Here is a 56,490-nt window from a genome sequence, read left to right on the forward strand (position 1 = left end):
CCGGTACAGCCGCTCCGCCCACTCCGTGTGCGCGGCGAGCCGGTCGGGCTGCGGATCGGCCTCGGAAAGGGGGAATCTTCGGGCGAAGAGGGTGTTGAGCGTGGTGCCCTCGATGTACTCCAGCACCATGAAGCAGTGCTCGCCAAGGGTGAAGGAGTCCAGTACCCGAGGGACGCAGTCCAGACCGTCCAGCCGCTCCAGCGCCTGCTGTTCACGCCGTAACCGGGCCACCGCATCGGCGCCGTCGGCGGCCAGCCCGGCATGCGGGCGGCCCTCCTTGAGGACCACTGGGCGGCCGGTGCGCCGGTCGCGCGCCGCGTAGACGCCGCCACCGTTGGAGAAGTGCAGTGCCCGTTCGACCGTATAGGGCAGGTCGGCCAGGCTGTCCGCGGAGCGCGCCGCCAGGTGCGGCGCGAGGAACTCCGGGGGAGTCACCCATTCCGGCAGCCGGAAGGCCGGCCCGCGCGGATCGGGTACGAGCTTTCCCTCCGGGTCCGCCACGGCGGGGACGAGCCCGCCGTCGTCGGCGTGGCAGTACCGCCGGGCGAACGCGCCGTAGCGCAGGTGCACCGGACCGTCGCCCCAGCGCAGATCGCTCAGGATGTACGGACCCTCCTCGCCGGCCAGCAGCCGGTCCAGCTCCCGCGCCGAGTCCTCGCACCGCCGTTCGTCCTCGGGGTACACCGTGAGGAACTTGCCGCTGCCCGCACGGTCGGCGTACTTGGCGTTCTTGATGTGCAGCAGATAGCGGCTGGGTACGAACTTGAAGGCGAGCCGCTGCGCGAAGCAGTACTCCGCGGCCTTCCGCAGCACCGTGCCGGCGTTGTCCGGCCCCGCCGAGACATGGATCTTCCACCCCTGTGCGGGGAGCCGTATGCCGGCCGGCGAGAACGCCGTCCAGTCGCCGCTGTCCAGCCGCTCCCACCCCGGTGGCAGCGCGAGGCCCGCCTCCTGCTCGAAGAGGGTGCCGCGCTCCCGTTCCCCCGCCACCCGGCGTGGCGCGTCGTAGAACCAACGGTCGGCGTCACAGTAGACGGCGTACTCCGGATTCACATCCACCCCCCGCGTCATCGGTCGCTCGCTGCCGGTGGCCGGGCGGCACGGTGTGCTTCAGCTCCGTCCCCGGCGCACCGACGTTCTCATGACGACGGCGAGCACCAACAGTCGCAAACGTCACGTGAGTTATGTGTGAAACGCATATGCCTGCGGGACGGTCCCCTTGGCCCGCGGTCCGCGTCGTAGCGTCGGAACCCCCGGTGAGCGGGGCCTCCCACCTGCCCACCGGGGCCGTCCTGCTCTTGCAACTCGGTGGTGAGGACACTCCGGGCGGTGCTCGCGGCCGCCTGATTCATCACGCGCTCACGCCGCGATCGGACGGTGGACCGCACTTCGTCATGTACCGGCCGCCCTCGCACCGCAGGCTTACGCACGCACGTGACATGTCCCCGATCCTGTGAGGAGCGTCCGCATGCGCAGATCCGCGCTCGCCCGACCGATCACCCTGTTACTCGGTACCACCCTCGTCGCCCTCGCCGCGGCCGTGCCCGCCGAGGCCGGCGGCCACGGCGCCACCGCACTGCCCGCCGTCCCGCCCCGGGCCGAGACGGCCGCGCTGTACGACGACGAGGCGGGCGGCAACGCCGACGCGGACGACCCGGCGATCTGGCGGAACGCCGCGGCACCGGCACGCAGCCTGGTGATCGCCACGGCCAAGGAGGGCGGACTGCGGGTCTACGACCTCGACGCCAGGCCCGTGCAGTCCGTCCCCGCACCGCCTGCGCCGGGACCGGACGACGCCCCGGGCCGCTTCAACAACGTGGACCTCGTGCACGGCCTGCGCCTGCCGGCCGGCCGTACCGACCTGGCCGTGACCACCGACCGCGGTCACGACACACTGCGCTTCTACCGCATCGACCGCGACCGGCCGGGCGGCCCGCTCACCGACGTCACCGACCCCGCCGCACCGCCGGTGTTCTCGGCGGACCAGGACGAGGTCAACGCGCAGCAGACCGCTTACGGCCTGGCCACCTGGACCGACACCGCGACCGGCCGGTCGTACGCGCTCGTCAGCCGGCGCCACCGCACCACCCTCGCGCTGCTGGAGCTGACCGCCACAGCACACGGCAAGGTCGGTTATCACCGGGTCCGCACGCTGGACCTGCCCGCCGCCTTCCGGCTTCCCAACGGCGACTCGTGGACGCCCTGCGCAGAGCCCGGCGAGCTTCCCCAGGTCGAGGGCATGGTCGTGGACCCGGGCGACCACACTCTCTACGCGGGCCAGGAGGACGTGGGGATCTGGCGGCTGCCGGCCGACCTCACCGCGAAGCCGCAACTCGTCGACAAGGTCCGCGAGTACGGTGTGCCCGGCCGGTACGACCCGGAGACCGAGGAGTGCGCCCCGGGCGACGACCCCGGCTACGGCGGCACCCGGCTCTCCGCCGACGTCGAGGGGCTGACGCTGCTCACCGAGCCCGACGGGGACGGTCACCTGCTCGCCTCCAGCCAGGGCGACAACACCTTCGCCGCGTACGACCGCGAGCGGAGCGACGACAACGAGTACGAGGGCGGCTTCCGGATCACCGCCGCCTCGCCGGACCTCGACGGCTCCGAGGAGTGCGACGGCGCCGCCGCGCTGAACGCGCCGCTCGGCCCCCGGTATCCGCACGGCCTGCTCGTCGTCCAGGACGGGCACGACGCCCCGGCGGACGGCGACCGCGCCGCCACCGGCTTCAAGTTCGTCGACCTCGCCGAGGTCACCGAGGCCGTCGACGACTGACCGCCCTGGCCGCATGTCTCTTCGCAGGTGTTCCGTGAGCCGTTGTCAGCTGCAACGATGCTCATTTTTGGCACCTCCCCGCTCGGGCCGCGGCCGGAGCGGGGACGCGAGGAGAAGAGGGCGACCGTGGCGCAGGCCGGACCGGAGAACGATTCCCTGCTGCGGAAGGTGCGGCTGATCCTGGCCGCCTTCGACACCGCGTCACCGGTGCTCGGCCTCTCCGAACTGGCGCGGCGTACCGGCCTCGCGAAGACCACCGTCCACCGGGTGGCCACCGAGCTGACCGGCGTCGGCCTGCTGAACCGGCACGGCCGCCGCTACGTCCTCGGCCCCCTCCTCTTCGAGCTGGGACAGCGCGTACCGCAGGCCAGGACGCTCCGCCTGAGCGCGGCGCGCCACCTGGAGGACCTGGCGCTCACCACCCGGGAGACCGCCGTGCTCGCGTTCCCCGGCGACCAGGACGTCCTCTTCGCCGAGAAATACTTCAGCCAGCGCGGCGGCGGCGTCACGGTCACTCAGGTGGAAGGCCGGGTGCCGTTCCACTGCGGCGCTTCGGGCAAGGTGCTGCTGGCCTTCGGCGCCCCGGAGATCCACCGGCGCGTGCTGGCCGCACCGCTGCGCCGCCGTACCCAGTGGACCATCACGGACCCGGACCGGCTCCGTGCCGAGCTGGAACGGGTACGGCAGCAGGGCTTCGCCGTCGACCGCCAGGAACTGGTCGCCGGCTACGGGGCGGTCGCCGCCCCGGTGCTCGCCTCGGGTGTCGCCGTGGCGACGCTGACCGTCGTCGGCCCGGTCGACCGCCTGGACGTCTCGCGGCTCGCCCCCGTGGTCCGGCTGGCCGGCCGCGCGCTGACCCGGGACTCCGCGTACGCCACCGACTGAGCGGCGCGGGCCGCCACCGTACGGACCGGAAAACCGGCAACGGCGCCAACGGCGTGAAGTTCCGGTCCGGTCAGCGGTCCAACGCCATTTCCTCCCTCCCAGCCGTCGCGAACAATCCCTGAGCAGCTGACCGGGCAGCCGGACGTGGCTCCCGGGCACGGCAGCGACAGGTGGAGGCGGAGATGGCAGAAACGAGGAGCGCCCCGCGCGAAGTGCGCAGAGCGGCGGTCGCCAGTCTGGTCGGCAGCGCGCTGGAGTGGTACGACTTCTTCCTCTACGGCACGGCCGCCGCGCTGGTGTTCAACACCCTCTTCTTCCCCACCTTCGACCCGCTGGTGGGGACGATCGCCGCCTTCGGCACCAACGCGGCCGGCTTCCTCGCCAGGCCGCTGGGCGGTGCCGTCTTCGGGCACTTCGGCGACCGCCTCGGCCGCAAGTCGATGCTGGTCATCACCCTGATGATCATGGGTGTCTCGACCTTCCTGATCGGCGTGCTGCCGAGCTACGCCACCCTCGGAGTCTGGGCGCCCGTCCTGCTGATGGCACTGCGCATCGTGCAGGGCATCGCGGTCGGCGGCGAGTGGGGCGGCGGCGTACTGATCGTCAGTGAGCACGCGCCGGACCACCGGCGCGGCTTCTACTCGGCCTGGAGCCAGACCGGCGTCGGCCTCGGATTCGTCCTGTGCGCCGCGGCGTACGCGGTGGTCCGGGCGACCACCAGCAGCGCGTCCTTCCTCGCGTGGGGCTGGCGGATCCCGTTCCTGGCCGGCATCCTGCTCACCGTCGTCGGCCTGGTCATCCGGCTCCGGGTCATGGACACACCGGCGGCCCGGCAGACGGCATCGGCACCCGAGCCGCCCAGGATGCCCCTCGTCGAAGTCCTCCGCACCCACCCCAGGGCCGTACTGATCGCCTTCGGCGCGCGCATCGCCGAGAACGGCGCGCTGTACATCTTCCTCACCTTCAGCCTCTCCTACGCGGACACGATCGGGCTGGACGGCGATCTGGTGCTGGCCGCGGTCATGGTGGGCATGTTGTGCGAGTCGTTCGCGATGCCGGCCTTCGGAGCCCTCTCCGACCGCATCGGCCGCCGTCCCGTCTACCTGGGCGGCGCGGCCGGGGTGATCCTGTGGGCCTACCCGTTCTTCGCGATGTTCGACTCGCGCGACCCGGTCCTGGTGTTCGTGGCCGTGTTCGTGGCGGTCGTCCTCTGCCACGGGGCCATGATCGGCACCCAGCCGGCCTTCTTCACCGAGCTGTTCGACAGCCGGGTGCGCTACAGCGGAGTGGCCCTCGGACACGAACTCGCCTCGATGGTCGCCGGCGGATTCTCCCCCCTCGTCGCCACCGCACTGCTCGCCTGGGCGGGCGCGTCCTGGCCGATCGCGCTGTTCCTCATCGGCATGGGCGTGGTCACCGTCATCGCCGTGGCGGCCGCCCCCGAAACCCACCGCCGCCACCCCGAACACCGCAAGGAGGCCGCTCCCGCATGCGCCCAACCCCAGCCGTAGACACCACCGGAAACACCGCCGCCGCACCGCCGCCCGAGCGCTTGGCGCAGGACGCGCTGACCCGGTACCTGGAGCTCTGCGACGTGCCCCCGCCGCCGGACGCGACCGGCCGGCTGGTGGACCTGTTCACCCCGGACGCCGTGTGGGAGGGCGTCGGCCCGCTCTACAGCGCCCGGTTCGGCCGGACCACCGGAGCCGAGGCCATCGCGGAGATGGTCGCGGCGCACCTCCCGCCCCATCCGCACTTCCGCGCCAACGTGCACCTGCTCCACCCCGGTACGGCATGGACCGGCCGGCACGCCGGCGAGGTCCGGGGGAGGTGGCTGATGCAGCAGCTTTCCCGGTACACCTCCGGCGCGGCCGAAGCCGTCGTGGCGAGGCTGGACGTGACGTTCCGCATCGAGGGGAACGCCGCCCGCATCGCGCACTTCCGTACGGAACGCCTCTTCGATGCGGAGCTGGGCATGGCCCCACCGCGGGAGACGGCGCGATGACCGCACCGGACGGCCGGCGCATGGCCCTCACCTGCTACCGGGACATCCGCTACTACGGCTGGCACCACGTGGACCTCTTCCTGCACGACAGCGACGGCAGGGAGCTGAACTGGGTGCACTGGGGAGCCGCCGAGGAAGGCCCGGCGGGCGCCGACGCCGCCTGCGCGGCCGTCGAACCCGCCCTGCGGCGCACCACCGAGTGGCGCCACGGCATCCGCGCCGACGGCAGCGACTACTGGACGGCGGACGCCGAGTGGGACGAAACAGCCGAACCCCATGACTCACCCACGGATCACCGAGGAATGACGCCATGAACACACCGACAGCAGCAGGCCCCGGCGACACCGGCATCGCCGGCCTGGTCCACCCCGACCGGGTGGACGTGTCCCTCTACACCGACCCGCACCTCTTCGAGCGGGAGATGGACCGCATCTTCCACCGCACCTGGGTATGGGTGGCCCACGAGAGCGAGATCCCCGAGGCCGGTGACTTCAGGACGGCGACCGTCGGCCGCCAGCCGGTGATCGTCACCCGCGACCGCCGCGGCGGCATCAACGTCCTGCTCAACCGCTGCCGGCACCGCGGCGCGAGCGTCTGCGAAACGCCCAAGGGCAACGCGAACGGCTTCACCTGCCCGTACCACGCCTGGTCGTACGCGCTCGACGGAAAGCTCCGCGGCATCCCGTACCCCGACGGCTACGAGGACGTCCTGGAGAAGAAGGACTTCCCGCTGCACCGGCTGAAGACCGACAGCTACGCGGGCATGGTCTTCGCCAGCTTCGACCCGGAGGCGGAACCGCTGGCGGACTTCCTCGGCCCGGCCCGGCACTGGATGGACCTGTTCATGAAGCAGGGTGCCGGATACCCCATCAAGGTGCAGGGCGAGCACAAGTTCCGCTTCCGCGGCAACTGGAAGATCCAGCTGGAGAACACCACCGACGGCTACCACTTCCCGATCGTGCACCGGTCGTGGATGTCCTCGGTGGACGCCGAGACCGCGACCATGCTGTCCTTCATGACCGACGAGAAGGCCGTCACGCACTCCCTCGGCAACGGGCACAGCGTCATGATCATGGTGCCCGAACACGTCGACCTCGACGAGGACGACGGCACCGAACAGCTCCAGGAGCGCTTCAGCCACCTCGTCGACGAGCTGTCGCGGGACTTCGAGCCGGCGAAGGTGCGGCGCCTCGTACGCTCCATGCACGGCGCCGGCTTCAACCTCAACCTGTTCCCGAACGTGGCCATGTCGATGTCCTTCTTCCGGGTGCTGCGCCCGGTCTCCGCGACCGAGACGGAGATCCGGCACCTGGCGCTGGGGCTCGACGGCGGCCCGGAGAGCGTCAACCGCGAGCGGCTGCGGATCCATGAGCACTTCCAGGGCCCCTTCGGCTTCGGCAGCCCCGACGACTCCGAGGCCTGGGACCGGGTGCAGCGCGGCGCGGCGGCCGGCCCCGGCCTGCCGATCCTGGTCAACCGCGGTCTCTCCCGGGAGCGCGACGACCAGCGGGACGACGGGAAGGGACGGGTCTCGCACGCCACCGACGAGACCGGCATGCGCGAGGCGTACGCGATGTGGAAGGCGATGATGACCGATGCCCGCTGAGACCGGACCCGTCCTCGGCACCCCGTTCCTCACCGACCCGCGCACCGCCGCGGCGATACAACTGGTCTGGTACGAAGCGGAGTTGCTGGACCGCAAGGAGTACCACGCGTGGGACCGGCTGTGGGCGCCGGGCGGCCACTACGTGATTCCCGTCGACCCGCGGGCCGAGGACTTCGCCGCCACGCTCAACATGGTCTACGACGACGACCGGATGCGCCGGATGCGGATCGAGCGGCTGACCTCCGGCAACTCGATCTCGGCGACCGCCGCCGCACGCACCGTCCGGACGCTGTCCCGGTTCGTCGTGGAACACCGCGACGAGGACACCGTCCGGCTCGGCTCGGCGCAGGTCCTGGTCGGCCACCGGCGCGAGGAGACGTTCGTACTCGCCGCCGACGTGACGCACCGTATCCGGCTGGACGGGCCCGAGCCGCTGATCGAGGAGAAGGTCGTCCGGCTGGTCAACTCCGAGGACGCCGTCAACGCGTCCGGCTTCCTGCTGTAGGCGGGAGAGAACACACGATGATCAGCACCACGGTCAGCGAGATCACCGCAGAGACCGCGACGGTGAAGGTCTTCCGGCTGCGGCGCAGCGACGGCCGCCCCTTCGCACCGTACGAGGCCGGGGCGCATGTGGACGTGCTGGGACCGAGCGGCATCACCCGGCAGTACTCGCTGTGCGGACCGCCCGACGACACCGGTTCCCACCTCATCGCGGTCAAACGCGAGGACCCCTCCCGAGGCGGCTCCGCCGCCCTGCACGACGACCTCACCACCGGCGACCCACTCCTCATCAGCGAACCCCGCAACCTCTTCCGCCTCGCCCCCGCCGCCACCCGGCACCTCCTGATCGCGGCCGGCATCGGCATCACCCCGCTGCTCGGCATGGCGTACCACCTGCGGCGCGGCGGCAGCCCGTACCGGCTGCACTACTTCGCCGGCGGCCGGGAGAAGGCCGCCTTCGTACCGCTCCTGGAAGGCCCGGAGTTCGCCTCCGACGTGGCGTTCCACTTCGGCCTGGCCCGCGACGCACAGCCCGCCGCCCTCGCTGACGCACTGTCGGAAGCGGACGCCGGCACCCACGTCTACACCTGCGGCCCCAAGGAGTTCATGCACCGCGTCGTCGAGGTGGCGACCCGCACCCTGCCCGAGGACCAGGTCCACGTCGAACACTTCCAGCCCCTGGAGCCGACGGCCGACAGCGGGGACGCGTTCGAGGTGGAACTGGACACCGGAGAGGTGTTCCACGTCCCGCCCGGCCGCAGCATCGTCGAGGTGCTGGCGGACGCCGGCATCGACCTCGACACCTCGTGCCGCGAGGGAATCTGCGGCACCTGCGTGCTCCCGGTGCTCGACGGCGTGCCGGACCACCGCGACAACTGCCTGACCCGCAAGGAGAAGGCGGCCGGCGACCGGATCGCGACCTGCGTGTCCCGGGCCAGGGCGGGCCGCCTCGTACTGGAGCTGTGACCGAGCCATGGGAAAGGAACCACCACACATGTCGGCAGTACGGCACGGCCCCACCCTGCACGCGCTCGCGGCGGGGACGGCCACGGGCGCACTGAGCGCGAACGACGCGCTCACCGGCGCGCTGGAACGGCTGGACGAGACCGAACCGCGCATCAGCGCATGGGTACGCGTGGACCGGGACGGGGCACTGCGCGCCGCCGGGCAGCTCGACAGCGCACCGGCGAGGGGACCGCTCCACGGCATCCCGTTCGGCGTCAAGGACATCATCGACGTCGGCGGACTCCCGACCGAATGCGGTTCGCCGCTGCGCCGGGGCCGAGCGGCGGCGGCCGACGCGCCGCTGGTCGCCCGGCTCCGGCAGCTCGGTGCGGTACCCCTGGGCAAGACGGTCACCACCGAGTTCGCCTACTTCGCGCCCGGCCCCACCAGGAACCCGCACGGCCTCGCGCACACACCCGGCGGCTCCTCCAGCGGTTCGGCGGCCGCCGTGGCGGCAGGCGTGGTGCCCCTCGCCCTCGGCAGCCAGACCGCCGGCTCACTGACCCGGCCGGCCGCCTACTGCGGAGTCGCGGGCTTCGTGGCACCGGCCGGGGGATCCCTCGACACCACCGGATTCGTGGGCCTGTCACCCACCCTCGACACGGTCGGCCTGCTCACCCCGACCGTTGCCGACCTGCGCCTCGCCCACCGGGCACTGACCGGGGGAGACGGGCCGGCCGGCCCGCCCGAACCACCGGTGCGCCCGAGGATCGCGGTGTGGCAGGGCACCGAACTGGCCGAGATCTCCGCCGACATGCGGACGGCCCTGCACCGGACCGCCGAGCAGGCCGCCGCCCGCGGCGCGGAGCTGGTGGACATCGACTGGGCGGCACGCACCCCCGGGCTCGCCGAGGCGCACGCCACCGTCATGGCGTACGAGGCCGCCCGTGCGCTGGCCGACGAAGCCGCGACGCCGGACCGGCTGAGCGCACCGCTCAACCAGCTCCTCGCGGACGGCCGCACCATTCCGGAAACGGCGTACCGGCACGCCCGGTCCGTCGCCGAGCGGGGCCGCGCCGAGCTGCTGACGCTGCTCACCGAGGTGGACGCGGTTCTCGGCCCGGCGGCCCCCGGCCCGGCGCCACGGGGCCTGGCGGCCACCGGATCACCGGTGCTGAGCCGGCCGTGGCAGCTCCTCGGCCTGCCGGTGGTGGCCGTACCGGGCCACCGGGACGGCCGGGGCATGCCGCTGGGGCTGCAGCTCGTCGGACACCCCGACCGGCTCGACGGGCTCTTCTCGCTCGGCCACGCCGTCGAGCAGTCCGCCCGCGGCGTCGCACCGGCCCGTTCCGCCGGGGACCCCGCCCCATAGGATCACCGGAGGCCGCACGCACCGCACACGGCCCGGCGTCCGCCCGCGGCACGCCGGGTCGGCCACCGAGAAGCGCAAGAGGTTCGACATGCTGGTATCCCGTCTGCACACCTGGGGCACGACCGTCGAGATCGAGGAGACGGCGCGGCCGGCGGCGGCACCGGACGGCGAGGCCGTGGTCGCCGTGGAAGCCGCAGCGGTCACCCACCTGGACCTCACCGTGATGTCCGGCACCTTCGCCTACCGCCCCGAGCTGCCCTTCACCCCCGGCACGGCCGGCACCGGCACGGTGCTCGCGGGCGACCCGTCGCTCGTGGGCGAGCGGGTGCTGATCCGCGGTGGCGGGGTCGGCCTGGAGCGTCCGGGCACCTGGGCCGAACAGGTCGTCCTCCCGTCGTCGGCGCTGCGCCCGATCCCCGCCGGCGTCGACGCGGCGCTGACCGCCACCTGCTACTCGCCCCTGACCACGGCGTGGGCGGCCGCCGAGCCGGTCGGCCGGGTACGCGCCGGGGAACGGGTCCTGGTCACCGGGCCGGCCGGTGGTGTGGGCTCGCTGACCGCACAGCTCGCCGCGCGGGCCGGCGGGCATGTCATCGCCCTCGTACGCACAGAGGAGGAAGCGGCGAGCGTGACCGCCGCCGCGGCCGAGGTCGTGGTGGGCCGGGACGCCGGGACGCTGCGGCGCCTCGCGGCGGACGGGGGGATCGATGTGGTGCTGGACACCGTCGGCGGCGACACCGTCCCGGCCCTCCTGCCCGCCATGAGGCCCGGCGGCCGGATCGTGATGATCGGCTACGTCGCCGGCAAGACCCTCACCGTCGACCTGCCCAACCTGCTGGCCGCCGACGTGAGCCTGCTGCCGATGAACATGGTCCGCCGCCATGTCCCCGACGAGGTGTTCGCCACCCTGCTGACCGAGCTCGGCGACGGCACACTGCGGCTCAACGCCACCACGTACCCCTTCGCCGAGCTGAACCGTGCGCTGGCGGCCCGTACCGCCGGCGGTGTCTCGGGCACGGTCGCGGTCCTCATGTGAGACACCGGAAGGTGAGGCACCGGACGGGTCTCTCCGCAGCGTTTTTGCGCATTACCACGACGTCGCTCCGCTGGTCTACAGTGGCGGACGGGTTCTTCGACATCTCGCAGCCGGCAGCTTTGCCCTGGTGAAACCTTCGGACCCGTTTCCCTCCCCCTCTGAAGAACCCCTCTTCTCCGTTCCCAGGAGCATCGTCATGACCCACGACGCCTCGGCGCCGTTGTACGGCAGCGCGGTCGCGAAGGTCGAACCCTTCGGGGTCGACCACATTCCCGAGAGCGAACGGCACGGCAAATCCAGCTCGCAGTTCTTCGTGTGGTTCGCCGCCGGGCTGAACTTCCCGATCATCCTGCTGGGATTCAGTGCGGCCGGCTTCGGCCTGAGCTTCGGTGCCGCGGTCACCGCGATCGTGGCCGGTGCCGCGGTGGGCTCCGTACTGATGGCCGTGATGTCCCGGATGGGGGTACGGCTGGGTGTGCCGCAGCAGATCCAGGCGCGCGGCCCGCTCGGCTTCTTCGGCAACTTCCTGCCCGTCGCCTACATCAACGTCTTCGCCGGTGTCGGCTGGGCGGCCGTCACCGTCATCCTCGGCGGCAAGGCGTTCGCGGAGCTGACCCACCTGCCGTTCTGGCTCTGCGCACTGCTGCTGACAGCGGTCGAGGTGGTGGTGGCCATCTACGGCTACAACATGATCAACTTCCTGCAGCGGATGCTGACCTACGTCCTCACCCCGCTGTTCCTGCTGATCACCGTCGTGGCGCTGGTGCGCGGCGCCGGCACCTTCGAGGCCGACCCGCACGCCTCCGGCTACGCCGGCGCCACCGGCGGCTGGATCACCTTCGGTGCCGGCTTCCTCTCCTTCCTCGTCGCCTGGGCGCCCTTCGCTTCGGACTACTCGCGCTACCTGCCCGACAACCCGAAGGTCGTACGGCGTACGACCCTGTACACCGGGCTCGGCAACTTCGTCACCATCTGCTGGCTCGGCATCCTGGGTGTCCTGGTGGGCGGCCACGCCACCAGTGCGGACTCCATCACCGCGCTGCACCAGCTGGCCGGGCCGTTCGCCGTGCCCGCGCTGATCGCGATCACCCTCTCCGCGCTCGCGCAGAACTTCCTCAACGTCTACGGCGGCGCGATCTCCGTCCAGACCCTCAAGATCCCCGTCAGCCGCACCCAGGCCGTCGTCGTCATCTGCGCGCTGGCCTACGTGATCAGCCTGTGGGGCGAGGCCGGCACCGAGGACAAGTTCGCGGTCTTCCTCAACCTCACCGCGTACTTCATCGCGCCCTTCGCCACCGTGCTGCTGCTCGACTACTACCTGGGCGGACGCAACGACCCGGCCCGCATCGCCGAACTGTACGACCGCAAGCGGGTGTTGAACTGGGGACTCGTCGCCTGGGCGGGCGGCGTGCTGGCCTCGGTGCCGTTCTGGCGGTCCACCCTCTTCACCGGCCCGTTCGCGGCCGAGTTCCCGCACATGGGCGACCTGAGCATGTTCGTCGCGGCCGGCGCCGCCGCGCTCCTGTACCTCCTGACGTACCGGCTGAAGCCGCTGTGGGCGCGGGACGGCAGCACGCCCGCACCGGCGCAGCCGGCGACGGAGGAGCCGGTGGCGGTCACCGAACCGGCGCGGTAACGGCCGATCCCGGTACCTCGCTCACGGCCGCTCACGGGGGCGCCGGCGACCGGCCGGAAGAGGCACCGGCTCGGGGCCCGGCAGGCGGCCCACATCCAGCCGCGCGGCACAGCGGTACGCGTGGGCAACGGGCCTGCGGAGGCGGCCTGAACGGCCTCCCCGCGGCCGGCTGAGGGGCCGGGCGGGAACAGCGCAATGACGCCTGCCCGTCCGGACGGCTCCGTGTCATGCTGACAACCATCGTGCGCCGCGCGCGGTGCACGGCAGACGTCCCTGACCGGTGTGTTCCGGGAGGCACGGTGATGTCGTTGCAGCTGCTCCTGGGCTCTCTGCCCCCGCACCGCCGCCCCCGGCCCCGCGCGGCCGGAGTGGTCGCCGTCATCATCCTGTCGCTGCTGGCGGCCGGCTGCTCCGGAGGGAACGACCGAGCGGCCGACGACGACACCTTCGTGTACCTGTCGGCCACGGGCCTGGTGACCGAGTGGGACCCGGCGCGCTCCTACTCCGATGAAGTAGTGGCCCTGTCGAACGTGTACGAGACGCTCACCCGGTACAACGCCGACACCCGCAGGACCGAAGGCGTGCTCGCGACCCGGTGGACCTCGTCCGAGGACCGCCGGACCTGGACGTTCACCCTGCGGGACAACGTGCGCTTCCACTCCGGCCGCCCACTGACCGCCGAGGCGGTGAAGGCGTCGATCGAACGCACCATGAAGCTGAAGGCCAGCGCCTCCTACGTATGGGACCCGGTCAAGAAGATCACCCCGATCGGGACGCGGCAGGTCCGCTTCGAGCTGTCCCGTCCCGCACCGCTGGACGTCGTGGCCTCCGCCACCTACGCGGCCTACGTCTACGAGGTGTCCGACGACGCCGAGGACTACCGCGCCACCGGCCGCGGCACCGGCCCGTACACGGTCGCCGCGTGGAACCCGGGCAGCGAGAACGAGCTGGAGCTGACCGCCTTCGAGGACTACTGGGGCGGATGGAAAGGCAACCGCTACAAGAAAGTCGTCTTCCGGGCGGTGCCCCAGTCGTCCACGACGGCACAGCTCATGAGCTCGGGCGCGGGGGACTACGCCACCGCGCTGCCGCCGCAGCTCCTGGACACACTGCGCGGCCGGCCGGACCTCACCGTACGCGAACGGCCCTCGTGGCAGACCCTGATCGGCCTGCTGAACACCGAGAAGAAGCCACTGGACGACCGCCGCGTACGCCAAGCGGTCGTCAACGCGCTGGACTACCGGGAAATCGTCACCGCGAGCAGGGGCGCACTCATCGCCTCCGACGGCGCCATCCCCAAAGGTCTGCTCGGACACACCACCGCTCTGGACCTGCCGGGCGACCGCGCCCGCGCCCGGAAGCTGCTCCGGCAGGCCGGGTACGGGCCGGGCAGCGGCCGCACCATCGAGCTGGAGATGACCTATCCCGCGGGCGACGACACCGTCCGCACCGCCGGCGACCTGATGAAGGCACAGCTGCGCCCGCTCGGCATCGACCTCCGGGTCAAGGGCCTGACCTGGTCGTCGGCGCAATGGCCGCGCGCCAAGAAGAAGGACCCCGACGAGCGCCAGGACATCTTCGTCATGTGGTGGTGGCCGGACGACCCCGAGCCGCTGTCGTACTTCCGCAACGTGTTCCGCACCGAGAAGGAGATCTCCTACAACCTCGCCTACTACTCCAACCCCGAACTCGACCGGCTCATCGACCGGGTGAGCGCGCTCACGGCCACGGACCCGGACCGGGCCGCGCGGACCTACCGCACGATGCAGGAGATCCTCATCGAGGACGCGCCGGTGCTCTTCCTCGGCACCGGCACCTACCAGCGGGTGCTGAGCAGCGACGTCGAGGGATTCGTCGACAACCCGGCGTACGCCAACGTCGTGTTCTTCCACGACCTCACCCACCACTAGGCCGGGGGTGGACATGAAACGCGCCGGCGACGCCCGTGGTCTGCCGGTGCTCCGGTACGCAGCCCGCCGTTCGGTGCTCTCGGCCCTGGTCGCCGTCGGAGTGGTGGCGCTGACGTACCTGATCGCATGGGTGGTGCCCAGCGACCCGGCCGGGGTCTGGGCGGGGCCGCGGGCCTCGGCCGCGGAACGGGCGAGGATACGCGAGCAGTTGGGACTGGACCGCCCGGTCGTGGAACAGATCGTCGCGTACGTGACCGGAGTGCTGCGCGGCGACTGGGGCCTGTCGGTACGCACCCACCGCCCGGTCCTGGGCGATCTGCTCACCCTGCTGCCGAACACCCTGCAGATGGTGCTCGCCGGCCTGCTCGTCGGACTGGTCGTGGGCGTTCCCGCGGGGTTGGTCGCCGCGCGGTGGCACGGCCGGGCCCCCGACGTGCTGGTACGCGCCGGTGCGCTGCTGGGCGCCTCGATCCCGGTGTTCTGGCTGGCGCTCCTCCTGCAGATGCTCTTCGCGAGCCGGCTCGGCCTGCTGCCCATCGCCGGCAGCCACGACCGCGCGGTGCTCGCCGCGCACCCCGTGACCACTCTCACCGGGCTGCCACTGCTCGACGCCGCCCTCACCGGGAACGGGGCGGCGGCCGCCGACCTCTTCGACCACCTGGTGCTGCCCGCGCTCGTGGTGGCCTGCTACCCGGCGGCCGTCCTCACCCGCCTGGTGCGGGCGAGCCTCCTCGACACGGTCGGCGAGCCCCACATCCAGATGGTGCGCGCCCTCGGCTTCCCCGAGCGCGCCGTCCTCGGCCGGTTCGCCCTGCGGCTCGCCTGGAATCCGGTACTCCAGCTCAACGCGCTGGTCTTCGGGTACTCGCTGGTCAACACCTTCCTGGTGGAGGCGGTCTTCGACTATCCGGGGCTCGGCCGGTACGCGGCCGACGCGGTGCGGTCCCTCGACGTACCGGCCGTCGTCGGAGTGACCCTGCTGGTCGCGCTGCTCTACCTCGCCGCGAACCTGGCCGTCGACCTGGCGCAGGCGGCCCTCGATCCACGCGTCATCCTGCGGTGAGGTGGTGGGCGATGACACGGGCTTCCCGGGGCGGTCGAACGGCACTGGTCCTCGCCACCGGTGGAGTGGTGCTCGTCGTCCTCGTCGCACTGCTCGCGCCCGTACTGGCCCCGTACCCGGCGGACGCGACCGGTGCCACCGAGACCGCGCGCATCCTGCGCCCGCCCTCCGCGGCCCACTGGTGCGGCACTGACGAACTGGGTCGCGACGTGCTCTCCCGGGTGCTGTACGGCGCGCGCATCGGCCCGGTCGTCGCGGTGGCCGTGGTGGCGGTCTCCCTGCTGTTCGGCACCGCGACAGGGCTGGTGGCCGGCTACTTCGGCGGCTGGATCGACGAGGTCCTCATGCGCCTGACAGATGTCTTCCTCGCCGTGCCCGCCCTGCTGCTGGCACTGGCGCTGGCCACGGTGCTGGCCCCCGGACCGGTGGGCCTGACCGTGGCGCTCATTGTGACGTGGTGGCCGTGGTACGCCCGGCTGGTGCGCGGCGAGACCGTATCGGTCGCCGGCCGCCCGTACATCGAGGCGTGCCGGGCGCTCGGCCTCGGCCACCGGCGCACTCTGGTCCGCCACATCCTGCCCAACGCCTCGACGCCCTTGCTGGTCCAGGCGTCGACCGATGTCGGGGGAGTGCTGCTCGTGGCCTCCGGACTGTCCTTCCTCGGACTGGGCCCGCAGCCTCCGGCGCCCGACTGGGGCCTGATGGTGGAGCAGTCGCAGAACTACTTCACCACACACTGGTGGGTCGGCACCTTCCCCGGCCTCGCCATCATGCTGGTCGCGGCGGTGTGTTTCCTGCTCGGCGACGCACTGCGCGACCGCCTCGACCCCCGGCACGTCCCCCAGCCCCTCCGACGGACCCGGCGATGACCGCCGCCCGTGACACCGCCTGGCTCCAACTGCGGGATCTACGCGTCGAGTTCGGACCGGCCGGTGCTCCCGCGGTGCATGTCGATGAACTGGCTCTGGACAAGGGTGAGTTCCTGGGGCTGGCGGGGGAGAGCGGTGCGGGGAAGACGACGGTCGGGCTGACGGTACTGGGGCTCTCGCGGCGCGCGGGCGCCCGCGTCACCGGCAGCGTCCGGCTGGCCGGGGAGGAGCTGCTGTCGGCGCCCGAACGGCGACTGCGACAGTTGCGCGGCTCCACCCTTGCGCTGATCCCGCAGAACCCGGCGGCCGCCTTCAGCCCGGTCCTGCCGGTGGGCGCGACGGTGCTGCGGACGCTGCGGCTGCACGGATGCACCCGCGCCGAGGCCCGGCTCCGTGCCGCCGCCGCGCTGGAGAGAGTGGGACTGCCCGCCGGGCACCTCGCCCGCTCCCCGCACCAGCTCTCCGGCGGCCAGCTCCAGCGGGTGGCGATCGCTCTGGCCTCGGCCCTCAGGGCGCGGCTGCTCATCGCCGACGAACCGACCAGCGCGCTGGACGTGACGGCCCAGGCGCAGATCTGCACACTGCTGACGGAACTGCGCGCGGCGCACGGTACGGCCGTGTTCTTCATCAGCCACGACCTCGCGCTGCTGGCCGGGCTCTGCGACCGGATCGCGGTGCTGCACCAGGGACGGGTGGTCGAGGACCGCCCCGCCGTCGACCTGGTCGCCGCGCCCCGGGCCGACCGCACCGTACGACTGCTGGCCGCGGCCCCACGGCTGGGCGGACCGTCGGGATCCGGCCCCGCGGACGGGGCGGGGACGGAGGCGGGAACGGGGACGGAGAGGGACGAGGGAACGGCGTAGGACGCATCGACGGGTGCGGTGAAGGGACGGCCGGTGGTGCTCGAGGCGCGCGAACTGACCGTGGTGTACGGCGGCACGGCCGTGGTGGACGGCGTGAGCCTCACGCTGCCCGAGGGCCCGTACGGTCTGGGGCTGATCGGGGAGAGCGGCTCGGGCAAGTCGACGGTGGCCCGGTGCCTGCTGGGCCTGGTGGCGCCGACCGGTGGGACGGTGCGTTTCGGCGGTGTCGACGTCAGCCGGCTGCGGCGGTCGCGCCCGTACCGGCGTGCCGTACAGATCGTCGTGCAGGACACCGAGGGCGCCCTCGATCCGCGTATGCGCGTGGGCGCGGCGATCTCGGAAGTGCTGCGGGCACACCGGATGGTGCCGCGCGGCGCCGAGGCCGGGCGCGTCACTGAGCTGCTGGCCGACGTGGGTCTGGCCGCCGAGCACGCCGCGCGCTTCCCACACCAGCTCTCCGGCGGCCAGCGCCAGCGGGCGGCGATCGCCCGCGCGCTGGCCGTGCGGCCGCGCTTCCTGGTCCTGGACGAACCCACCAGCGCGCTGGACACGACCGTCCAGGCCCGCATCCTCGGCCTCCTTCGCAGGCTGCGCACCGAGCACGGACTGTCGTGCCTGCTGATCTCCCACGATCTCGCGGTGGTGGAACAGCTCTGCGCCCACGTGATCGTGCTGCACGGCGGACGGGTGGTCGAGGAAGGCGCCCTCGCCGACGTGCTGCATCACCCGCGGCACCCCGCCACCCGCGCCCTGCGCGACGCCGTGCCACGCATCGTCCCCGGCACCGAGCACCCGACGCAGCAACCGTTCCGCCCGGAGCGTTTCCCGCGGGCGTAGCCCGTACGACCTACAGTGATCCGATGCCTCTCATCGAAGTCACCTACGCGCCGCATGTCCCCGAAGAGACCCTCCGCGAACTGGCCGCGGTGCTGCCGCATCTGGTCTCCGAGGCGGTGGAGTGCCCCGAGGAGCCGTACGACGGAGACCTGCAACCGGGCGATGTGGAGATCCGGTTCCGGCGGCTGGGGCCGTTGGACCGCAGCGGGCTGGACGTGGTGGTGGAGGTGCGGTCGAAGTGGTTCGAGAGCCGGGCCGCCAACCGCCAGGAACGCACGGACCGGCTGCACCGCGCCATCGAAACGGCCACCGGACTCCGCGAGTTCGGCGTCTACCTCTCGCTCCCGGTGGCCGCGTGGTCGCAGGGCGAGTGACGAGCCGCCCACCGCACTCGACAACACCACACAACACAACGGGCCGCGGCGCGGAGCACGCACCGCGGCCCGCATCGGTGTTGTGGTGCCGACCCTCACGCGGGGCTGTTGCGCAGCTCCGTGAGGGACTGCTCGGTCAGCGGCCGCGGTGCGCTGTCCGGGTCGACGAGTACGACCGTGCAGGTGGCACTGTGCGTGAGGGCGGTGGTCAAGCTGCCGTCGGCGAACTGGGTGAGGGGGCCGCGCGGGGAGCGCCCGATGGCGACGGTGCGGGCGTGGACGTCCGTTGCGTGCTGGGCGAGGACGCGGCCGGCGGCGGCGTGGTCACCGACGCTGGTGAGGATCTGGCCTGTTGCGGCGACACCGAGGCCGGCGAGCCGGTCGAGGTGCGCGGTGACGGCGGCGCGGGCCCGGTCGTCGGTCTCGGTGTCGACGGCCTGTTCCTCGACCACGGCGGTCTGCTGGACGTGCACGACCTCCAGCGGACTGCCGGTGTCGCGGGCGAGGCGGACGGCCGCGTCGACGATGGCCGCGGCCTTGTCGTGGCCGCCGACGGCGACGATGACGCGAGGTGCGTCGGTCGAGGCCGGGATGCCGACCGGGGTGAGGGCCGGGGCCACCGGCGCACTGTCACCGGTGCCGGCCTCGGCCCGGCGGAGCAGGCGGTGGCCGCTGGCCAGAACGGGGATGGCCAGCAGGAAGGTGGCGGCGCCGAGGTAGAAGGGGACGCTCAGATCGGTGGCCTCGGCGAGCTTGCCGGCGACGTACGGGGCCAGGCCGCCGCCGATGAACCGCAGGAACCCGTACGCGGAGGAGGCCACGGGCCGCTCGACGGGGGAGACGAGCATGACGGCCTGGGTGGTGAGGGTGTTGTTGATACCGATGAACGCGCCGCTGACGATGACGGCGACGATGACCACGGTGGGAGTGGCGACACCGGCGGCGATGAGGGCCATGGCGATGCCGAGGCCGAACAGGTTGGCGTACAGCACGGGGGCGGTGCCGTACCGGGCCTGCAGACGCGGGGCGAAGAAGACGCTGAAGGCCGCCACCAGCAGGCCCCAGCCGGTGAAGACCAGCCCGAGCTGATGGGCGCCGAGCTTCATCGGGTACGGGGCGTAGCCGAGCATGGTGAAAAAGCCCCAGTTGTACAGCAGGGCCATGATGCCCATGGTCAGCAGCCCGCGGTGGCGCAGCGCCTTCAGTGGCGCGATCGGTGAGGTGGGCCGCTTCGGCTTGGGCAGGTTGGGTACGAAGGCGAGGGTCGCTACCAGCGCGATGGCCATGAGGACGGCGACGCCGAAGAACGGGCCGCGCCAGCTGATGCTGCCCAACTCGCCGCCGAGCAGGGGGCCTACGGCGATCCCCAGGCCGAGAGCGGTCTCGTACAGGATGATCGCGCCGCCGAAGCCGCCGCTGGCGGAGGCGACGATGACGGCCAGCGAGGTCGCGATGAACAGGGCATTGCCCAGGCCCCAGCCGGCGCGGAAGCCGACGATGCCGTTGATGGAACCGGTGGCGCCGGCCAGCGCGCTGAAGACGACGATGATCGCCAGACCTATGACCAGGGTGCGCTTGGCACCGATCCGGCTGGAGACCCAGCCGACGATCAGCATGGCGACCGCGGTGACGATCAGGTAGCTGCTGAACAGCAGAGACACCTGGCTGGGTGTGGCGTGCAGACTGTCTGCCAGGGCGGGCAGGATCGGATCGACCAGGCCGATGCCCATGAACGAGATGACGCAGGCGAACGCCACGGCCCAGACGGCCTTGGGCTGCCGGAACGGACTGGCGGCCTTTCCTTGCGATGCACTCATTGCGCTTCACTCCCGTGGAGAGCAGGTGGGGGAGGGGGACAGGTGCTCAGGAGGGTCAGGGGCGGGCCGACATCGGGCCGGTGACGGGCCGCGGTGGGTCAGGAGCGGGTCTGGCGGTCCTGGATGGCACGGGCCAGCGCGGGCAGTGCGACCTTCACCGCCCGCTGCTCCGGTTCGCTCAGCTCCTCGACGAGCAGTTGGAGAGCGTGCGTACGCTCCGCACGCCGCTGCCGGAAGATCTCCAGCCCGGTGTCGGTGGCCTCCACCAGCACCCCTCGGCCGTCACTGCTGTCGGCAACGCGCCGTACGAGACCGGCACGCTCCATGCGCGTGACGACCTGGGTCATGTTCGGCTGGGAGACGCCCTCGGCCCGCGCCAGCTCGGTGAGCCGGTACGGCCCCTCACGCCCCAGCCGCCCCAGCGCCGACGAGGCCGCCGTACTCAGCCCACCGGCATTGGCACTGTGCCGCACATGCCGAACCAGCCGCTCCACGGCGCCCATCAGTTCCTCGGCCGACACGTCGTCGTCCATAACCCGCTTATGCATAAGCTCATTATGCATCTAGATGTAACACGAAACAAGACTGCGGCGGGCTGGAGTGCCGCGTGACTCCCCGCGGCCAAGTCCGGTGCTGAGTTGTGATGCTGAAGCTGTCTGTTGATTCCGGATGAGTCGGTAATATCGAGTGCCTTCTGCTCATACACCGGATAAGTGCGAACTCTCGGGCGTCGAGCATGGGCTCCGTTTCGGCAAGATCAGGAAGAACGCTATGAACCCGTACAGTCCATCGACTCGGCAGTTACCCCCGGCGCGGAGATGGTGGCGGACCACCCCCGCCGCTCTGGGGTTGTTGGTCCTGGTTGCGCTCATCGGCGCGGTCAGCTTTCCACTCGGATTTCTCGCACTGATCGTCGTCATCGTGCTGCTGTGGATCCTGCCGCCCTGGCGCTGGTTCGCCAGGACCGGAGCGAGCGTCGGGGCGTTCTTCGTGCTGGCGATCGGTGCGGGCCTGGGGGGCCAGCTGGATGACGCGGAGAAGGACACTTCGCAGCAGGTGGCGGCGGGGGCGCCTGCGGCGACTCCGCGGGCCTCGGCCAGCGCGACGCACGCGGCGAAGGTGCCGGCACTCACCGGTGAGCGTCTCGACGAGGCGGAGCGCCGGGCGCGCACCGCCGGCCTCACTGTGAGCCACCACGACGCCTCGCCGGAAGGCCGGGCGATCATTGCGCGCTCCGGCTGGCTCGTGTGCTTCCAGCAGGCCGGTGAGGACGGCGGCAAGACCCTCGACCTCGCTGCGGTCAAGCGGGGCGAGCCGTGCCCCGAACGGGACGGCGAAGAGCTTGCCTGGCCCACGATGCCGGATCTGCTCGGCAGGACGTGGCAGACCGCCGTGACGACGCTGACCGACCTCGGAGTGGACGAGGACAAGATCGAGGCCGCGGCTCACTATCTCAACGACGCGCTGCCGGACGACGCTTACGACGACTGGCGAGTGTGCGACCAGGACCCCGCGGAGGGCGAGGACATCACCGCGGAGGTGACCCTGGAACTGGCGCATCCGGACGCCGGCTGTGCCGCCGAGGGGGCCCGGCTGGGCGACAAGGACCACGACGGCCGTCCCGACTACCGGGACTCGAGCGACGACCGTCGCACCACCAGCGGAGGCAGCTCATCGGGAGGTTCGGCCACCGGCGGAGGCGGGTCGACCGGCGATGGCGGCTCCGCCGGCAGCGGCGGGTCGGGCAGTGGAGGCTCGGCCGTCGGCGGTGGGGGCGGTTCGTCGTCCACCGGTGGCAGTACGGGAGGTGACGTCGGCACGGTCCACCCCGGTGCCTTCTGCGCCCCGGTCGGCGCGACCGGCGTCACCACCGCGGGGACACCCATGGTGTGCGGCCCGGCTGCCGACGGCCGCAATCGTTGGCACAGTTCCTGACGCACGTACGCACGTACGCACGGCAGCCGGCCGCCGGCTGATGCCACGCCGCGACCGGCTGCCGCCCTACCGGGTACATGTGGAGCACCATGCCTATGCCCGTTTCCCGCCCGTTCGGGCACTCCTCGTGTGTGTAAGCGCACCTTGTCCGCTGTGTGGCTGCGGCCGTCCGGCGGGGGCGCGGCCGTGGCGTGCGGTGGGTCGGTGCCGGATGACCGGATCAGGGGGTGCGCGGCCCGCCTGAACGGGCGGGAAACGGGCACGGGCCGGGGGTATTCGGGCGGGCTCCAGGGGCGGGGAGGGGGCTGACGTGCTGGATCGCGGGGCGCCGTGTGGGAGAAACGGGCACGGGATCCGTTGTGGGGAGGCTGGTCAGAGCACGGAGTGCTTGTTTGAATCACACCCACTTGCCCGAACGGGCAGCGTGTCGACCTGGCCGCAGGAGGAGTGTGATGGACGCCGCGGGACGCCGCAGGGGCATGCTGGAGCTGGTCCGGCGTACCGGCTCCGTCGACGTCGTCCGACTGGCCGGGGAGTTCGGGGTCTCCAAGGAGACGGTGCGCCGGGACCTGAACATGCTGGAGGACCAGGGGCTCGTGCGGCGCACGCACGGCGGTGTGTACCCCGTGGAGAGCGCGGGGTTCGAGACCACCCTCGCCTTTCGCGCCACGCAGCAGGTCCCGGAGAAGTCCCGCATCGCCGCTGCCGCGGCGGAACTCCTCGGGGACGCCGAGACGGTGTTCGTGGACGAGGGGTTCACTCCGCAGCTCATCGCCGAGGCGCTGCCGTACGACCGGCAGCTGACCGTGGTGACGGCCTCGCTGGCGGTGGTGAGCGCCCTCGCGAACAGGCCCAAGACCGCCGTCCTGCTGCTGGGCGGCCGGGTACGCAACGGCACGATGGCCACCGTCGACCACTGGGCCGTCCGCATGCTCGCCGACTTCGTCATCGACCTCGCGTACATCGGTGCCAACGGCATCTCCCGCGCCCACGGCCTCACCACGCCCGACCCCGTCGTCGGCGCGGTCAAGGAGCAGGCGATGCGGTCGTCCCGGCGGCATGTCTTTGCCGGCGTGCACACCAAGTTCGGCACCGCGAGCTTCTGCCGGTTCGCCGATGTCGCGGCGCTGGAAGCGATCGTCACCGGGAGCGGTCTGCCGGCGGCGGAGGCTCACCGCTACCAGCTCCTGGGGCCCAAGGTCATCCGTGTATGAAACCCCTGTCCGCCACCGGCCCGGCCGGCGCACCGCCGCCGCTGTACCGCACCCCTGGCGTCCCCCGCCCTTCGTCCACCGTCCCCGAGTTCCTGGAGCCACCATGCGCAGTCAGACCCGCCGGAGGATCTGCGCGACCATAGCGGCCGCCACCGCGAGCGCGCTGCTCGCCGGATGCGCGGGAGCCGGCGGCGCCGGCACCGACAGCGACGCCGTGAACGTCCTCATGGTGAACAACCCGCAGATGATGGATCTGCAGAAGCTCACCGCCAAGTACTTCACTCGGCAGACCGGCATCAAGGTCAACTTCACCGTGCTGCCCGAGAACGACGTCCGCGACAAGCTGAGCCAGGACTTCGCCAACCAGGCGGGCCAGTACGACGTCGCCACCCTCAGCAACTACGAGACCCCGATCTACGCCCGCAACGGCTGGCTGCGGAACCTCGACGCCTACGCCGAGCGCGACAAGGACTTCGACCGCGCCGACCTCCTCCCCTCGGTGCGCGAGGCCCTCAGCGACGCAGACGGCAAGATGCACGCCGAGCCCTTCTACGGCGAGTCGTCCTTCCTGATGTACCGCAAGGACGTCTTCGAGAAGAAGGGGCTGACGATGCCCGCCCACCCCACCTGGCACCAGGTGGCCGACCTCGCCGCGAAGGTGGACGGCGCGGAGAAGGGCATGCGCGGCATCTGCCTGCGCGGACTGCCCGGCTGGGGCGAGATGATCGCGCCCCTCACCTCGGTGGTGAACACCTTCGGCGGCACGTGGTTCGACGACAAGTGGCGGGCCAGGCTGACCGATCCCGGCTTCCGCAACGCCACGAAGACGTACGTCGACCTCGTACGGAAACACGGCACGGCGGGTGCAGCGCAGTCCGGCTACGCCGAGTGCCTGAACAACATGACGCAGGGCAAGAGCGCCATGTGGTACGACGCCACGGCCGGGGCCGGTTCGCTGGAGGCCAAGGGGTCACCGGTCAAGGGCAAGGTGGGCTATGTGGCCGCACCGGTGGAGAAGACGAAGTCCTCCGGCTGGCTCTACTCCTGGGCCTGGGGCCTGCAGAAGGCGTCCAAGAAGCCCGACAAGGCATGGAAGTTCATCTCCTGGGCGTCCAGCAAGGAGTACGAACAGCTGGTGGGCGAGGAGTTCGGCTGGGCCAACGTACCGGCCGGCAAGCGCGCCTCCACCTACCGCAACCCCGCGTACAAGAAGGAGGCCGGGGCCTTCAGCGAGGTCGCCCGCAAGGCGATCGTCGAGGCCGACCCGCGCGATCCGGGAGTGCAGCCGCGCCCGGCGCCCGGCATCCAGTTCGTCGGCATCCCGGAATTCCCCGACCTGGGCACCAAGGTCTCCCAGGAAATCAGCGCGGCGATCGCCGGGCGCCAGTCGACCGACGAGGCACTGCGCCGCGCGCAGGAGCTGGCCGCCGTCGTCGCCAAGGACTACGAGGGGCGGGACACCCAGTGAGCACCGTTGCGAGCACCTCCACCCCGGCGCGGGGACGCGGCGCCGTCAAGCCGGCCGGCCGTCCCGGCGGCCCGTCCGACCGGCTGCGCGCCTGGGCCGCACGCGGCCCGCTGCTGCCCGCGCTGGTCTTCCTGATCCTGGTCACCCAGCTGCCGTTCGTGGCCACCCTGGTGATCTCCCTCTTCAAGTGGAACGCCTACTACCCGAAGGAACGCAGCTTCACCGGGTTCGCCAACTACCAAGAGGTACTGAGCGAGCCGGCGCTGCGTGACTCGGTGCTCACCACCGTCCTGCTGACGGTGACCGTGGTGCTGGTCAGCCTCGTGCTCGGCCTCGGCCTCGCACTGCTGCTGGACCGCTCCTTCGCCGGACGCGGCATCGTCCGTACGATGCTCATCGCGCCCTTCCTGGTGGTGCCCATCGCCGCGGCGCTGCTGTGGAAGCACGTCCTCTACAACCCCGAGTACGGCCTGTTCAACGGCCTGCTCCACTGGGTCTTCGGCGACGGCGCAGCGCAGCCCGACTGGATCGCGGAGATGCCGCTCGGCGCGGTCGAGGCGGCGCTGGTGTGGCAGTGGACACCGTTCATGATGCTGATCCTGCTGGCCGGGCTGCAGAGCCGGCCCGCCGACGCCATCGAGGCGGCCCGCATCGACGGTGCGAGTGCCTGGCAGATCTTCCGCTACCTCACGCTGCCGCACCTGCGCCGCTACCTGGAGCTGGGCGCACTGCTGGGCTCGGTGTACGTCGTGCAGAACTTCGACGCCGTCTACACCATCACCTCGGGCGGCCTGGGCACCGCCAACCTGCCGTACACCATCTACCAGACCTTCTACCAGGGGCACGAGTACGGCCGGGCCTCCGCGGCAGGCGTGCTGGTGGTCATCGGCTCCCTGATCATCGCCACCTTCGCCCTCCGGGTGGTCTCGTCCCTGTTCCGTGAGGAGTCCGCCGCATGAGCGCCAGCGCCCCGACCACCGGTGCCCGCCGGACGAGCGCCCCGGCCAGCCGCGCCCGCAGCCCTCGTACCGCCAACACCCTCCTCGGCCTGCTCGCCTGGATCTGCGCGATCGCGTTCTTTCTGCCGGTCGCCTGGATGGCACTGACGTCGTTCCACTCCGAGGCGGACGCCGCCACCAACCCGCCCTCGCTGGGCGCCCCGCTCACCCTGGACGGCTACCGCGAATTCTTCGGCGTGGGCGGGGGCGCGAGCCCCTGGCCGCCGCTGGCCAACTCCGTGACGGCGAGCGTGGTGTCCACCCTTCTGGTGCTGCTCCTCGCGCTCCCGGCGGCGTACGCGCTCTCCATCCGGCCGGTGCGCAAGTGGACGGACGTATTGTTCTTCTTCCTGTCGACGAAGATGCTGCCGGTCGTCGCGGGCCTGCTGCCGATCTACCTCTTCGCCGAGCAGACCGGCCTGCTGGACAACGTGTGGCTGCTGGTCATCCTGTACGCCTCGATGAACCTGCCGATCGCGGTCTGGATGATGCAGTCCTTCCTGCGGGAGGTACCGGTCGCGCTCATCGAGGCGGCCAAGGTCGACGGCGCCCGCCTCCCCACGGTGCTGGCCCGCGTCGTCGCACCCGTGGCCGCGCCCGGCATCGCGGCCACGGCGCTGATCTGTTTCATCTTCAGCTGGAACGAGCTGCTGTTCGCCCGGGTGCTGACCGGTGTGGTCGCCGAGACCGCACCCGTCTTCCTGACCGGCTTCATCACCAGCCAGGGCCTCTTCCTGGCCAAGGTGTGCGCTGCTTCGCTGGTCATCTCCCTGCCGGTGCTCGCCGCCGGCTTCGCGGCGCAGGACAAGCTCGTCCAGGGACTGTCGCTCGGTGCGGTGAAGTAGCGGCCGGGACGTGTACGGCGAAGGCCGCCCGGCTGTGTGCGCCGGGCGGCCTTCAATAACGGGCCGGCGGATGGTGGGACTAGCGGATGTTCACGTCGATGCAGGCGTAGAAGGCGTTCGCGGTGTCGGCGATGTTCCACACCGCGAGCACCTTGTGCCGTCCGGTGGCGCTGCCCAGATTGACCTGGTGCGAGACGGTCTCGGGCGGCTGCTGGCCGTTGCCGTTGATGGTGGCGACCTTGGTGCCGTCGACGAAGTACTCGTAGTTCGACGTGCGGTGCCGAGCGGTGAACTTCCAGTTGAAGGTCGTGGTGCGGCTGACGTCGCTGGCCTTCCAGCCCTTGCTGTCGTCGTCCAGCTCGGCGAATCTGGAGTTGCCTCCGCTGCAGCTCTTCAGGCCCTTGGGGCCTTCGACGCTCTGCGGTTCCCAGGTGATGGCGCCGCACGAAACCGTGCCTCTGGCGCACTGTTCCTGGCGGCTGGCCGGGGCGTTGACCCAGCCGTGTGCGGACGCCGAGCCGGTCGGCAGGGTCAGGGCGAGGACCGGGGCCAGTGCCGCACCGATGGTGGCGGCCAACTTCCGCTTGCTGTCCATGCGTTCTCCTTCATGGGGGTGGTGCATGGGATGGGGGCTTGCGTGAAGTTCTCCGGCGGGTGAGGGGGTGCGAGAGCCGGATTAGTCTAGACCATAGCGCTTGGCGGGGGTCCGTCAAGCGCGCCCGCCCGGCGTCCTGGTGGCTTACGGCAGCGCCTGCTCCAGCAGTTCCTGGAGCCGGAGTCCGCGGTGGACGTCCGTGTCGGTGCTGCGGCCGGCGCGTACCGCCGTGGCGAACTCGCGGCGGAGGACCGGCCAGCACTCCTCGTGGTCCAGCTCGGCGGTGTCGTAGCTCAACTCCCCGCCGGGGCCGAAGAGTTCGATACGGGTACGGGCGCGGGGCAGCCGTACGGTCCCGGACAGCGAGGCCTGGCTCACCGCCCCGTTCTCGTGCTCACAGGTCAACTCGATCCAGTGTCGCGGGTCTCCGGTGCCGCGTACGGACGCCACCGGGCCGACCGCGAGGTCCAGCAGGTCGAGCAGGTGCGGGCCGAGGTCGAGCAGTGCGCCGTGTTCCAGCCGCCAGGAAGTGGCGAATTCGCCGCCGAGGAAGGCGCCGTGCAGATAGCAGGAGCGGGCGCCGGTGGCCGCGAACTCCCGCGCCTCGGCCAGGAAGGCGCGGGTGGCCGGGTGGTACCGCTTGGTCAGGACCAGTTGTGTCACCACGCCGCTCTCCTCGACCGCCTCGGTGACGGCACGCGCCGAGGCCAGGTCGGGGCCGAGCGGCTTCTCCAGCAGCAGGGCCTTGCCGGCCCGGGCGGCGCGTACGGCCGCTTCGGCCTGCACGGCGGGCGGTACGGCGAAGGCCACCGCCTCGCACCGGTCGAGGAGTTCATCGAACGACGAGGCGACGGGCGCTCCGTGGTCGGCGGCGACCTCCGCCGCCGCCTCGGGCCTGCGGGCCCAGACGCCCGCGAGCTCGGTTTCGGGCCCGGCGGCGAGCATCCGGGCGTGCATGGCGCGGGCCCAGGGCCCGGCTCCGACGAGGCCGACCCGCACGGGGCGGCCGGTCCAGGACTCGGTCACGTACAACCTCACATCGGGACAGGGCGTTGGGGAATGAACCGCGACGGACACCCGGGGTCGGCGTCCGCCGCGGTGAGGCGGGCCGGTCGGGCGCGCGATCAGGAGGGACGGTCAGCCGGGCAGTGCCGCGAGGCGGGCGTCCGCGCGGTCCGGGGTGTAGCGGTCCTCCACCACCATGGCCGCGGCGCCGAGCAGCCCGGCCCGGTCGCCCAGCCGGGAGGTGACGACCTGGAGGTGGGCGGTCGTACGGGGCATCGCGCGCTGGTACAGCAGCTCGCGCACGCCGGTGAGGAACGGGGTGCCCGCGAGGTCCCCGGCGATCACCAGCACCCCGGGGTTGAGCAGTGTCACGACGGTGACGAGCACTTCGCCGACCCGGCGGCCCGCCTCCCGCGACAGCCGCACGGCGTCTGGCTGGCCCGCCGCCAGGTGCTCGCGTACGTCGGAGCCGGAGGCCGTCGGGACGCCCGCCTCGGCGAGCTGGTGGGCCAGGGCCCGGCCGCTGGCGACCGCCGCGAGACAGCCGTACGAGCCGCACATGCACAGCGCGTCCGGGCAGTCGTGCAGCCGGATGTGGCCGATGTCGCCGGCGCCGCCGTCGATGCCCCGGTAGATCCGGCCGCCGACGACGACCCCGGCACCGATGCCGGTGGACACCTTGACCAGCAGGAACGCCGAGCAGTCGGGATGGCCGTCGCGCTGCTCGGCGTAGGCCATCAGGTTGGCGTCGTTGTCGACCAGTACCGGCACGGTGCCGCCGTCGGCGCTGACGTGCTCCGCGTACGCCCGGCGCATCCGGTCCCGGATGGGGTAGCCGTCCCAGCCGGGCATGATGGGCGGCTGGATCACCAGGCCGGAGTCCCAGTCGACCGGGCCCGGCACCGACAGGCCGATGCCGCAGACCCGCCCGGGGGCGGTCCCCGCCTGCTCCAGCAGCGTCGCGAACCACTGGCCGAGCCGGTCCAGCACCGACTCCGGGCCGTCGCTGATCACCAGCTCGCCCGAGCGCTCGGCGAGCACCGTGCCCGCCAGGTCCAGCACGGCTGCCCGGGCGTGGCGGGTGCCGAGGTCGGCCGCGAGCACGACGGCGTGCTGCGCGTCGAACTCCAGCCGGGCCGAGGGCCGGCCGCCCGTGGACCCCTCGACCGGCTCGGCCGCGCCCTCGCGCAGCCAGCCGGCGGCGAACAGCTGGTCCAGCCGGTGGCCCACCGTCGATCGGGACAGCCCGGTGGCGCGTTGCAGTGCGCCACGGGTGGTGGCGGTCCCCTCGCGAATGAGGCGCAGCAGGTGGCCCGCGCTGGCCTGGTTGGCGTTCATCTCCTCGTTCCCCGTTTCAGCTCTTGTCGGCGCCGCTGGTCAGCCCCTCCGTCAGCAGGCGCTCCGCGGCGAAGAAGAGCAGCACGACCGGGACCGTCAGCACCACCGATCCTGCCATGAGCACCGTTTTGGATACTTCCACCCCGTTGGACAGCAGCTGGAGGCCGAGGGAGACGGTCCACTTGTCGGGCGAGGCGGCGAGGAAGAGCAGGGCGAAGAGGAACTCGTTCCAGGCGATCATGAAGATGTAGAGCCCGGTCGCCATCAGTGAGGGCAGCGCCAGCGGCAGCACCACCTTGCGTACGGTCTGCAGGCGGGAACAGCCGTCCAGCGCGGCGGCCTCCTCGATGCTGTACGGGATGGTGGCGAAGTAGTTCTTCATCATGTAGATCGACACGGGCACGGTCTGCGCGATGTACACGAGGGCGAGGCCGGCCAGGCTGCCCTGGAGGCCCATCCGCGCGAACATCACGAAGAGCGGCACGGCCAGCAGGGTCGCCGGGAAGAGGTACACCGCGAGGAACAGGGCGCTGACCTGGCGTCCGCCGAAGAACTTCAGCCTGCTGATGGCGTACGCGCCCGGTATCGCCGCGAGCATGGTGAGTGCGACGGTGCCGAGCGAGACCAGCGCCGTGTTGCCGAGCATGCCGAGGAACCCCTGGCCGCCCTCGGAGGTGGGGCGCAGCACTTCCTCGTACGTGGCGAGCGTGAAGTCCTTCGCCGAGACCCACAGCTGCCCGGGGTTGAGCAGCAGGGCGTCGATCGGCTTGACCGACAGCAGGAGCATGTAGCCGAAGGGGACGAGGGTGATCAGCGCGAGGAACGCGATCACCACCCGGCGGGCCACGCCGAAGAACCGCTCCTCGAAGCGGGCCCGGCTCATCCGCGGGCGGGCCGCGGCGCGGGGAGCCGCGGCCTCGCGGGGTGGCGTCGCGGCAGGACGTGTCGTCGTTGCGCTGTTCATCACGCCTCCTCCTGCGTCTTCTTGGCGAAGAACGCGAAGTACACGCCCAGCAGCGCCATGAGGATCACGGCGAGGACCAGGGCCTGGGCAGCGGCGGCGCCCACGTCGAAGCGGGCGGTGAGGAAGTCGTAGACCCGCACCGCCACCACGTCGGTGCCCGAGCCGCCGCCGGTGAGCAGATAGATGTCGTCGAACTTGTTGAACGTCATGATGAACCGCAGCACGCAGAGCAGCGCGATCACCGGCATCAGCTGCGGCAGCAGCACGTAGCGGAACCGCTGGGTGGGTGCGGCGCCGTCCACCTTCGCGGCCTCCTCCAGCCCGTCGGGGACCGCCTGGAGGCGGGCGAGCAGGAAGAGGAAGGCGAAGGGGAAGTAGCGCCAGGTCTCGAAGGCGATGACGGTGAGCAGCGCCAGTGGTACGTCGAAGTGCAGCCCGAGCAGGCTCACCTCGTACGAGCGGGTGGACAGGAAGGCGATCGGATCGTCCCAGCCCAGCAGCCTGGTGCCCCAGTCGTTGACGATGCCGAGCTGGGGGCTGAGCGCCACCTCCCAGACGAAGGCGACGGCGACGACCGGCGCGACGTACGGCAGCAGCATCGAGGCGCGCAGCAGCCCGCGGCCGCGGAAGGGCTTGCGGAGGGCGAGCGCGGCGATCAGGCCGAGGGCCACGGAGCCCGCGGTGGAGCCGACGGTGTACAGCACGGTGGTCCACAGGCTGGACCAGAAGCCGGGGGAGCCGAAGACCTTGCCGAAGTTCTCCAGGGACCAGTTGCCCAGCAGGCTCATGCCCTGGATGTCGACGAGCCTGGCGTGCTGGAAGGCCAGCAGCACGGTCCACAGGATGGGCAGTACGACGACGACCAGCACCACGACGAAGGTGGGGGAGACGAAGGCGAGGCCGGCGCGGTTCTCCCGGGCGGCGGCGGTCCGCGCACGGCGCGGCCGGCGGCCGGCGCGTGGTTCGGTGGGGGCTGTGGGTGCGGCGTTCACTGGAGCGACTCCTTGAGGGCGGTGACTTCCTCGTCGGCCTCGCGGGCCGCTTCGTCCGGCGGGGTCTGCCCACTGGTCATCTCGCCGAGGGCCTTGGGCACGGGGAGTTCGCCGTTGGTGGCACCGACGAGGGCGCCCTCGCCCTGCGTGATGCCCCAGCGGCGCATGCCGCCGATGCCGGCCGCGATGCGGTCGAGCAGCCGGTCCGAGTAGAGGGCGTCGAGGGGCTTGCGCACCTTCGCCTCGACGCCGAGGCGGCTGTGGTGCCAGGCGCGGGTGTACTTGTCCGGATCGGCCGCCGTCCCCTCCCGGACGGGGATCTTGCCCTCGGGCGCCATCCCGAACCAGTCCTCGTACCCGGCGCCCATCATGTACGTGATGAAGTCGCGGGAGGCGTCACGCTCCGCGCTCCTGGTCACCGCCCACGACGTGACCTCGCCGAACTGTGCCGGCTGCGTTCCGTCGGGGCCCTTCAGCCCGGTGACGATGCCGCTGTTGTCGGAGAGGAAGGACGGGTCCTTCTTGCACTCCGGGCAGCTGGGCGTGGCGTCGGCGCGCAGCCCCGTCAGCTCGTCGAGGAGGAACGAGGACCAGACGAGCATCGGTGAACGGCCCGCGAAGTAGGTGGCGCGCGTCGTGTCGAGCGTCTGGGTGCCGGGGGTGCCGTGGTCACGGGCGAGCGACCGGTAGGTGGCGAAGCTGCGGCGGCACGCCGGCGAATCGAGCGTCACCTCGCCTTTGCCGTCCACGAGTTGGCAGTCATTGGCGAGGGCGAGGCTCTCGAAGCTCTGCTGGGTGAAGGCGTCCCCGGGGTCGCTGGCGACGGATATGCCGTCCATGTGCCCGCGGTCCAGCTTCCGTGCCGCCTTGAGGAGCGAGCCGTAGCTGTCGGGCGCGGACAGGCCGGCCTTCTTGAACAGGTCCTTGCGGTAGACCAGCAGCTGGAGCCAGGCGTCCGAGGGCACGGCGAGCGGCGTGCCGCCGTCGGAGGCCAGCCGCAGGGCGTTGGCGTTGAAGGTGCCGGTGCCGAGGTCCTTGACGATGTCACCGGCGAGCCGGGTGTCGAGCAGCCCGTTGCTGTACATCTGCCAGGTCTGGCCGAGGGGGAGCGCGGCGATGACGTCGGGGAGGTTGCCCGCTGCCGCCGCGGACATGATCAGTTGCGGGAGCTGTCCCTCGTCCACGCCGACGAGGTTGACCTCGACGCCGGTCTTCTTCTCGAACCGTCCGACCACCTTCCTGGTGGCCGCCATCCGCGCGGGCAGATTCTCCTGGGTCCACACCGTGATCTTTTTGTCCGGCGCCGCCTCCCCGTCCGCCTGCCCTGCCGAGCAACTCGTCAGCAGGGCGGCGGCCAGTGTCACGGCGAGCCCTGCCGCGGTCGCCCTCGACCGTCGGGACCACATACGCATGCCACGTCCTCACAGCACTTCCGTTTATTTGTCCTGCATCTCAGCACCAGTTTTGTCTATTAACAAGACGTAACCCTGATGTATCTTCGACGAAACCGCTGAACTTACGTCCCTTCGGAGTCCCTTGTGGAGCGAGTTGTCCAGTTCGTCGGCCCCCGCGACGTCGAAATCGCCGAGCACGAAAGCGCACCCCTGCCCGCCGGTCATCTCCGGGTGCGCACCCGGTATTCCGGCATATCGGCGGGTACGGAACTGACCGCCTACCGGGGGACGAACCCCTACCTCACCCGCACCTGGGACGCCGAGGCCCGGATCTTCCGCGACGGCGCCGCCGGCATCACGTATCCGGTCGTCGGCTGGGGCTACTCCGAGGTCGGTGAAGTCTCCGAGATCTCACCGGAGTTGACCGACCGGCCCGACATGCCCGCCGTCGGCGACCTGGTGTGGGGCATCTGGGGCCACCGCAGCGAGGGCATCGTGCCCGCCGAGCGGATGGCGGGACACATCCTGCCGCCCGGCCTGGAGCCGCTGGCCGGTGCGTTCGCCCGGGTCGGCGCCATCGCGTACAACGCCGTACTGGGCGCGGGCATCAACCTCGGCGAGGACGTCGCCGTCTTCGGGCAGGGCGTCATCGGCCTGCTCACCACCCGCCTCGCCCGGCTCAGCGGCGCGCGCGTCACCGCCGTCGACGCACTCGACGTCCGGCTGGAGACCGCCCGGCAGTACGGCGCCGAGCGCACCCTCAACGCCCGCACCGACGCCGTCGCCGAGCGCATCAGGGAGGCGACCGGCGGCCGCGGAGCCGACGCCGCCATCGAGATCAGCGGCGTCTACCCGGCACTGCACGAGGCACTGCGCTCGGTCGCCGTCGACGGCCGCGTGGTCGCCTCCGGCTTCTACCAGGGCGACGGCGAAGGGCTGCGCCTCGGCGACGAGTTCCACCACAACCGCGCCCAGCTCATCTGCTCCCAGATCGGCGGCGTGCCCCCGCACCTGGCGGGGCGCTGGACCGTCGAACGCCTCCAGCAGACGTTCCTGCGGCTGGTCGCGGAATCCAAGGTGGACGTGAAGTCGCTGGTCAGCCATGTCATACCGGTGTCGGACGTGGCCGATGCCTACCACCTGCTGGACGAGCGCCCGCACGACGCCCTCCAGATGGTGCTGGAGTTCTGAGACGCGTACGGCGCTCCACCGCCCGGCTCCGCATCGCACACTCCGTACCGCACGAAAGGCCCGAAGCATGTTCAAGACCGCCTGCCAGGAACAACTCCTGCCGGGAGACACCCTCCAGCAGAAGTGGGAGTTCGCCCGGGAAGCCGGTTACGACGCCATCGAACTGCGCGGCAAGGGGGACTTCCACTTCCGCGAGCGGCTCCCGGAACTGCGCAAGGCCGCGGCCGACGGCGTCGTCATGCCCACCGTCTGCGTCGAGATGCTGCACTTCCTCGGCGACTTCGACGCCGGCCGGCGGCGCGACGCCGTGGACCAGATGAAGTCCCAGCTGTCGGTCATCGCCGAACTGGGCGGCACCGGCGCGCAGACCCCCGCCTCGTACGGCATGTTCTCGCGGCGGCTGCCGCCCTTCGAGCCGCCCCGCGACGAGCACGCCGACCGGGAGGTCCTGCTCGCCGGGCTCACCGAACTCGGCGAGCACGCCCGCGCCGAAGGCGTCACCCTCTTCCTCGAACCGCTCAACCGCTACGAGGACCACATGGTCAACCGGCTCGATCAGGCCGCCGGCCTCATCCGCGAAGTGGGCCTGGACTCGGTCCGCATCGGCATCGACAGCTACCACATGAACATCGAGGAGGCCGACCCCGCCGCCGCCATCCTGGCCGCGGCCCCGTACATCGGCCACGCCCAGGTCAGCGACTCCAACCGCTTCCAGCCCGGCGCCGGACACCTGGACTGGGCCGCCTGGCTGGGCGCCCTCGACGCCGCCGGGTACGAAGGCCACCTGGCCGTCGAGTGCCGGCTGACCGGCGACCCGGAACAGGCCGTACGGTCGATCCCGCCCTTCCTGGCGAGGGCCGCCGGATGACACCACCGCCACCGACCGCAGCACCGGCGGCGCTCCGCACACCGCCGAGCGCCCCGGTACGCCCCGCGGACCGGCGTATGCTGCGCCGCGAGGCCCGCCGCGTCCTTCTGCGCAACTGGACGGGCTCCGCCACCGTCCCCTCGCACGGCCTCTACCCGCACCAGTGGAGCTGGGACTCCGCCTTCATCGCCATCGGCCTGCGCCACCTCTCACCGCTGCGCGCGCAGCGGGAGTTGGAGACGCTGCTCGGCGCGCAGTGGGGCGACGGCCGGATCCCGCACATCGTCTTCAACCCCGCGGTGCCGCTGGACGCCTATTTCCCCAGCCCGGACTTCTGGCGCTCCAGCACGGCCGGCGCGGCAGCGGGCGCGCCCCGCGGACTGGAGACCTCGGGCATCGTCCAGCCGCCCGTCCACGCGCTGGCCGCCTTGCTGGTGCACCGGACCGACCCCGCGCTCTCCCACGGCCGGGGCTTCCTCGCCCGGGTGTACCCGCGCCTGGTGGCCTGGCACCGCTACCTCACCGAGCAGCGGGACCTGGGCGGCGGCGGACTCGCCGCGATCGTGCATCCGTGGGAGCCGGGCATGGACAACAGCCCGTGCTGGGACCGGCCGCTGGCACGCGTCGAGCCCGCACCGCCCGGCGCGTTCCGCCGTGCGGACCTCGACCACGGCGCCGCCGCCGACCGCCCCACCGACCTCGACTACGGACGCTACGTACGGCTCGCCACGGACTACCGCGACCGCGGCTACCGGGACGGTGCCGGCACGGCTCCCGGGACAACGACGCCCGGCACCGCCTTCGCCGTCGAGGACCCGGGCGTCAACGCCCTCCTCATCGCCTCCGAACACGCCCTGGCCGAGATCGCCACCGCGCTCGGCGCCGACCCGGCGCCGCACCGGCACCGCGCACGCGCGCTCACCACGGCGCTGCTGGAGCGGCTGTGGGACCCGGCCGCCGGTCAGTTCCTCTGCCGGGACCTGGTCGCCGGGGAACCGCTGCCCGACCGCAGCGCGGCCGGCCTCCTCCCGCTCCTCGTCCCCGGCCTGCCCCGTACGGTGGTACGGGCACTGCTGGAGACCGCCCGTGGCAGGCACTTCGGCCTCGGCGCCACGGTGCCGCTGCTGCCCAGCTACGACCTGCGCGGCCCCGCCTTCGACCGGTGCCGCTACTGGCGGGGGCCCGCCTGGTTCAACGTCAACTGGCTGATGGAGCGCGCCCTGCGCCGGTGCGGCGAGACCGCGGCCGCCGACGCGCTGCGCACCGCGGCTCTCGACGCCGCGGCCGCGTCGGACTTCGCGGAGTACGTCGACCCGTACACGGCCGAGGGGCGCGGCACCCGCGACTTCAGCTGGACCGCGGCCCTGGCCCTGGACCTGCTGGCCGATCCCGGCCACGACGCCGCCCCCGGCCACGAATGCGATCCCGGCCCCGACCATGACCACCGCACCGTCCCCGACGGAGAAGGACAGCGATGACCACGACGGACCAGCGCGTCCTCGTCCACGACGGCACCTTCGCCGTACTCGGCCCGGCCGGTGACATCACCGGCGTACGGGGCGCCGCACCCGACGGCCTCTTCCTGCGCGACGCCCGGCACCTGAGCCGCTGGCAGCTCACGGTCGACGGCGCGGCCCCCGTCGTCCTGGTCCCGGCCACGGCGGGCGACGCGACGCCGCTCACCTCCGTACTCACCCCGCACGGCAGCCGCGACGAACCGCCCGCCTACACGGTCTTCCGCGAACAGGCCGTACTCTCCGGCGCGTTGACCGAACGCATCCGCCTCACCAGCAATCGCGGCGAGACCACCACGGCCACCCTGGAGATCACGGCGGACGCCGACTTCGCCGACCAGTTCGAGCTGCGCGCGGACCACCGCGCGTACGCCAAGCCGCACACCGTCCGTACCCGGGACGCGTACGAGGACGGTGTCGAGTTCGGCTACCGGCGCGGGCCGTGGCACTCGCGTACGACGGTCACCGCCGAGCCGCCGCCGGCCACGGTCCAGAAGGCCGAGCCGGCGGTCAGGGCGGCCGACGGGGCGAAGCCGCACCACGCCCATGCCCGGAAGCTGTGCTGGCAACTGGAGCTGCCCCCGCACGGCACCGCCGAGCTGCGGCTGCGGGTGACGGCGCACCCGCACGGCGCTCACCGGCCCGAGGCCGACCGCACCGCCGACGCAGACCCGGCGACGGTGGCGCACCGGCTGGCCGCCGAGGTCGCCGGCTTCGCCGGCACGGTGCCTCTCACCACCGGCCCGCACGACACGCACTGGCCCGAGCTGGACCGCGCCTGCGAGCAGGGCCTCGCCGACCTGGCCGGGCTGCGGGTGACCGTACCGGGACCCGACGGGCAGCCACTGCGGGTGCCCGGCGCCGGCGTGCCCTGGTTCCTCACCCTCTTCGGCCGCGACTCCCTCCTCACCTCACTGTTCGCCCTCCCGTACCGGCCCGAGCTCGCCGAGGCCACGCTGCTCGCGCTGACGGCGGCCCAGGCCACAACGGCCGATCCCGCGCGGCTCGCGCAGCCCGGCAAGATCGTGCACGAGATCCGCCACGGCGAGCTGGCCTTCTTCGACCAGGTTCCCTACAAGCGGTACTACGGGTCCGTCGACTCGACCCCGCTCTACCTCGTCCTGCTCGACGCGTACGCCGAGGCGGCGGGCGCCTCCGGGACGGCGCTGGCCCGCAGGCTGGAGGCGCCGGCGCGCGCGGCCGTGGACTGGATGTTCCGGCACGGCGGCCTCGACACCCACGGCTATCTCGCCTACCGGGCACACGAGGGCGGCCTGGCCAACCAGAACTGGAAGGACTCGCCCGGCGCCGTCTGCGCGTCGGACGGCACCCGCCCCGAAGGCGCGGTGATGGTCGCCGAGGTACAGGGATACGCGTACGACGCACTGCGCCGTACCGCGCGGCTCGCCCGTGACCTCTGGGACGACGCGCCGTACGCCGCACGCCTGGAGACCGCGGCCGAGGCCCTGCGGCAGCGGTTCACCGCCGACTTCTGGATGGCCGACCGGGCGTTCCCCGCGCTCGCCCTGGACGGTTCGGGCCGCCGCGCCGACGTCCTGGCCTCCGACGCCGGCCAATTGCTGTGGTCCGGCATCCTGGACCAGGAGGCGGCGGAGACGGTGGGCAGGCGGCTGCTGGAGCCGGACTTCTTCTCCGGCTGGGGCGTCCGCACACTGGCCGCGGACCAGCGGCCGTATCACCCGCTCTCGTACCACCGCGGCAGCATCTGGCCGCACGACAACGCCCTCGTCGTCCTCGGCCTGGCCCGCTACGGCCTGCACAAGGAGGCCCACACGGTCGCCCACGGTCTCGTCGAGGCCGCGGCCCTGCACGGCTACCGGCTCCCCGAAGTCCTCGCAGGCTACGACCGTGTCCTCCACCCGGCCCCGGTCCCGTACCCGCACTCCTGCTCCCCCCAGGCCTGGGCAGCGGCCACCCCACTGGCCCTGCGCACGGCGGTGCACCACACGTGAGCCGCCAGAGCGGGGTACGCACGGGTCACGCGAGTATCGCCCGCTGACGACGCGGCGCGGCCCCGCTCCCGGCGGGCGGGAGCGGGGCCTTACGAGTGGGGCGTACGCGCGGTGCGTGTCAGACGGCGGATGCCGCGCTGTGCAGGTTCTTGGCGGCCAGGGCCAGGCCGTCCGTCCGGGAGTAGGCGGCGTCCTCGTGCTCGATGTTCACCGCCATGTCCGGGTCGACCTCGGCGAGGGCGCGCAGGAAATCCGTCCAGTACGCGACGTCGTGTCCGAGGCCGACGGCGACGAACTTCCACGCCGGGTTCTCCGGCCAGGCGTTGCACCAGAAGTCGTAACCGGTGGGCACCTTGCCGGGGGCGTCGGCGGGCACGCGTGTGAACGAGGTGTCCAGCACGCCGCGGATGTCGGCACCGGGGCAGAGCGTCGCGTCCTTCGCCGCCGCGTGGAACACCAGCGGCCCCAGCCACTCGATGCAGGCGACGACGTCCATGCCCTGCCACATCAGGTGCGAGGGGTCCATCTCGGCACCGATGTTCGTCGTGCCCGCCTCGTCGACCAGCCGCTTCAGTGTGACCGGGGAGAAGACGAGGTTGTGCGGGTGCATCTCGATGGCGACCCGGACGTCGTTCTCGCGCGCCAGTGCGTCGATCTCCTTCCAGAACTCGACGGCCACGTCCCACTGGTAGTCCAGTACGTCCATGTAGACGCCGTCCCACGGATTCACCACCCACGAGGGGTACTTGGCGTCGGGGTCGGAGCCCGGGGTGCCGGACATGGTGACCACGTGCTGCACGCCGAGCAGACCCGCGAGCCGGATGGTGCGGCGCAGGTCGTCGGCGTGCTTCGGGCCGACGCCGGGGAGCGGGTTGAGAGGATTGCCGTTGCAGTTGAGCCCGGTCAGCTCCATGCCGCGGCCGGCGAAGGCGGCGAGGTACTCCTCGCGTGCGGTGGCCGAGGACAGCAGCAGGTCGACGGGGCAGTGCGGGGCGGGGATGAAGCCACCGGTGTTGACCTCGACCGAGGTCAGGCCGTTCTCCTCGAGGATGTCCAGGGCTTCGGTGAGGGTCCGGTCGTGCAGGCAGGCGGTGTAGGCGCCGAGCTTGAGGGCCATGAATCTGCTCCTTGGGGCGGTGGGGTGCGGTCAGGCGGCGGACGGGACCGGGGTGACGGCCCCGTCGTTGCGGGAGGAGTCGACGACCGCCTGGATGATCTCCATGGTCCGCAGCGCGTCGGCGAACGTGGCGCAGGCGGGGAGCGGGTCGGCGATGCCCGCGATCCGGTCGAGGAAGGCCCGCGCCTGGTATGTGAACATCTCGGCGTTGCCGCCGCCCACACCCGGCGCCTCCATCGGGTAACCACCCGCGAAGTACGGCAGGTTCGGGCCGGCGATGATGTGCCGCGCGCCTCGCGTACGGGCCTCCGGCTGCGCGTCGTCGAAGACGTACTCGGCCGGCCGGTGCTGGTCGAAGGCGGCCCGGCCACCGAGCCCCAGGATGTCGAAGGAGAGCCCGTTGGGCAGGCCGAAGGCGGTGCGCGACACCGAGAAGGTGCCCACGAGGCCGGAGGCGAAGCGGGCGGTGAAAGAAGCGGTGTCCTCGTTCTCGACCTCGCCCGTCTCGTCGGAGACGGGCGCGGCGTTGTGTCCGACGACCGCGCCCAGCGGCAGCGGGCGCTTGGCGATCTGCGTCGACAGCGAGGCACCGGAGACGGAGACGATGGGGCCGGCGACGTACTCCGCCGCGTCGAGCACGTGCGCACCGACGTCACCGAGCGCGCCGGAGCCGGGGCCGCCCTTGAACCGCCAGCTCAGCGGCCCGTTCGGGTCGGTCGCGTAGTCGCACCAGTACCGGCCGCTGAACAGCGTGAGGTCACCGAGCTCGCCCCGCCGGACATGCTCGCGGATCGCGGCGATGGCGGGGGAGCGGCGGAAGGTGTAACCGACGGCGGTCACCACGTCGGCGGTGCGTTCCCATTCGGCCATCGCACGGGCGTCTTCGAGCGACCCGGCCAGTGGCTTCTCGCACAGCACGTGCTTGCCGGCGGCGACCAGCGCCTCCGCGATCGGGCGGTGCAGATCGTTGCCGACGACGATGCTGACGGCGTCGATCGACGGGTCCTCGGCTACGGCCTCCCAGCTGGGGAGGGCCTTCTCGTACCCGTAACGGCGTGCGGCGTCCTCACCGAGCGCGACGTTGGCGTCGGCTATCGCGGCCAGCCGCACCGGCGGCAGACCGGCCCCGAAGACGGTGTTGGCGTTGCGGTAGCCGGCGGCGTGGCTGCGGCCGGCCATGCCGGCTCCGATCACCGCGACGGAGAGCGGTGCGTGCGTGCTCATGGATGTGCCTTTCGAACGGACGGAATCATGGGGAGAGCGGATGTAACGGACGGAACCATGGGGAGAACGGTGTGAGGTACGGAGGTGCGTGCTCAGGCGGCGGACTGCCGGCGGAAGTGGGACTCGATGGCTTCCATCGAGCGGCCCCGGGTCTCCGGGACGGTGCGGAGGTAGAAGACGTACGTGGCGACGTTGACCGCGGCGAAGATGAGGAACGTGGCCCCGCCGAGGGCGTTGATGAGCGGCGGAAAGGCCAGCGTGACAAGGAAGTTGGCCAGCCAGGTGCCGAAGACGGCCGTGCCCGTCGCGAAGCCGCGCAGGCGGAGCGGGAAGATCTCCGACAGCATCAGCCAGAACACGGTCGCGATGCAGGACTGCATGAACAGCAGGAACGTGAGCATGAAGGCGAGTACCAAGTAGCTGCGGGCCACCGACACCGGCAGGAACAGGAAGCACACCGCGATGAGCACCAGTGAAGCGGTGACACCGGCCTGGCCGGTGAGCAGCATCGGGCGCCGGCCGAACCGGCCCAGCAGCCACATGCCGGCCGCCACCGCGAGCACCGACACGACGCCGTTGGCGATGGTGGCGGTGAGCGCCACCTGTGTGCCGAGGCCGGTCCGCAACAGGATCGTCGGCGCGAAGTACATGATCGAGTTGACGCCGGTCAGCTGCGACAGCACAGCCAGTCCGGCCCCGACGACCACGATGCGCCGCACCCACGGTGTGCCCAGGTCGCGCCATCCCGCCCGCGGTTCGTCGGCGTCGGCGGCGGCTCGGCGGGTGATCTCCGCGAACTCCGCTTCGACGGCCCCGGCGCCGCGGATGAGGCGCAGCGTACCGAGGGCGTCGTCGAACCGGCCGCGGGAGGCGAGCCAGCGCGGCGACTCCGGCACGAACAGCATCCCGACCCACAGCAGCACGGCAGGGACCGTGGCCAGTGCGAGCATCCAGCGCCACACCCCGCCCGCCTCGCCCGTGGTGCCGGCGATGACCGCGTTCGAGGTGTAGGCCAGCAGCTGGCCGGTCACGATCATCAACTCGTTCTGGGTCACCAGGCGGCCGCGGCGCTCGGCGGGGGCCAGCTCGGCGATGAACACCGGCACCGTCGCGGACGCGCCGCCCACGGCGAGCCCCAGCAGCACACGGAAGAAGACCATCACCGCGAGGCCCGGTGCGAGTGCCGTACCGAGCGCGCCGGCGAAGAACAGTACGGCGAGCCCGAGGATCACCCGTCTGCGGCCGTAGCGGTCGCAGAGCCGGCCGCCGGCCAGTGCGCCGAACGCGGCACCGAGCACGAGGGACGATGCGACGATCCCCTCGGTCAGCGGGCTGAGCCCGAGGCCGCCCTCCTCGGGTGAGAGTGCCATGAAGGGCAGCGCACCGGAGATGACGCCGGTGTCGTAACCGAAGAGGAGCCCGCCGAAGGTGGCGATGACGGTGATCATCCGCAGTCGCCGGTACACCTTCTTGGAGTGGTGGTCCGTGTTCTTGGAGTGGTGGTCCGTGGCCGCGGTGCTCGTGGCGGGAGCCGGAGACGTGTCGTCCGTCAGGTCCATGGCCACCTCCTGGTGGGTGGTTGATGTGCGTGCGTGCGGGCGTGCGGAGAGCGGTGCGGGGGTGCGGTGCGGCGGTTCCGCAGCGAGAGTTAAAGCGCTTTAAGGAACGTTGCGCAGTACGATGCCGGGCGTTCAAATGTCATGTCAATAGGTTGTTGCCGCTGGATGTCCCAAGGCGGCGAGCCGGTGACGAGTCGCCGGTGAGAGGCTTCTAAAGCGCTTTAAACGCTGGTACCATCGACGCGCGTCCGGGCGTGCGCCAAGGGCCCGACGCGAGGACACTGCCGCGGGGAGGCACGGTGGAGGATGTCGGCTCCGCAGGTCAGGAGAGGTCGGGCAGACGCCCCCGGCTGGAGGACGTGGCCGCGTCCGTGGGGGTGTCCACGGCATCGGTGTCACTGGTTCTGCGTGGCGTGCCGGGCCCCAGCGAACGGACCCGGCAGCGCGTCCTGAAGGCGGCGGCGGACCTCGGCTACCAGGCGGACCGCACCGCAAGCCTGCTGGCCAGCAGGCGTACCCGGTTGCTCGGCGTCATGGTGGACATCCACAGCCCGTTCCACGCCGAACTGGTCGAGCATCTGCACACGGCCGCCGAGGAGGTCGGCTACGACCTCGTCCTGTCCACCCTGACCCGCACCCGCGACGAACGCACCGCCGTGGAGACGCTGCTCGCCTTCCGCAGCGAGGCCCTGATCCTGCTCGGGCCGTCGGCCCCCGCCGAGACCCTCACCGCACTCGACAGGAAGACCCCCGTCATCGCCGTCGGCCGCCGCCTCGCCGACACCGGCCCGGACGTGGTCCGCACCGCGGACGACGACGGAGTGGGCCAGCTCGTCGACCACCTGGTCGGACTGGGACACCGCGCGATCGTCCACGTCGACGGCGGCCGCGGCGCCATCGCCACCGACCGCCGCCGCGGCTACCGGGCGGCCATGCGCCGCCACGGCCTCGACGACCACATCCGCGTCCTGCGGGGCAACCACACCGAAGCGGCCGGCGAACGCGCCGCCCGCCACCTCCTCGGCGAGGCCGAACTCCCCACCGCCATCGTGGCGTTCAACGACCAGTGCGCCATCGGCGTACTGGCCGCGCTCGCCCGCGCCGGCGTCACAGTACCGGGCGAGGTCTCCGTGGTCGGTTACGACGACGACACGCTGTCCCGGCTGAGCTGCTTCCATCTGACCACCGTCAGCCAGAACGCCCAGGAACAGGCCCGGAACGCGGTGGCCGCCGCGGTCGAACGCCTCGACCAGGGCCGCGCCGAGCCCCGCGAAGTCGTCCTCACCCCGCGCCTCGTCCTCCGCGGCACCACTGCCGAACCGGCGTGACCCACCGGGCGTACGGCGGTGTGACCCACCCGGCGTACGCCCGAGAGCCGGCCGGCGGTCAGGCCACCACGACGGTGGTGCCGGCCCGGTCGAGTGCGGTGCTGAGGTCCGCCGGGCACGGCTTGTCGGTGAGGAGGGTGTCGAAGCCGCTCAGCTCGCACACGCGGTGGGCGGCGGTGCGGCCGACCTTGGTCGAGTCGGCGAGTACGTACCGCTGCGAGGCGTTGGCGAGCATCGCTCGCTTGGTGGCGACCTCGTCGAGATGGAAGTCGGTCAGGCCGTAGGGGGCGAGGCCGCCGGACCCGACGAACACGGCGTCCGCGCGCAGGTCGGTGAAGAACTCCACGGCCTGCGCGTTCGAGCAGGCCAGGTCGCCGGGCCGGAGTCGGCCGCCGCTGACCAGCACCTCGACCCGGGGCCGGGTGCTGACCTCCGCCGCCACGAGCAGTGAGGGGGTGGCGATCACGCCGGCAAGGTCGGCGGGCAGCGCGCGGGCCAGTTCGAGCGCGGTGGTGCCGACGTCGATGACCACGGTCTGGTGGGGCTCGATGAGCCCGGCGGCGGCCCGGCCGATGGCCTGCTTCTCCGCGGCGAGGGTGCCACTGCGTTCGGTGAAGGACGCTTCTTCGCCGACCGGCGCCTGAGGGGTGGTCGCGCCGCCGTGCACCCGGGAGAGTTCGCCGCGCCGTTCGAGCAGGGCGAGGTCCCTGCGGACCGTTTCGTGGGAGACGCCGAGCAGGGTGGTGAGGTCGTCGGTGGTGACGAACTTCAGCCGGGCGATCTCGGCGACGATTCTGCGGTGGCGCTCGGCTGCGAGCACGACCCACCTCCTGAGGTGTGACCGGTTCTGTGGATCTGTGACTGCATTCTACGGCCGAGTGGCCGCCGCCGAGCGAGCGGTCACGGTTTTCCGGGTGCGGCCCTTCCCTTCATCGCTGCTGGTTGGGGGTGATGAGGTGAGCAAATCCCGTGGTGTGGAGGGTGGTTCGGGGGGTCAGGCGCCCTTGACGGCGAGTGGGCAACGGGCCAAACTCCCGGTTGGTCACGGTCAATAATCCACAGGAACGGTCAAAGGTCCAGGGCTCTCGCATCCATGGAGTTCGCGCATCCATGGCGGGGCACTCTTCAGCAGGGGAACGAGTCATGGCACAAGCAGACACAGGTCCGGCCGCGTCGAGACCGGACGGTCCGGCCCCGGACGCCGGCGAGGACGGGCGGCGCATGGCGCGCGAACTCGGCTGGTACGCCTCGTTCTCCGTGGCGTTCGGCTTCGTCTCCATCGCCACCGGCATCTTCACCACGTACGGCTCGGTGCTGGCGACGTCCGGCCCGCGCGGCATCTGGGCCTGGCCGGTCTCGGTGCTGGGCCAGCTGTCGGTCGCCCTCGTCTTCGGCGCCCTGGCGGCCCGCATCCCGATCAGCGGCTACTCCTACCAGTGGGTGTCGCGCATCGTCGGCCCGGTGTGGGGCTGGATCATGGGCTGGATCTCGTTCGCCTTCCTCGGCGTGGTGCTGGTCGCCGTGGACTACACGATCGCCTCCACCATCCTCCCGGAGCTGTTCCGCTACGCCGGAACCCCGCAGAACGCCTGGGTGATCACGGCCGGCGTCGTCCTGCTCCAGGCCGTACTGGTGGCCGCCTCGACGCGCACCACGCACCGGGTCAACAACGTCGCCGTGACCGTGCAGCTCGTCGGCGTGATCGCCCTGACGGTGCTGCTGTTCGCCGTGGGCGCCGCCACCGGCAAGCTGGACTTCGCCCACCTCTTCGAGGCCGGGCCCGTCCCGGAGAGCGGCTACTACGCCCTGGGCGGGGCAACGGAGGCCGGGCCGTTCGCGCTGGCGTTCCTGCTGGGCGCCTTCACCATCGTCGGCTTCGAGTCGGCGGCCAACCTGGCCGAGGAGACCAGGGACCCGGCCCGAGTCATCCCCAAGGCGATGGTGCAGGCCGTGGTCTCCCTGGGCGTGCTCGGCTTCCTGTTCCTGGTCGCGATCACCGCGGCGGCCGGCCGGACCGACGGCGTCGGCGGATCGGCGACGCCGGTGGCCACGGTGATCACCGCCGTACTGGGTTCGGTCATCGGCAAGGTCCTGCTCGTCCTGGTCGTCATCTCGATCTTCTCCTGCGGACTGGTGATCACCCTGAGCGGCACCCGCCTGGTGTACGCGATGTCCCGGGACGAGCGGTTCCCCGGCTGGCGGACCCTGCGGCGGATCGACCGGCGCACCGCCACGCCGCTGAACGCCTCCGTGTGCATGCTGCTCGTCGGTCAGATCGTCCTCGCGGTCTTCGCCCGCTCCACCGACGCGCTGTTCCAGCTGTTCTCCGCCGGGACCCTGCTGCCCGCGCTCATCTACGCCGGCACGGTGGCGATGTACGCGGCCAAGCGCCGCTCCCTGCCCCCGCCCCGGGGCTTCACGCTGGGCCGCTGGGAGGTCCCCGTCCTCGTCGTCGCCACTGTCTGGCTGGTGTACGAGCTGCTGATCTTCCGGGACGCCTCCTTCCGCGGCCCATGGATGTACGTCCTGGTCCTGTTCGCGATCGGCGCCGCCTACCTCACCGGCCTGCTCCTCCGGCGCGGCCGCGCCGCGCTGACCATGCCCGACATGGCCGACGTCGACCGGGCGCTGGACGCCGCCGGCACCTCCGGCCGGCCGCCCGCCGACGCCACCGCGGGAGGGGACGCGCGGTGACCGCGATCCTCGCCATCGACCAGGGCACTTCGGGTTCCAAGGCCATCGTCGTCGACGCGGAGGACGGGACCGTCGCCCTCGCGGAGGCAGCCCTCCGCCCCGCCTACCTCGCCGGCGGCGGCGTCGAGCAGAACCCGGCGGAACTGCTGGACTCCGTCCTCGACACGGGCCGCCGGGCGGTCAAGGAGGCCCACCGTCCGATCGCCGCCGTGGCCCTGGCCAATCAGGGCGAGACCGTACTGGCCTGGGACCCGGGGACCGGCACACCGCTGTCGCCGGCGATCGTGTGGCAGGACCGGCGCGCGGAGAGCGTCTGCGCCGAGCTGGCCGGCCACGCCGAGCACCTCGCACAGCGCACCGGTCTGGTCCTCGACCCGTACTTCTCCGCGCCCAAGATGGCCTGGCTGCGCCGCCACCTCACCCGCGACGGCGTGGTGACGACCACCGACACCTGGCTGGTGCACCACCTGACGGGCGAGTTCGTCACCGACGCAACGACCGCCAGCCGCTCGCTGCTGCTCGACCTGGACACCGCCACCTGGGACCACGGGCTCACCGAGCTGTTCGGTCTTGGCGCCGAACGGCTTCCCCGCATCGCCGCCTGCGACGAAATCGTGGGCACCACCCGCGCGTTCGGCCCGGAAATACCGGTGGCCGGGCTGATCGTCGACCAGCAGGCTGCCCTGGTGGCGGAGGGCTGCCTGGTGCCGGGCACCGCGAAATGCACGTACGGCACCGGCGCGTTCCTGCTCGCCAACACCGGTCCGCACCCGGTGCGCTCCAGCGCGGGACTGACCACCTCGGTGGCCTGGCAGGCGGCCGGGCGGACCCCGTACTGCGTCGACGGCCAGGTCTACACCGTGGCCTCCGCCGTGCGCTGGCTGCAGGACCTCGGTCTCATCCGGTCGGCGGCCGACCTGGACGCGCTGGCCGCCGCCGACGCGGAAGGTGCGCTGTGCGTACCCGCCTTCGCCGGCCTCGCCGCCCCCTGGTGGGCACCGGAGGCCACCGCGTCCCTCACCGGCATGACGCTGGCGACCCGCCGCGAACATCTCGTCCTGGCCGTACTCCAGGGAATCGCCGCGCAGGTCGCCGCGTTGGGCGCCCTGGTCGCGCGCGACCTCGGCAGGCCGCTGAGCAGGCTGCGCGCCGACGGCGGACTCACCCGGTCCGCCGTCCTGATGCAGGCCCAGGCCGACATCGCACAGCTCCCCGTCGACATCTACCCGTACGCCCACGCCACCCCGCTCGGCGCCGCCGCTCTCGCCCGCTGCGCCCTCGACCCCGCCCTCGGCCTCGAAGAGGCCGTCGGCGACTGGCGGCCCACCACCGTCTACGAACCCCGCTGGTCCACCGACCGGGCCGAGGAGTTCCGCACCACATGGGCGCGGGCCGCCGAGGCCTGCGCCGCCAAGGGAGAACACTCATGACCGCCACCCCGCACCGCCCCCACCGCGACGTCTTCGACGTCGCGGTGATCGGCGGAGGCCTCGTCGGCGCGGCGATCGCACGCGAACTGTCCGGCTGCGACGTCTCCGTCGCACTGCTCGAAGCCCGCGACGACGTGGGCGACGGCACGAGCAAGGCCAACACCGCGATCCTGCACACCGGTTTCGACGCCAAGCCCGGCACCCTCGAATCCCGGCTGGTCGCCCGCGGCTACCACCTGCTGAGCGCGTACGCCGAGGCAGCCGGCATCCCCGTCGAGCACACCGGCGCCGTCCTGGTCGCCTGGGACGACGAGGAGCTTCGGGCGCTGCCGGGGCTGAAGGAGAAGGCCGAGGCCAACGGCTACCCGCACTGCCGCATCGTCGGCGCCGACCACCTCTACGACGTCCTGCCCGACCTGGGCGAGGGTGCGCTCGGCGGCCTGACCGTGCCCGACGAGTCCATCATCTGCACCTGGACCACCAACCTCGCCCTGGCCACCGACGCCCACGAACGCGGCACCACGATCCTGCTCCGGCACGCCGTGACCGGCGTCGATACGGGGGAGGAGGCGACCACCCTGCACACGTCGGCCGGTGCCGTACGGGCCCGTTGGGTCGTCAATGCCGCCGGTCTCGGCGCCGACCACATCGACCGGCTCTTCGGCCACGACCGGTTCACCGTCACGCCCCGCCGCGGCGAGCTGTTCGTCTTCGACAAGCTCACCCGCCCGATGGCCGACAAGATCGTGCTGCCGGTGCCCACCTCGCGCGGCAAGGGCGTGCTGATCTCCCCGACCATCTACGGCAACGTCATGCTGGGCCCCACCGCCGAGGACCTCACCGACCGCACCGACACCGCGACGTCCGAGGACGGATACGACTTCCTCCTCACCAAGGGCGAACGCCTCATGCCGCGCCTCCTCGCCGAGGAGGTGACCGCGAGCTACGCCGGGCTGCGCGCCGCGATCGACCACCCCGACTACCTGATCGAAGCCACCCCGGCACAGCGGTACCTCCTCGTCGGCGGCATCCGCTCCACCGGCCTGACCGCCGGCCTCGCCATCGCCGAACACGCACGCACGCTCCTGGAGGAGGCGGGCCTGACGCTGCGCACCCGCGGTGACCTGCCCGCGGCCCCGCAGATGCCCAACATCGGCGAGGCCGCACCCCGCCCGTACCAGGACGCCGGCCTCATCGCCCGCGACCCCGCCTACGGCACCATCGTCTGCTTCTGCGAGCGGGTCACCGAGGGGGAGATCCGCGACGCCTGCCACGCGCCGGTACCCGCCCGCAGCCTGGACGGGCTGCGCCGGCGCACCCGCGCCATGAACGGCCGTTGCCAGGGCTTCTACTGCGGCGCCGCCGTCGCCGCCCTGCGCGAACGGCACCACACCCACGACGGCTGCACCAGCCACCACGAGGACGCCCGATGACCCACCAGCCGACCGTGCTCACCCCCGACGTCCTCATCGTCGGCGGCGGCCCCGCCGGGCTGACCGCCGCCGCCGAACTGGCCGGCCGCCACGCCGGACACGTCCTCGTCGTCGACCGGGAGGAGACCGCAGGCGGCATTCCCCGGCACAGCGACCACACCGGCTACGGCCTGCGCGACCTGCGCCGCGTACTGACCGGCCCGGCGTACGCCCGCCACCTCGTCCGGCGGGCCGCCCGGGCCGGAGCGGAGATCCGCACCCGCACCATGGTCACCGGCTGGGCCGACGAGCACACCGCCGACGTCACCGGCCCCGACGGCCGCTACCGGATACGCGCCCGGGCCGTCGTGCTGGCCACCGGCGCCCGCGAACGCCCGCGCAGCGCACGCCGCATCCCCGGCGACCGTCCGGACGGCGTCCACACCACCGGTCAACTGCAGAACCTCGTCCATCTTCACCACCGGCCCGTCGGTGAGCGGGCCGTCATCGTGGGCGCCGAACTCGTCAGCTGGTCCGCGGCGCGCACGCTCCGCGAAGCGGGCTGCACCCCTGCCCTCATGATCAGCCAGTACCCGAGGGCCGAGTCGTACGCCGCCTTCACCGCGGCAGGCCGTACCGCCCTGCGGGTCCCCGTCGCCACCCGCACCCGCGTCACCCGCATCATCGGCAGGGGCCGCTGCCGGGCCGTCGAGATCGAGCACCTCGACACCGGCCGGCGCACCACCGTCGCCTGTGACACCGTCGTCTTCACCGGGGACTGGATCCCCGACCACGAACTCGCCCGCACCGCGGGGCTCGACCTCGACGAAGGCACCCGCGGCCCGCTCACCGACACCGCGCTGCGCACGAGCCGCCCCGGCGTCTTCGCCGCGGGCAACCTCCTCCACCCCGTCGACACCGCCGATGTCGCAGCGCTGGACGGCAGGCACGTGGCCGGGCAGGTCATCGAGCATCTGCACGGCAGGACCCCGCCGGCCGAGGGCGTCCGCCTGCTCGCCGACGCCCCCTTCCGCTGGATCGCCCCGCAGATCCTGCGCCCGGGCGACCCGGCGCCCGCGCGGGACCGGCTGCTGCTGTGGACGGACGCATTCGTCCGCTTGCCCAAGGTGACCGTCCGCCAGGACGCGCGTACCCTCGCCCGCCGCACCCTCGCCTGGCCCGCCGCACCCGGCCGCGTCTTCCGCGTACCCGCCGGCGTCCTCGACGGCGTCTCACCCACCGGCGGGCCGGTCCACATCGGGTTGGGGTAGCACCGTCACGAGGACGGCCCCCTCCGGTACCGGCTGCCGGGGCGTGTCAGTGCCTGTTGCCGGCTCCGATCGACGCCGTCAGCATCGGCAGGGCGCGGTGGAGTTCGCGCTCCCAGTACGGCCAGGTGTGGGTGCCCGGGCCGTAGAGGTCGGCCGTGACGCGCAGACCGTGGGCGCGGGCCCGGTCGACGTACCGTTCCGACATGCCGCCCAGCCAGTTCTCCAGCGCGTCCGGCTGCGCATCGGGCGGATCCAGCGGCCCGGGGGTCCCGTTGCCCGTGGAGACGAACACCGGGAAGCCGCGCGGGAGCCGGCGCACCAGGTCGTACGGGTTGTGCGCCCGCCAGATGCCGGCCTGGGCCCGCGGGTCGCCCCAGAGGGCCGTCGGGTCGTCGGTGTAACCGGCGACGACGTTCAGGAGCTGCTGCGGGTCGGCAGTGGTGTCCACGACGCCGCTGAACGAGGCGGCAGACCGGAACATGCCCGGATGCCGGCCTGCGTACGAGAGGGCGCCGAAGCCGCCCATCGACAGCCCCGCAATGGCCCGCCGGCCGTTCGTCCGCAGGTTGCGCTCCACGAGCTGCCGCACCTCGGTGAGGTGGAAGGTCTCCCAGGCGGGCGCGCCGCCCGCGCCGTGGTTCCACCAGTTGCTGTAGAAGCCCATCGGGCCGCCCTCGGGGAGGACGATCAGGGCCCGCGTCCGAGCGGTCGCCCGTACGACGTCCGTGTTGTCCGTCCAGGCGCGCCAGCCGGGGGTGCTGTCGCAGCAGCCGTGCAGCAGGTACAGCACCGGCAGGCGGCGGTGGTCCCGGTCGTAGCCGGTGGGCAGCAGTACGCGGGCGTGTCCCTCCCGGCCGAGCGCGGGGGAGTGGATGGTCAGGTCGAGGATGCGGTCGTCGACCCGCTCGACGGCGGTGAGGTACGCGCCGTCGTCGGCCCGTACGCCCGGCAGCGCGTCGGCGGGGGCCGAGGCGGGGGCTGACGCGTGGGCCGACGGCGGCACGACGAACCCGGCGCACAGGAGCAGCAGGACGGTGAGGACGGACCGGGCGAGGCGGAGGCGCGCGGGTCTGCGGCGTCCTGTGCCGGGGCGACGACGTGGCATGGGTGGCTGCTCCTGTCCGCTGCGAACGGCTACCGGGTTGAGGGCACGGCCAGTGCTGACGACGTTGTCCCGCAAGGGACTTGGTGAAGCTAGAGCCGAGTGGGGCGGGAGTCAAGAGACGGGCAACCCGTCCGCCGGCGGCCTCGATCCGGTGTGCCGCCGTCGCCCGGCCGTGCCGGTAACGGCCCCGGCCCGGTTCCGGCGCGAGTTGTTTTCCGGAATTTCCGGTGCCGTTTTCGCTTCTGGCAGGGGAATCGTCAGTTCGGTCCGTCAATTACCGTGCGCGGGCCGCCGCATCGGAAAGTCGATCAGCGGGAGACGTACAACCATCTCCGCGGGTCGCTGGTCTTCTTGGGCAGTCGGAGATTTCCGCAGGGCGGCGTTGCTCCGCATTATCGCCAGGACGGCCGCGCGGGCTCTTCGGAAAAGTCACGCATCTATGTGCGAATCCCAGGAGGTATTCCGTCGTGAGATATGCCAAGCGTGCCCTCGCCGGGCTGACCTGTGCGTTTGCGCTCATTCCGGCCGGTTCCGCAATGGCCGGCAGTGGTCCGGCGCCCGCCCCGTCGGAGCGGAGCCTGGCCAAGTCCACCGCCCCCTCGGCTACCGGAAATCCCCTCAGTGCAAAGGCGAAAGCGGCCGGTGTGTGCAGCGACGCCTATGCGATCGGGGAAACCGGATACATCACCCGCCAGGGTGTGAAGATCGCATCCGTGAAGCAGTTCTACTCCCCGAAATGCCAGCAGAACTACGGCTACCTGTGGGTCTGGGATTCCTTCCGGGACAAGGCCGGCGACTACGACGTCAGCACGGCTGTCTACAGCTACTCCCAGGACGAGATTCTCGGCAAGCGAGCCTGGACGAACAGCACCGCCCAGGAATTCTGGTCCAACGGCACCGACACCGTGAAGGACTGCACCGCGGGCGTCGGCTCGCTGCGCCCGGCCGGGGACCCGCTGGCCTCCCAGGGGGCCGGCACGAAGCGCTGCTGACCCACGAGTCATGTGCCCGGTGGAGTGAGGGTCCTCCGCCGGGCACAACTGCTGCCGTTTCAGGTAGCAGACGAGGCGCCGGGCAAAATCACCGTCACTCCGGCGCCCCGCACCTCATCCATCGCCGCCAGGGCCGCAGGCGCGGCATCCAGCGGGAGGGTGGCCGTCGTCAGCAGGTCCGGGCGCAGGGTGCCGGCCCGGACCAGGTCCAGCATTGGCGGGTAGGCGTGCGCCGCCATGCCGTGGCTGCCCAGGATTTCCAGCTCCAGCGCGACCAGCCGGTCCATCGGCACCGGTATGGGCTGCGGGAGGAGCCCGACCTGTACGTGGCGGCCGCGCCGTCGCAGGCTGCCGACCGACGCCGCGCAGGTCGCGGCCGAGCCGAGGGCGTCCAGCGAGACATGGGCGCCGCCGCCCGTCAGCTCGCGCACCGCCGCGGCCGGATCCGCGGTACGGGAGCCGTCCACGCACTCGGCGGCGCCGAATTTCCGCGCCAGGTCCAGCGCGCCCGACGAGCGGTCGACCGCGACGACCCGCGCCCCGGCCGCCGCCGCGATCATCACGGCGGACAGCCCGACGCCGCCGCACCCGTACACCGCGACCCACTCGCCCGGCGCCGCCCGCCCCTGCGCGGTCACGGCCCGGAACGCGGTCGCGAACCGGCAGCCGAGCGACGCCGCCGTGACGGAGGACACCTCCTCGGGCACCGCGATCAGGTTCACGTCCGCATGATCGAGTGCCACGAACTCGGCGAAGGAGCCCCAGTGGGTGAAGCCGGGCTGCGTCTGCCGTTCGCACACCTGCTGGTCGCCCGCCGCGCAGGAAGCACAGCTTCCGCAGGCGCAGACGAAGGGCACGGTCACCCGGTCGCCCGGACGCCAGTTCGCCACCCGCGCACCCGCCTCCGCCACGACCCCGGCGAGTTCGTGGCCCGGTACGTGCGGCAGCGTGATGCCGGAGTCGTGGCCCATCCAGCCGTGCCAGTCGCTGCGGCACAGTCCGGTGGCCTCGACCCGTACGACCACGCCGTGCGGCGCCGGTACGGGGTCGGGGACGTCCCGTACCTCGGCCGGTTGCGCGTATCGCTCGAACACCACAGCTCGCATGGGCCCCGCCTCTCCTCGGAAGACCGCCGCCCCGTCCCGGGACGCGCAGCAGCGGCCTTCCCGTCCCGGCCGGCCGCTATCCGCGGCCCGGCGGGCGAATACCCCCGCGCAACCGGCGCGGAAAGTTCAATACACTGACAGAACGATGAAGACGACGGGGGCAGGGGTTGCAGTCGCCGCGCAGGTGAGGCTCGGGGGAGACGGAAAGCGAGGAGCGGTGGGGGCGCTCCGGTAGTTCGAGCCGATCACCGCGTTGGACAGCACATACAGCGGCGGAGGGCGTCCTGGCCGCCGTCCCGGCGCCCGACGACCAGACTTCCGACGACGGACCGACCGAGGTCCGGCGCACGCCGCCGTGCCCGCGCCGATGCCGACCGATACCAATGAGGTGTGCCTGACCATGATCGAACCCGCGAACGCCGAGGGCGCCGACTCGCCCCGCGGCAGTTCCCCCGCGCGCGCTCCCGTGCTGATAGCCGTGCTCGTCGTCTCGGCCTTCGTGATGATCCTCAACGAGACGATCCTGAGCGTCGCGCTCCGCGACCTCACGGTCGACCTGGGGATCTCCACCACGACAGTGCAGTGGCTGACGAGTGGCTTCCTGCTGACCATGGCCGTGATCATCCCCATCACGGGCTTTCTGCTCGAACGTTTCACCGCGCGTCAGGTCTTCCTGGCCTCGCTGACCATGTTCAGCGTCGGCACGCTCGTCAGCGGCCTCGCCCCCGGGTTCGGCGTGCTGATGGCCGGGCGCGTGATCCAGGCGTGCGGTACCGCCGTCATGCTGCCGCTGCTCATGACCTCCGTGATGCGCCTCGTGCCGCCGGCCAAGCGCGGCGCGACGATGGGCACGATCAGCATCGTCATCGCGGTCGCCCCCGCCGTGGGCCCGACCGTGGGCGGCGCCGTGCTCGCCTCGCTGGGCTGGCGGTGGATGTTCTGGATCGTGCTGCCGCTCGCCGTGGCCGCGCTGGCCACCGGCGCGGCCCTGATGCGGCTGGACAGCGAGACGCGGCAGGTGCCGCTGGACGTGCTCTCGGTCGTGCTCTCCGCCATCGGCTTCGGCGGAGTCCTGTACGGCCTGGCGTCCGTCGGCGAGTCCGGCGGCGGGGCGCACACGCTCCCGCCGTGGCTACCGATCGTGGTCGGCCTGGTGTCGCTGGGTGTGTTCGTCGCCCGTCAGCTGCGCCTCCAGCGGGACGACCGCGCCCTCCTCGACCTGCGTCCGTTCAAGACCCGCCCCTTCAGCGTCGCCCTGGTCCTGTCGGCACTGCTGTTCATGTGCCTGCTGGGCGTCGGATCGATCATGCTGCCGCTGTACCTCCAGACCGTGCTGCGCACCAGTACGTTCGTCAGCGGTCTGGCCGTCCTCCCCGGCGGTCTCCTGCTCGGTCTGCTGGGCCGCCCCGTGGGACGGTTGTTCGACCGCTTCGGTGCGCGCCCCCTGGTGATCCCGGGCGCACTCGCCCTGGCCGTGTCGCTGTGGCTCTTCACGCTCCTCGGCGCCCACTCGCCGCTGGCCACGGTCATCGCCATCCACATCCTGCTGATGGCCGGGCTCGGGCTGATGATGACGCCGCTGATGACCGAGTCGCTGGGCGCGCTGCCCGATCACCTCTACTCCCACGGCAGCGCGATCCTCTCCACCCTTCAGCAGGTGGCGGGCGCGTTCGGTACGGCCGTGTTCGTCACCGTCGCGTCGCTGAGCACCTCCGACCCGTCGGGTGCTCCGGACGCCGGGGGACTGCGTACGGCGTTCATGGTCGCGGGCGTCATCGGCCTGCTCGCGTTCGGCGCTTCGCTGTTCGTCAGCCGCACGGCGCGGCCCGCGCATCAGGACCACGCGCCGGTGGCCGAGGGCACGATCGAGACGGAAGGCACGATCGAGGCGGAGAAGGAAGCCGCCGGAGCCGGGACCGCCCCCGGCCGGGAGCCCGCTCCCACCCGCCTCGACAAGTAGCGGCGCGGTCGGTGCCCTCGCGGGCGGGCGGCGCGGTACGCCGGAACGACGGCGAACCGGGGGCGGCGGTCGGCACACCGCCGCCCCCGGGGCACGGGGTCGGGCCGGCGACGCGACCCGGCCCCGCCGCGCGTCAGTGCGGCTGCGCCGCCGGCTCCAGGACGAAGACCGGGATCTCGCGGTCGGTCTTCTGCTGGTAGTCCGCGTAGTCCGGGAACGCCTCGACCGCGATGGCCCACCACGCGGCCTTCTCCTCCCCGGTCACCTCGCGCGCCACCATGTCCTGGCGCACCGGTCCGTCCTGGAGCTCCACCCGCGGGTCGGCCACCACGTTGTAGTACCAGACCGGGTGCCGCGGGGCCCCGCCCAGCGAGGCGATCACGGCGTAGCGGCCGTCGTGCTCGACGCGCATGAGCGGCGTCTTGCGGATCCTGCCGCTCTTCGCGCCGAGCGTGGTCAGGATGATGACCGGCAGATCCCGCCGCTTCTCGTCGTCCGGT

General features: G+C 71.9%; 49 protein-coding genes (2 of these 49 only partly in view). 33 read left to right on the top strand and 16 right to left on the bottom strand.

Going from position 1 to position 56,490, the window contains the following annotated elements; translation table 11 throughout:
- Positions 1-1,053: the beginning of a class III lanthionine synthetase LanKC gene (gene lanKC / locus ACZ6WH_RS02150; RefSeq protein ID WP_469726223.1), read on the bottom strand. The gene continues 1,551 nt to the left of window position 1, outside the view; the window shows 1,053 of its 2,604 coding nt (coding positions 1-1,053); it begins with the start codon at positions 1,051-1,053; the stop codon falls past the left edge of the window.
- Positions 1,054-1,468: 415 nt separating this feature from the next.
- Here lanKC and ACZ6WH_RS02155 point away from each other — a divergent pair, with 415 nt between their 5' ends.
- From ACZ6WH_RS02155 to ACZ6WH_RS02235, 17 genes are all read left to right on the top strand, one after another.
- Complete coding sequence (locus ACZ6WH_RS02155; protein ID WP_469725298.1) at positions 1,469-2,776, top strand: phytase; 1,308 nt, start codon at positions 1,469-1,471, stop codon at positions 2,774-2,776.
- 57 nt (positions 2,777-2,833) lie between these two features.
- Positions 2,834-3,661 carry an IclR family transcriptional regulator gene (locus tag ACZ6WH_RS02160; protein ID WP_469725300.1) on the top strand — a complete coding sequence of 276 codons (828 nt, stop codon included), beginning with the start codon at positions 2,834-2,836 and terminating at the stop codon, positions 3,659-3,661.
- Between the two features lie 182 nt (positions 3,662-3,843).
- Positions 3,844-5,172 (top strand): MFS transporter, encoded by a 1,329-nt coding sequence (locus ACZ6WH_RS02165; protein ID WP_469725301.1) that lies wholly within the window; start codon positions 3,844-3,846, stop codon positions 5,170-5,172.
- A complete protein-coding gene (locus ACZ6WH_RS02170) occupies positions 5,151-5,666 on the top strand; it encodes a nuclear transport factor 2 family protein (protein ID WP_469725302.1) in 516 nt (171 codons plus the stop codon). Before ACZ6WH_RS02165 ends, ACZ6WH_RS02170 begins: the two co-directional genes overlap by 22 nt.
- A complete protein-coding gene (locus ACZ6WH_RS02175) occupies positions 5,663-5,980 on the top strand; it encodes a hypothetical protein (RefSeq protein WP_469725303.1) in 318 nt (105 codons plus the stop codon). Before ACZ6WH_RS02170 ends, ACZ6WH_RS02175 begins: the two co-directional genes overlap by 4 nt.
- On the top strand, positions 5,977-7,272 hold the full coding sequence (locus ACZ6WH_RS02180; RefSeq protein WP_469725304.1) for an aromatic ring-hydroxylating oxygenase subunit alpha: 1,296 nt from the start codon (positions 5,977-5,979) through the stop codon (positions 7,270-7,272). Before ACZ6WH_RS02175 ends, ACZ6WH_RS02180 begins: the two co-directional genes overlap by 4 nt.
- A complete protein-coding gene (locus ACZ6WH_RS02185; RefSeq protein WP_432850321.1) occupies positions 7,262-7,777 on the top strand; it encodes an aromatic-ring-hydroxylating dioxygenase subunit beta in 516 nt (171 codons plus the stop codon). Before ACZ6WH_RS02180 ends, ACZ6WH_RS02185 begins: the two co-directional genes overlap by 11 nt.
- Positions 7,778-7,794: 17 nt before the next feature.
- Positions 7,795-8,742, top strand: a complete 948-nt coding sequence (locus ACZ6WH_RS02190; protein ID WP_469725306.1) for a PDR/VanB family oxidoreductase — start codon at positions 7,795-7,797, stop codon at positions 8,740-8,742.
- 28 nt (positions 8,743-8,770) lie between these two features.
- A complete protein-coding gene (locus tag ACZ6WH_RS02195; protein WP_469725308.1) occupies positions 8,771-10,093 on the top strand; it encodes an amidase in 1,323 nt (440 codons plus the stop codon).
- 88 nt (positions 10,094-10,181) lie between these two features.
- Positions 10,182-11,129, top strand: coding sequence for a quinone oxidoreductase family protein (locus tag ACZ6WH_RS02200; protein WP_469725309.1), 948 nt, complete (start codon positions 10,182-10,184; stop codon positions 11,127-11,129).
- Between the two features lie 196 nt (positions 11,130-11,325).
- On the top strand, positions 11,326-12,765 hold the full coding sequence (locus ACZ6WH_RS02205; protein WP_469725310.1) for a purine-cytosine permease family protein: 1,440 nt from the start codon (positions 11,326-11,328) through the stop codon (positions 12,763-12,765).
- A gap of 302 nt (positions 12,766-13,067) precedes the next feature.
- Positions 13,068-14,675 (top strand): ABC transporter substrate-binding protein, encoded by a 1,608-nt coding sequence (locus ACZ6WH_RS02210; RefSeq protein ID WP_469725312.1) that lies wholly within the window; start codon positions 13,068-13,070, stop codon positions 14,673-14,675.
- 13 nt (positions 14,676-14,688) lie between these two features.
- Entirely contained in the window at positions 14,689-15,738 is a 1,050-nt protein-coding gene (locus ACZ6WH_RS02215; protein ID WP_469725313.1) for an ABC transporter permease, read from the top strand.
- Positions 15,739-15,749: 11 nt separating this feature from the next.
- On the top strand, positions 15,750-16,607 hold the full coding sequence (locus ACZ6WH_RS02220; protein WP_469725315.1) for an ABC transporter permease: 858 nt from the start codon (positions 15,750-15,752) through the stop codon (positions 16,605-16,607).
- Positions 16,604-17,470 (top strand): ATP-binding cassette domain-containing protein, encoded by an 867-nt coding sequence (locus ACZ6WH_RS02225; RefSeq protein ID WP_469725317.1) that lies wholly within the window; start codon positions 16,604-16,606, stop codon positions 17,468-17,470. Before ACZ6WH_RS02220 ends, ACZ6WH_RS02225 begins: the two co-directional genes overlap by 4 nt.
- A gap of 33 nt (positions 17,471-17,503) precedes the next feature.
- A complete protein-coding gene (locus tag ACZ6WH_RS02230) occupies positions 17,504-18,307 on the top strand; it encodes an ABC transporter ATP-binding protein (RefSeq protein WP_469725319.1) in 804 nt (267 codons plus the stop codon).
- A gap of 23 nt (positions 18,308-18,330) precedes the next feature.
- On the top strand, positions 18,331-18,681 hold the full coding sequence (locus tag ACZ6WH_RS02235) for a hypothetical protein (RefSeq protein WP_432850304.1): 351 nt from the start codon (positions 18,331-18,333) through the stop codon (positions 18,679-18,681).
- 95 nt (positions 18,682-18,776) lie between these two features.
- Here the strand turns inward: ACZ6WH_RS02235 and ACZ6WH_RS02240 are convergent, their stop codons facing one another.
- A complete protein-coding gene (locus ACZ6WH_RS02240) occupies positions 18,777-20,498 on the bottom strand; it encodes an MFS transporter (protein WP_469725320.1) in 1,722 nt (573 codons plus the stop codon).
- A 98-nt stretch (positions 20,499-20,596) separates the two neighbouring features.
- Complete coding sequence (locus tag ACZ6WH_RS02245; RefSeq protein ID WP_469725322.1) at positions 20,597-21,046, bottom strand: MarR family winged helix-turn-helix transcriptional regulator; 450 nt, start codon at positions 21,044-21,046, stop codon at positions 20,597-20,599.
- Between the two features lie 301 nt (positions 21,047-21,347).
- Between ACZ6WH_RS02245 and ACZ6WH_RS02250 the strand changes: the two genes are divergently transcribed.
- The 5 genes from ACZ6WH_RS02250 to ACZ6WH_RS02270 all read left to right on the top strand — a co-directional run bounded on the left by ACZ6WH_RS02250 (position 21,348) and on the right by ACZ6WH_RS02270 (position 26,958).
- The gene (locus tag ACZ6WH_RS02250) at positions 21,348-22,433 is read left to right on the top strand and encodes a PASTA domain-containing protein (RefSeq protein ID WP_469725324.1); all 1,086 of its coding nucleotides are present in this window, start codon (positions 21,348-21,350) and stop codon (positions 22,431-22,433) included.
- A gap of 452 nt (positions 22,434-22,885) precedes the next feature.
- Positions 22,886-23,647 carry a DeoR/GlpR family DNA-binding transcription regulator gene (locus ACZ6WH_RS02255; RefSeq protein WP_432850298.1) on the top strand — a complete coding sequence of 254 codons (762 nt, stop codon included), beginning with the start codon at positions 22,886-22,888 and terminating at the stop codon, positions 23,645-23,647.
- A gap of 103 nt (positions 23,648-23,750) precedes the next feature.
- The gene (locus tag ACZ6WH_RS02260) at positions 23,751-25,115 is read left to right on the top strand and encodes an ABC transporter substrate-binding protein (protein WP_469725327.1); all 1,365 of its coding nucleotides are present in this window, start codon (positions 23,751-23,753) and stop codon (positions 25,113-25,115) included.
- A complete protein-coding gene (locus tag ACZ6WH_RS02265) occupies positions 25,112-26,074 on the top strand; it encodes a carbohydrate ABC transporter permease (RefSeq protein WP_469725328.1) in 963 nt (320 codons plus the stop codon). The genes ACZ6WH_RS02260 and ACZ6WH_RS02265 overlap by 4 nt, the downstream gene beginning before the upstream one ends.
- Positions 26,071-26,958, top strand: coding sequence for a carbohydrate ABC transporter permease (locus ACZ6WH_RS02270; RefSeq protein ID WP_469725329.1), 888 nt, complete (start codon positions 26,071-26,073; stop codon positions 26,956-26,958). The genes ACZ6WH_RS02265 and ACZ6WH_RS02270 overlap by 4 nt, the downstream gene beginning before the upstream one ends.
- A 79-nt stretch (positions 26,959-27,037) precedes the next feature.
- On the opposite strand, the gene ACZ6WH_RS02275 is transcribed toward ACZ6WH_RS02270, so the two are convergent.
- The 6 genes from ACZ6WH_RS02275 to ACZ6WH_RS02300 form a co-directional block, all read right to left on the bottom strand.
- Positions 27,038-27,553 carry a lytic polysaccharide monooxygenase auxiliary activity family 9 protein gene (locus ACZ6WH_RS02275; RefSeq protein ID WP_469725330.1) on the bottom strand — a complete coding sequence of 172 codons (516 nt, stop codon included), beginning with the start codon at positions 27,551-27,553 and terminating at the stop codon, positions 27,038-27,040.
- Between the two features lie 144 nt (positions 27,554-27,697).
- A complete protein-coding gene (locus ACZ6WH_RS02280; RefSeq protein ID WP_469725332.1) occupies positions 27,698-28,579 on the bottom strand; it encodes a Gfo/Idh/MocA family protein in 882 nt (293 codons plus the stop codon).
- A gap of 111 nt (positions 28,580-28,690) precedes the next feature.
- Positions 28,691-29,896, bottom strand: coding sequence for an ROK family transcriptional regulator (locus tag ACZ6WH_RS02285; protein WP_469725333.1), 1,206 nt, complete (start codon positions 29,894-29,896; stop codon positions 28,691-28,693).
- 16 nt (positions 29,897-29,912) lie between these two features.
- Positions 29,913-30,779 (bottom strand): carbohydrate ABC transporter permease, encoded by an 867-nt coding sequence (locus ACZ6WH_RS02290; protein WP_432864011.1) that lies wholly within the window; start codon positions 30,777-30,779, stop codon positions 29,913-29,915.
- 80 nt (positions 30,780-30,859) lie between these two features.
- Positions 30,860-31,852 carry a carbohydrate ABC transporter permease gene (locus ACZ6WH_RS02295; protein WP_469725334.1) on the bottom strand — a complete coding sequence of 331 codons (993 nt, stop codon included), beginning with the start codon at positions 31,850-31,852 and terminating at the stop codon, positions 30,860-30,862.
- Entirely contained in the window at positions 31,849-33,264 is a 1,416-nt protein-coding gene (locus tag ACZ6WH_RS02300) for an ABC transporter substrate-binding protein (protein ID WP_469725335.1), read from the bottom strand. Before ACZ6WH_RS02300 ends, ACZ6WH_RS02295 begins: the two co-directional genes overlap by 4 nt.
- Before the next feature lie 126 nt (positions 33,265-33,390).
- On the opposite strand from ACZ6WH_RS02300, the gene ACZ6WH_RS02305 reads away from it, so the two are divergent.
- The 4 genes from ACZ6WH_RS02305 (at position 33,391) to ACZ6WH_RS02320 (ending at position 38,792) form a co-directional block, all read left to right on the top strand.
- Positions 33,391-34,437 (top strand): zinc-dependent alcohol dehydrogenase, encoded by a 1,047-nt coding sequence (locus ACZ6WH_RS02305; RefSeq protein WP_469725337.1) that lies wholly within the window; start codon positions 33,391-33,393, stop codon positions 34,435-34,437.
- Positions 34,438-34,504: 67 nt separating this feature from the next.
- Positions 34,505-35,305, top strand: coding sequence for a sugar phosphate isomerase/epimerase family protein (locus tag ACZ6WH_RS02310; protein WP_469725338.1), 801 nt, complete (start codon positions 34,505-34,507; stop codon positions 35,303-35,305).
- On the top strand, positions 35,302-36,783 hold the full coding sequence (locus ACZ6WH_RS02315) for an MGH1-like glycoside hydrolase domain-containing protein (RefSeq protein WP_469725339.1): 1,482 nt from the start codon (positions 35,302-35,304) through the stop codon (positions 36,781-36,783). Before ACZ6WH_RS02310 ends, ACZ6WH_RS02315 begins: the two co-directional genes overlap by 4 nt.
- Positions 36,780-38,792, top strand: a complete 2,013-nt coding sequence (locus ACZ6WH_RS02320) for an amylo-alpha-1,6-glucosidase (RefSeq protein WP_469725341.1) — start codon at positions 36,780-36,782, stop codon at positions 38,790-38,792. Before ACZ6WH_RS02315 ends, ACZ6WH_RS02320 begins: the two co-directional genes overlap by 4 nt.
- A gap of 118 nt (positions 38,793-38,910) precedes the next feature.
- On the opposite strand, the gene ACZ6WH_RS02325 is transcribed toward ACZ6WH_RS02320, so the two are convergent.
- The 3 genes from ACZ6WH_RS02325 to ACZ6WH_RS02335 form a co-directional block, all read right to left on the bottom strand.
- Positions 38,911-39,909 (bottom strand): sugar phosphate isomerase/epimerase family protein, encoded by a 999-nt coding sequence (locus tag ACZ6WH_RS02325; protein WP_469725343.1) that lies wholly within the window; start codon positions 39,907-39,909, stop codon positions 38,911-38,913.
- Between the two features lie 30 nt (positions 39,910-39,939).
- The gene (locus ACZ6WH_RS02330; RefSeq protein ID WP_469725344.1) at positions 39,940-41,133 is read right to left on the bottom strand and encodes a Gfo/Idh/MocA family protein; all 1,194 of its coding nucleotides are present in this window, start codon (positions 41,131-41,133) and stop codon (positions 39,940-39,942) included.
- Positions 41,134-41,225: 92 nt separating this feature from the next.
- Positions 41,226-42,692 carry a sugar porter family MFS transporter gene (locus ACZ6WH_RS02335; RefSeq protein ID WP_469725346.1) on the bottom strand — a complete coding sequence of 489 codons (1,467 nt, stop codon included), beginning with the start codon at positions 42,690-42,692 and terminating at the stop codon, positions 41,226-41,228.
- 299 nt (positions 42,693-42,991) lie between these two features.
- Between ACZ6WH_RS02335 and ACZ6WH_RS02340 the strand changes: the two genes are divergently transcribed.
- Positions 42,992-44,020, top strand: coding sequence for a LacI family DNA-binding transcriptional regulator (locus ACZ6WH_RS02340; protein WP_469725348.1), 1,029 nt, complete (start codon positions 42,992-42,994; stop codon positions 44,018-44,020).
- A 58-nt stretch (positions 44,021-44,078) separates the two neighbouring features.
- Here ACZ6WH_RS02340 and ACZ6WH_RS02345 read toward each other — a convergent pair whose 3' ends face one another.
- Complete coding sequence (locus ACZ6WH_RS02345; RefSeq protein ID WP_469725349.1) at positions 44,079-44,840, bottom strand: DeoR/GlpR family DNA-binding transcription regulator; 762 nt, start codon at positions 44,838-44,840, stop codon at positions 44,079-44,081.
- 323 nt (positions 44,841-45,163) lie between these two features.
- On the opposite strand from ACZ6WH_RS02345, the gene ACZ6WH_RS02350 reads away from it, so the two are divergent.
- The 4 genes from ACZ6WH_RS02350 to ACZ6WH_RS02365 are packed head-to-tail and all read left to right on the top strand — an operon-like array spanning position 45,164 to position 50,827.
- Positions 45,164-46,714, top strand: coding sequence for an APC family permease (locus ACZ6WH_RS02350; protein WP_469725350.1), 1,551 nt, complete (start codon positions 45,164-45,166; stop codon positions 46,712-46,714).
- Entirely contained in the window at positions 46,711-48,144 is a 1,434-nt protein-coding gene (locus ACZ6WH_RS02355) for an FGGY family carbohydrate kinase (RefSeq protein ID WP_469725352.1), read from the top strand. The genes ACZ6WH_RS02350 and ACZ6WH_RS02355 overlap by 4 nt, the downstream gene beginning before the upstream one ends.
- Entirely contained in the window at positions 48,141-49,577 is a 1,437-nt protein-coding gene (locus tag ACZ6WH_RS02360) for an FAD-dependent oxidoreductase (protein ID WP_469725353.1), read from the top strand. Before ACZ6WH_RS02355 ends, ACZ6WH_RS02360 begins: the two co-directional genes overlap by 4 nt.
- Complete coding sequence (locus tag ACZ6WH_RS02365) at positions 49,574-50,827, top strand: NAD(P)/FAD-dependent oxidoreductase (protein ID WP_469725355.1); 1,254 nt, start codon at positions 49,574-49,576, stop codon at positions 50,825-50,827. Before ACZ6WH_RS02360 ends, ACZ6WH_RS02365 begins: the two co-directional genes overlap by 4 nt.
- Before the next feature lie 46 nt (positions 50,828-50,873).
- Here the strand turns inward: ACZ6WH_RS02365 and ACZ6WH_RS02370 are convergent, their stop codons facing one another.
- Positions 50,874-51,932 carry an alpha/beta hydrolase gene (locus tag ACZ6WH_RS02370; protein WP_469725357.1) on the bottom strand — a complete coding sequence of 353 codons (1,059 nt, stop codon included), beginning with the start codon at positions 51,930-51,932 and terminating at the stop codon, positions 50,874-50,876.
- A 698-nt stretch (positions 51,933-52,630) separates the two neighbouring features.
- Here ACZ6WH_RS02370 and ACZ6WH_RS02375 point away from each other — a divergent pair.
- On the top strand, positions 52,631-52,924 hold the full coding sequence (locus tag ACZ6WH_RS02375) for a hypothetical protein (protein ID WP_469725359.1): 294 nt from the start codon (positions 52,631-52,633) through the stop codon (positions 52,922-52,924).
- A gap of 59 nt (positions 52,925-52,983) precedes the next feature.
- On the opposite strand, the gene ACZ6WH_RS02380 is transcribed toward ACZ6WH_RS02375, so the two are convergent.
- On the bottom strand, positions 52,984-54,030 hold the full coding sequence (locus tag ACZ6WH_RS02380) for a zinc-dependent alcohol dehydrogenase family protein (protein WP_469725361.1): 1,047 nt from the start codon (positions 54,028-54,030) through the stop codon (positions 52,984-52,986).
- 400 nt (positions 54,031-54,430) lie between these two features.
- On the opposite strand from ACZ6WH_RS02380, the gene ACZ6WH_RS02385 reads away from it, so the two are divergent.
- Entirely contained in the window at positions 54,431-55,990 is a 1,560-nt protein-coding gene (locus tag ACZ6WH_RS02385; RefSeq protein ID WP_469725362.1) for a DHA2 family efflux MFS transporter permease subunit, read from the top strand.
- 133 nt (positions 55,991-56,123) lie between these two features.
- On the opposite strand, the gene ACZ6WH_RS02390 is transcribed toward ACZ6WH_RS02385, so the two are convergent.
- Positions 56,124-56,490 carry the 3' portion of a nitroreductase family deazaflavin-dependent oxidoreductase gene (locus ACZ6WH_RS02390; protein WP_469725363.1) on the bottom strand. It continues 113 nt past the right edge of the window, so the window shows 367 of its 480 coding nt (coding positions 114-480); the start codon falls outside the window, past its right edge; its stop codon occupies positions 56,124-56,126.

The sequence above is a fragment of the Streptomyces sp. NPDC050806 genome (genome assembly GCF_055586425.1).

Bases quoted from the DNA above. Each gene is read 5' to 3' on its own strand.
- ACZ6WH_RS02155 (WP_469725298.1), top strand. From the start codon at position 1,469: ATGCGCAGATCCGCGCTCGCCCGACCGATCACCCTGTTACTCGGTACC.
- ACZ6WH_RS02160 (WP_469725300.1), top strand. From the start codon at position 2,834: ATGCTCATTTTTGGCACCTCCCCGCTCGGGCCGCGGCCGGAGCGGGGA.
- ACZ6WH_RS02165 (WP_469725301.1), top strand. From the start codon at position 3,844: ATGGCAGAAACGAGGAGCGCCCCGCGCGAAGTGCGCAGAGCGGCGGTC.
- ACZ6WH_RS02170 (WP_469725302.1), top strand. From the start codon at position 5,151: ATGCGCCCAACCCCAGCCGTAGACACCACCGGAAACACCGCCGCCGCA.
- ACZ6WH_RS02175 (WP_469725303.1), top strand. From the start codon at position 5,663: ATGACCGCACCGGACGGCCGGCGCATGGCCCTCACCTGCTACCGGGAC.
- ACZ6WH_RS02180 (WP_469725304.1), top strand. From the start codon at position 5,977: ATGAACACACCGACAGCAGCAGGCCCCGGCGACACCGGCATCGCCGGC.
- ACZ6WH_RS02185 (WP_432850321.1), top strand. From the start codon at position 7,262: ATGCCCGCTGAGACCGGACCCGTCCTCGGCACCCCGTTCCTCACCGAC.
- ACZ6WH_RS02190 (WP_469725306.1), top strand. From the start codon at position 7,795: ATGATCAGCACCACGGTCAGCGAGATCACCGCAGAGACCGCGACGGTG.
- ACZ6WH_RS02195 (WP_469725308.1), top strand. From the start codon at position 8,771: ATGTCGGCAGTACGGCACGGCCCCACCCTGCACGCGCTCGCGGCGGGG.
- ACZ6WH_RS02200 (WP_469725309.1), top strand. From the start codon at position 10,182: ATGCTGGTATCCCGTCTGCACACCTGGGGCACGACCGTCGAGATCGAG.
- ACZ6WH_RS02205 (WP_469725310.1), top strand. From the start codon at position 11,326: ATGACCCACGACGCCTCGGCGCCGTTGTACGGCAGCGCGGTCGCGAAG.
- ACZ6WH_RS02210 (WP_469725312.1), top strand. From the start codon at position 13,068: ATGTCGTTGCAGCTGCTCCTGGGCTCTCTGCCCCCGCACCGCCGCCCC.
- ACZ6WH_RS02215 (WP_469725313.1), top strand. From the start codon at position 14,689: ATGAAACGCGCCGGCGACGCCCGTGGTCTGCCGGTGCTCCGGTACGCA.
- ACZ6WH_RS02220 (WP_469725315.1), top strand. From the start codon at position 15,750: ATGACACGGGCTTCCCGGGGCGGTCGAACGGCACTGGTCCTCGCCACC.
- ACZ6WH_RS02225 (WP_469725317.1), top strand. From the start codon at position 16,604: ATGACCGCCGCCCGTGACACCGCCTGGCTCCAACTGCGGGATCTACGC.
- ACZ6WH_RS02235 (WP_432850304.1), top strand. From the start codon at position 18,331: ATGCCTCTCATCGAAGTCACCTACGCGCCGCATGTCCCCGAAGAGACC.
- ACZ6WH_RS02240 (WP_469725320.1), bottom strand. From the start codon at position 20,498: ATGAGTGCATCGCAAGGAAAGGCCGCCAGTCCGTTCCGGCAGCCCAAG.
- ACZ6WH_RS02245 (WP_469725322.1), bottom strand. From the start codon at position 21,046: ATGCATAAGCGGGTTATGGACGACGACGTGTCGGCCGAGGAACTGATG.
- ACZ6WH_RS02255 (WP_432850298.1), top strand. From the start codon at position 22,886: ATGGACGCCGCGGGACGCCGCAGGGGCATGCTGGAGCTGGTCCGGCGT.
- ACZ6WH_RS02260 (WP_469725327.1), top strand. From the start codon at position 23,751: ATGCGCAGTCAGACCCGCCGGAGGATCTGCGCGACCATAGCGGCCGCC.
- ACZ6WH_RS02270 (WP_469725329.1), top strand. From the start codon at position 26,071: ATGAGCGCCAGCGCCCCGACCACCGGTGCCCGCCGGACGAGCGCCCCG.
- ACZ6WH_RS02275 (WP_469725330.1), bottom strand. From the start codon at position 27,553: ATGGACAGCAAGCGGAAGTTGGCCGCCACCATCGGTGCGGCACTGGCC.
- ACZ6WH_RS02285 (WP_469725333.1), bottom strand. From the start codon at position 29,896: ATGAACGCCAACCAGGCCAGCGCGGGCCACCTGCTGCGCCTCATTCGC.
- ACZ6WH_RS02290 (WP_432864011.1), bottom strand. From the start codon at position 30,779: ATGAGCCGGGCCCGCTTCGAGGAGCGGTTCTTCGGCGTGGCCCGCCGG.
- ACZ6WH_RS02300 (WP_469725335.1), bottom strand. From the start codon at position 33,264: ATGCGTATGTGGTCCCGACGGTCGAGGGCGACCGCGGCAGGGCTCGCC.
- ACZ6WH_RS02310 (WP_469725338.1), top strand. From the start codon at position 34,505: ATGTTCAAGACCGCCTGCCAGGAACAACTCCTGCCGGGAGACACCCTC.
- ACZ6WH_RS02315 (WP_469725339.1), top strand. From the start codon at position 35,302: ATGACACCACCGCCACCGACCGCAGCACCGGCGGCGCTCCGCACACCG.
- ACZ6WH_RS02320 (WP_469725341.1), top strand. From the start codon at position 36,780: ATGACCACGACGGACCAGCGCGTCCTCGTCCACGACGGCACCTTCGCC.
- ACZ6WH_RS02325 (WP_469725343.1), bottom strand. From the start codon at position 39,909: ATGGCCCTCAAGCTCGGCGCCTACACCGCCTGCCTGCACGACCGGACC.
- ACZ6WH_RS02330 (WP_469725344.1), bottom strand. From the start codon at position 41,133: ATGAGCACGCACGCACCGCTCTCCGTCGCGGTGATCGGAGCCGGCATG.
- ACZ6WH_RS02335 (WP_469725346.1), bottom strand. From the start codon at position 42,692: ATGGACCTGACGGACGACACGTCTCCGGCTCCCGCCACGAGCACCGCG.
- ACZ6WH_RS02350 (WP_469725350.1), top strand. From the start codon at position 45,164: ATGGCACAAGCAGACACAGGTCCGGCCGCGTCGAGACCGGACGGTCCG.
- ACZ6WH_RS02360 (WP_469725353.1), top strand. From the start codon at position 48,141: ATGACCGCCACCCCGCACCGCCCCCACCGCGACGTCTTCGACGTCGCG.
- ACZ6WH_RS02365 (WP_469725355.1), top strand. From the start codon at position 49,574: ATGACCCACCAGCCGACCGTGCTCACCCCCGACGTCCTCATCGTCGGC.
- ACZ6WH_RS02370 (WP_469725357.1), bottom strand. From the start codon at position 51,932: ATGCCACGTCGTCGCCCCGGCACAGGACGCCGCAGACCCGCGCGCCTC.
- ACZ6WH_RS02380 (WP_469725361.1), bottom strand. From the start codon at position 54,030: ATGCGAGCTGTGGTGTTCGAGCGATACGCGCAACCGGCCGAGGTACGG.
- ACZ6WH_RS02385 (WP_469725362.1), top strand. From the start codon at position 54,431: ATGATCGAACCCGCGAACGCCGAGGGCGCCGACTCGCCCCGCGGCAGT.